The sequence below is a fragment of the Bradyrhizobium sp. UFLA05-112 genome (assembly GCF_053572325.1).
On record NZ_JBANBK010000023.1, the window covers coordinates 64,635 to 105,379 of the forward strand.

Here is a 40,745-nt window from a genome sequence, read left to right on the forward strand (position 1 = left end):
CTATCGCCGATGCTCAGGCTTTGCCGCCGACCGCAAAGGACGCGCCGAGCCGCGACGAGATTACTGCCGCGTCTGAAGCCACCCGTCAGAGGCAGACGGGAAATAGTGAGCTGTCATCTGAAACCCTGTTTAGGCAATTCCAAGCTTGGGCGGCCAAGCAAGATGCGCAGGCACAGGTCAGGCCGGTAAAGCCCGTTCAAGATGCACCGGCACAGGTTGCGGAAAATGCCCGAGCACCGCTTCGGTCCAGGCAAACGCACCAACACGTCCGGCCCGTCCATCATGCCCGGACAGAGATACCGGCCGTGCAAAATCCGCAAAAAAAGATCCGGCGGGAGCAAACTGCACGGGCACAGGTCCCACCTGCACAAGACGCCCGAGCCCAGGACCAGTCTGTGCAAAATGCCCAGGCCCCATCGTACTTACAAATCTTCGGTTTGCGCAATTAGGCCCAGCAGGAAGTGAATCCCGGCGCGCTTAGGCGCGCCCGGAGAGGGACCCCTGTGCATCCTGCATTTACCATTGCCGGCGACTTGCATGGCTTCCGGGTCCGCGTTCTCGCTCCGCAACGCTTCGCCTTTTGTATATCCAAGAGCATGGGGTTGATCCTCCGATTTAGTTAGCACCCCACCCCCTGGACATTGCCTACGATAGCTTGCCTGCCGCTGTGGACGTGGACGTGTTCGACGGTCACTCTCTCCGCCATCTTCCCCATATCTCATTGAATCCAAGATATTCTTTGAATTTGATCCCCGCTTTGGGCCTGCAAAGTCTGCGTGACCCGCGTCGTTTCGTTGTCTTCACGGGATGAGACATAGCGCGCGTGGTGGCAAGCGGGGGTGTCAAGATCGGCCCAGCGTGTGTACCCTCCTATTTCCGACGACGCGGTTTGTCTTTTGTAGGGTCCATTCCTGTAATTGCCCGATACCACGCGGCGTCTGATTGCGCGCGTGCTCTCGCAGCGGCCAGATCGGATTGTCCCTGATAGAACTGACTTAGAGCGAGGTAGCAATCGGTGCGCGCCGGTCCGCGAGGTATCGTAGTGCAGTCCGCCTGCGCGCTCGCGACGCCGGGACAACCTGCCAGTAAGGTTGCGACAACACCCGCGATCCAATGTGTCATGTCGCCTCCAAGCGCGTGCAATGGACGCTATTTCATCGTCGCGTGCACGGTGATTACCGACGTGCCAGAAGCCGTCGGCCCCTGACCCGTTGCCTTGATGGCAAAAGTATCGCTCCCCTTGTATTTGGCCTTCGCTTTGTATTCGAACGTTGACGGGGTGAGCCTCTTCAGCTTGCCGTGTGACGGCTTTTGAGCGACGTCCGAGCCACTCACCGTGCCGCGCATTCTGATTGGAAATTGGCAACTTCCTCCGGACGTGAGGTCAATGTCGGCGGTGGAATTCTCGCCCCAATCCGCCAGTGTCCCAGAAACTGAACATTCGGGAGCGGCCTGCGCCAAAGACACGGACAGTAGGCTCAGACAGTCAACGATAAGCGTCAAAGCAGCGACCTTGGACAACCGCATAGTAGCTTCTCCGCAGCGTTATCTGGTTACGGACATCACTCTTCCGGCACATCAGCCAATCGCAAGCCTGTATACAGGCGTTCGCGGCCAGCGAGGAAGGTTGGATTGTCGCTTGGTTTGGAGGCATGCAAGCGGCGGACGGTGAAGCCAGGGTTGAGCGCTAGTCCAATCCGCGCAACTGTTCTTGCCTCATCAAGGAAGCCCTGCAAACCTAGTGCGGCGGCGAGCCCAAAATGCGTGAGAGGAGAATTTCGGTTGGCCTCGATGCTTCGCCTGAACCAACTGGCGGCTTCTGCGTCCGCACCAAGCTGTACCTTGGCCGCGCCTACAAAATGCAGCCACCGGTGGGCAAAGATATCGCGGGAAGAAAGACGGAGAGCGTCGAGTATATGACCTTCGGTCTCGGCTGCGCGACCCAGATAGTATTTAGCCATCCCGATAACGCCATGCGCATTAGCCAAATTGCGATCAAGCGTTAGCGCCTGCTCGCACTCGGCAATCCCCTGGGTAGCCCGGTTTGTCGAAATGTAGAGGTTACCTAGGATCAAGTGAGCCACTGCATGGTCCGGGGTTAATGAAAGTGCTTTGATCGCATTTTCTTCAGCTGCCGAATAGCGCACGGCTCGGTCATCCGTTAGTAGGTAGGCTCCTATTGTCAGATCGACCATTGCCATGCCGCTCAGTGCTCCGACCCCCTGGGGATCAATAGCCAAGGCACGTTCGAAGAAGCTCCGTGCTTGCGCCATGTGTTCGGGGGTCGGCCCCTTGTTGAACCGAGCGACGCCCTGAAAGTACAGGTCCATCACATCAGGATGCAGTGAGCGTTCCGCCCGTCGCGCTTCGGCCTCAACGAGTTGGGCATTCAGTGTATTGGCGAGCCGCGATACGATTTCGTCCTGTATGTCGAAGAGGTCCGCGACTGGCTTAGTGAAGCGCTCGGCCCACAGGTGATTGCCGGGTTCGGTGTCGATCAACTGCACATTGATCCGAAGCCGATCACCGCCCCGCTGCACCGAGCCTTCGAGCGCGTAACGGACGTTTAACTCGCGGCCGACCTGTTTAAGATCGACCGCTCTGCCCTTGTACGTGAATGCGGTGTGCCGACCGATAACGAATGAGCCGCTGATCCGTGACAAGTCCGTAGTCAGGCTCTCCGTCACTCCATCGACGAAATAGTCCTGCTCGGGATCGCCACTGAGGTTGGCAAAGGGCAGCACAACGATGGAAAGACGAGGCGGCGAACGCGGGGTCGGCCCGACGCTGTCAGCCGGTGTTATCGGGGTGCGTCCATGCGCGACCGCTGCATAGGCGCGGACCGGGCGGGCAATATTTTTGAGGTTTTGCTCACCCAGGTCAAGAAACTCAGCGCCGATCTTGCCTCGGATGTGGTCATAGGCAGAGGACGAAATGCAAATGCCGCCGGGTTCGGCGATGCTTTCAAGCCGCGCCGCAATATTTACATCGTCGCCAAAAACATCGTGCGGCTCGATAATCACGTCGCCAACATTGATGCCGACACGGAAAGCTATCCGCCTGTCTTCCGGATCGGCGGTTGTAAGCTCTCCGATGCGGGCTTGGAATTGGACAGCGGCTCGAACGGCTTCGACCGCGCTTGGAAACTCCGCCAGGAACCCGTCGCCGGTATTCTTCACGATCCGACCGCCGTGTGTGGAGATTGCGGGCGTGACACCGTCCGCGAGGAGCGTTGTCAGTTTAGCATGCGTGGCTTCTTCGTCATGGTGCATTAGCCGCGAATAGCCCGCAACGTCAGCGGCCAATATCGCCGCCAACCGACGTTCAACTCGGATGGGCGGCTCTTGCACCATGGCATGCAGTCCAACCCAGGGCCCACTCTACGGGGGATCAGAGGAGGGTGCCAAACCCGTTACTCGCGTAGCCATCATGCCGATCCGTTGGAAGAGGGTCAAAAGAATAAGTGTTGCCCAAATCCAAATTTCTTCCGAGCGTCGCGATCGGAAGGCCAGGGGGTACTGCGCAGGTGCAAGGAATGGACGTGGCGTTGACTGCCTATGTGTCAGTGCTCCGCCGACTCCGAGACGAACGTGGCCAGTTCGGGCGTTGCGGGAGTGCGCAGGATGTCCGAAGACCCCATTTCGTGGACCTTGCCGTCCCGCATGTAGATCACACGGTCCGCCACCTTGCGGGCAAACGCCATCTCATGCGTCACCAGGATCATCGTCATTCCGTCGGCTGCGAGCTGCTCCATGACGCGGAGGACTTCACCGGTGAGCTGCGGGTCAAGCGCCGAAGTGACCTCGTCGAACAGCATCAGCTTGGGTTCCATGGCGAGGCTGCGGGCGATCGCCACGCGCTGCTGCTGCCCGCCGGAGAGCTGCTCGGGATAGTAATCCATCTTCTCGCGCAGCCCGACCTTGGAAATCACCGTGTCGGCGATCTCGCGCGCTTCTTTCGGCTTGATGCCCTTCACCATGCGCGGAGCCAGCATGATGTTCTGGGCGACCGTCAGGTGTGGGAAGAGATTGTAGCTCTGGAAGACGATACCGACATCACGGCGCAGCGACTTCAGGTCGACGCCGTCATCGTGGAGCTGATGACCGCAGATCAGCATCGATCCCCCCTGGATCGTCTCGAGGCGGTCCATGCAGCGAAGCGCCGTGCTCTTGCCCGAGCCGCTTTGGCCGATGATCGCAGCGACCTCGCCCCTGTTGACCTCGAAGGTGACGCCTTTGAGGACCTCGAGATTGCCGAAGCTCTTGCGGACGTCCTTGAGTTCAACGATGGCCGACATTGAGTTTCCTTTCGAGGGCCCTGCTCTGGACCGACAGCGGATAGCAGATCGCGAAGTACATCAGCGCGGCGATCCCGAAATACAGGAACGGCTGAAACGTCGCGTTGTTGATGATCTTGGCGTTATAGGAGAGCTCGGCGTAGCCGACGACCAGCGAAGCAATCGACGTGTTCTTCACGATCTGAACCATGAAGCCGACGGTCGGGGGTATCGCAATCCGCAGCGCCTGCGGCAGGATGACGGCCGTCATGCGCTGCCAGCGGGTGAGGCCGAGACACTCGGCGGCCTCCCACTGCGGCTTCGCCACCGCCTGAATACATCCACGCCAGATCTCGCCGAGATAGGCGCTGGCATATAGCGTGAGCGCAAAGGTGGCAGCCCCGAGCGGCGACAGGGAATCGTAGCCGAAGATGCTCGGGCCGTAGAAGCAAAGGCCCATCAGAACGAGAAGCGGCAGGCCCTGCATGATTTCGATATAGGCAGCCGCCACGCGCGAGACCGCGGCAATCGGTGAGATGCGGGCGAGCCCGACGAGGAAACCGATCAGGCCGCCGAACAGGAAGGTCAGCAAGCTAAGGACAATGGTCCCCCAGAGTCCCTTGAGCAACGAGATGATGAAAGCACTGTTCATTTGCTGTTTCCCGCGCTCAAAGAGGAGTTCCGAGCTTGCGGCGGCGTGGAAACATCGCGAGCCCCAGCAATGTGAAGCCGGCGCGCACAAGCACGGCCAGCATCAGGTAGATGATTCCAAGCACGACGAAGATCTCGAAGTTGCGAAATGTCTCGCTCTGAATGCGGTTTGACATTCCAAAGAGCTCTTCGACGCCAACGGACGAGACAATGCTCGAGGCAAGCATCAGCAGCACATATTGGCTCGACAGGGCGGGATAGACGCGCTCAAGGGCAGGTCGAATGACCACATGCAGATACGTCTGCGCACGGGAAAGGCCGAGGCAGGTCGCCGCTTCGAGCTGTCCGCGATGGATCGAGTCAATGCCCGCCCGAACGATCTCGGTCGTGTAAGCGCCGATGTTGACCGTCAGGGCGATGGTCGCGCCGACCAGGATCGGCAGTCGGATGCCCAGGCTTGCGATGCCAAAGATCAGAAAGTAGGACTGCACCAGCAGGGGCGTATTGCGAATGAACTCGACATAAAGCGAGACGATTGCGCGCGCCCAGGATGGTCCGCCGGTTCGGACCACCGCGCAAAAGGCGCCGATCAGGATCCCGAACACGGTGGAGAAGAAGGTGAGGCGGAGCGTCGTCCAGACACCCTCGAGCAAGAGAGGCCAGTACGCCAGCACGGCTCCGAAGTCGAATTGATATGTCATGAAACTCCGCCTGCTCCACCGTGAGGGACCACATCACTGAGATGCGGCGACGACCTCTTTGGGGAGATCCGTGCCCTGGAACTTCCTGAAGATTTCCTGCAGTTTCCCGTTCGCGATGTTCTTTTTGACCCACGCGTCGACCCATTGCTTCAGCTCCGTGTCCTCTTTGCGCATGCCGACGCCCATGGGAGCGGTGCGGAGAGGGAGTTTGGGTTCGAGATTCTTATCCGGATTCTTCTTGTTGATGAGATCGACCAGGGTCGGCACTTGCGCCACGAGGTCAGCCTGGTTCGATACCACCGCGGTCATGGTCGTGGCTTCGTCTTCGAAGCGGATGATCTGGGCATCGCGGGGCGCCGCCGCGGTCAGGTCGGCGTCGTTGGTGGTCCCGCGCGTGACCGCAATGCGCTTGCCCGACAGGTCGGCGAAGGTCCTGATTTCCATGCTCTTCGGTGCGGCCACAAATGTCGTCGCGCCGGCATAGGGAAGCGAGAACGCGATCAGCTTCTTGCGTTCGTCGGTGATCGACAAGGCCGACATGATGGCGTCGGCTCGATTGGAGAGCAGGAACGGAATGCGGTTCGCGCCGTTCGTTGCGACGACCTCCATCTTCACACCAAGGTCCGATGCCAGCAGCTTGGCCGCCTCGACCTCCGACCCCGTGGGATTGAGGTTCTCGTCCTTGAACGACCATGGCGGCACGCTGAGATCAATGGCGATGCGGATCGTGCCGGCGGCTTTGATTTTCTCCAGCGTGTCGGCGGACGCGGCCTGATTGATCGCCGCAAGCGAGATCATGGTGAATGCGAATATCCTTGCAAGACGTTTCATGCGTCCCTCCTGATTGGAAATGATCGGTCAGAGTGCCGGTGGAAGTGTTTCGCTGATCTCAGCGAGAAGCGGCGCAAGTGTATCGACGATCAACTCGAGCGAATTTTTCCAATTCGTCCTCCCAAAGCTCATCGGATGTTTTGATTGTTTGTTTGAGACGTTATCGAGCGTCGGTTCCGAGGAGAAGCTTATCTTTCGCCTTCGGAAAAAGTCGTCTCACTTCGTGAGACTGCGTCGGCCGATCCTGCCGTTGCGAGGGGTGAATCGGAAACGACAGCAGCGCCTTCACTGGTGCTCCACAGTCCACTGGCCCCGCTTGCGAATAACGGTTGGCCGTTCAGCACTTGCCGAGCATGAAAGAGAACAGCAGGTCGATTTGTCCGTCGAGCATGTGGGTGCCGTCGCGCGTCGCGCAGCCGCGTTTTGCGGCCTCGGCGAGCAACCTCGTCGGCACCGGATCGGTGATGACGTCTGCGACGACCATCTGCGACGTGAGCTCGCTCGGGTCGATGGGAAGCGGATCGCCGTCCCGCAAGCCCGCGGATGTCGCGTTGACGACGATGTCGCAATCCTGCGGAACCGTGCTGCCAATGGAGACTCGGCCCGCGTACGCCGCGCCGAGTTTGTCGAGCAGTGCGTTCTGGCTGTTGGCGTTGACGTCGTGAAACGTCAGGTGGCGTGCGCCTTCCTCCAGCATGGAGACGCCGATAGATGATCCGGCGCCACCGGCGCCGACCATGTACACGCTCTTTCCGCCTATGGTGTGTCCAGCCTTCTTGAGGCCGGCAGTCAGGCCCGCTCCATCGAAATTGTCGCCGAACCAGAGGCCATCGCCCTCGCGACGCATCGCATTGATCGCGCCAAGCACGCGAGCACGCTCCGACAGACGATCGCAGTGAGCGACCGCTCCGAACTTGTGCGGCAAGGTTATGAGGATGCTGTCGATGTTCGGCATCGCCTTGAGCACAGGCAGCGCCGAATCGAGGTTGCCCTTCTCGATATGCAGGGGCACCAGAACGCCGTCATAGCCGGCTTCTCGCATTCGCTCGGTCAACCAGCCCGGTGCAAGGACCTGGGCGATGGGTGAACCGATCAGCGCGTGAACGCGCGTTCTTCCTGTGATCGCCGGGGCCACGACTATGATCCGAGCTCCGTTTGCCGCTCAGGACAATTTCGGCGCCGGCGAGGGCGGCGCCATGGCATAACCTCTGGCCTCGTAGTCGAACTCGTGCAGCTTGTTTACCGCCTCGGCCTTGTTGACGGGGGAAGCGTAGTAAGCCCGTATTTCGGCGATGCGCGTGATATCATCATTGAAGATGTACCATTCGTCGCCGCGGAGGACCTCGCCGATGGCGGTCTTCCAGTGCGTCCATTCGATGACGGCTTCGTGCCCGTTCTCGCTCGCGAGCACCTTTTCGATCGTCCAGCGCGACCCCAAGGTCTTGACGCACCAGACCCAGCCGTCCGCGATCGCCTCGGCCCCACGCCAGGGTGCGCCCGGCAGACCCGGGGGGAAGTAGTGGACGGCGTCGCTCGTGAAGCAATTGATCAGGGCGCTATGGTCGGCGTCGTTGCAGGCCTGGAAGTAACGCCGAATGAGAGCTTCGGCCTGCTGAGCCTTGGTCGGCGCGGCCATCGCCTTACTCCGCCGCCTGCTGACGGGCACGCCATTCGGCGTATTCCTGCAGCGTTGCTTCGTTCGGCGGATAGGTTCCCCAGAGCGGTGCGCCGGCATCGATCTTCGTGAACAAGAACTTCTCGCGAAGCTCCTGCTCGTAGGAATCGTTCGCCAAGTCTTCGGCGATCGTGCGCGGCACGACAACGACACCATCGCTGTCACCGACGATGATGTCGCCGGGATAGACGGCGACATCGGCACAGCCGATCGGCAACTGCATATCGACAGCGCGATGGTAAGCAGGGCGTGTCGATGCCGTGTTGGCCGTGCAGTAGGCGGGAAAGGGCATCCTGGAGATTTCCGTCCCGTCGCGGAATGCCCCGTCGGTGATCGCGGCTGCGACGCCCTTGCGCATCATGCGCGTCATCAGCATGTTACCTGCGGACGCCGCACGGGGATCGTTGCGGCTGTCGATCATCAGGACCTGGCCTGCGCCGATCGCTTCGACCGCCTCCCACTGCATGTTGTCTTCGCCGCGCTTGCGCAGATCCGCGAGATCCCAATCCTTGTCTTCGCGCGACGGAATGAACCGTAGCGTGAATGCCTCGCCTGCGAAGGACCCGGCATTCGGATTGAGTGGCTTCACGCCGACGAGGAACTGCTGGCGATAGTTGCGTTTGAACAGTTGGGTGGTGAGCGTCGCGGTCGAACAAGCCTTCAGCTTATCCAGGGTTTGGTTTGAAATCGGGGCCATTGTGGTCTCTCTCCAGAGGGATCAGCGATCGAATGACGGAGGTTCCTTCAAAGCAGGGCGCCAATGCTCCTTGACTGGAGTCACCATAGCTCTCGTTGGCGCTGGAGGAAGATGCACCGGCTGCGGAAGCGGAGGGATGTCTCATATCGTGAGATCATGTCCGAGCGGCATATCGCTCGATCACATCGATGCTCGGTTCAAAGCCTATTCCGTGGCTGCTCGATGCAGTCACGACGCCGTTGGTGGGTTGTGGTGTCGCGGCGAGCCATGCCTCCGGCTCGACGAACAGAAACTCGACCAGCGTTCCCTCGGACGCGAGAGGCAGCATCGCCAGCGTCGCAAAATACCCCGGCCCGAAGTACGGCGTGTGTGGCATCGCGACCTTTCCCGCCCGTTTGCAAGCTGCCAGGATCTGGAGAAACTCCGACGTGCCGCCGACCTTCGTCATGCTCGGCTGCGGATAGGTGACGGCGCTTATGATGCGGTTGAAATCGAAGGCTGTGCTGGCATTCTCGCCCGTTCCGACGGGGACGCCAGCCGTCTCGATCTCCACCATGCTTTGATAATCGTCAGGTGGAAAGACCGGTTCTTCCACCCAGAGGACGTCGCACGTCCTGAAGGTATCGCGCAGTGCCAACGCTTCCTTCATCGACCAGGCGCAATTGGCATCAACCATGAGGGGAATGTCGGGCCCAATCACCTCTCGAGCGCGCCTGATGATGTCGGGTGCGATCTCATGCAGCTTGATGTGACGATAGCCGAGCTCGAGGGCGCGCTCGCACTGCCTGGCGACAAGATCCTTGTCGCCGTACCTGACGAGACTTGCGTAGGCGGGACGGTGCGATGGACCATCAGCTCCCAGCAGGCGCCAGAGTGGCAGGCCTTGGCGCTTTGCTTTCAAGTCCCAGAGCGCAATGTCGACGCCGGACAGCGCGAAGAGAGTAATGCCGTAGCGGCCAAACAGATGAAGCTTTCGCTGCACGTCCAGGTTCCACGCGGCGATGTCGTCAATGCTTGCCATCGTCACGAAGGGCGCGATCATGTGGTCGACGGCCGCTTTCACTGCCTCCAGGCAGAAATAGGCGAAGGCGTCTCCCCAGCCGACGTTTCCCGCCTCGTCTTCAACCCGAATCAGAACCATGTCGAGCGTGTGCCAGCGAGAGGGAGTGCCGCCCACGCCCTCTCCGCCGTCGGCAAATGGAATTCTTGTCGGAAAGGTCTGCAGCGAGACGATTTTTGGCACGGAGGTGCTGTCGCGATCGGCGGGCATGAATTCTCCTAGAGCATGATCCGGAAAAGTGTGAAGCGGTTTTCCCTCGCGACAAACGCGGAACGCGTTTGCGCGGAGATCATGCTCAAACAATAACCCAAAGCGCGATGACGATTCATCCCAATCTCATCGCGATTTAGAGACTTGCGATCGAGTCTGCGAAGCCGCGCTCGCCGACGTCGATCGACAAGAGGTGACCGGACAGGGGTGCCTTGGTGAGACTTTCCCGAGACAGGCCGGCACGTGCGCTCGTCACGAAGAGCTCGGACAGGGAATTCCCGCCGAATGTGATGCCAGTCGGGTTTGGCACCGGCAGCGCGACCGTTCGCTCGATTTCTCCGCTGTCATTGAGCTTGATCACGCTCCAGCCCTCGGACAGCCCGATCCATGGATTGAAGTTTTCGTCGACGGCCAGGGCGCAAGGCGCGCCCGCGACTTTGGGGATGTCGGCGAACTTGCGCCGCCGGCCGGTCTTACGTTCCAGGGAGTAGATGCACTGGCGACGCGGCTGCGTCGCGAACAGCGTTGCCTCGCCAGCGAAGGCGATGTCGGTCACTTCGCCCTGCAACTCGAACGCGGGCTGGACGCCGGACTGCTTTCGCCATGGGCCGATCCTGCTGAGGTTGGCCTCCACGTCGAATGCGGCGGCCCAAATCTCTCGGTCCGGAGACGCGCGCAGCACTTTGAGCGAGATACCTGGCGTTCCCTTGATGCGCTCCTGACGACCCGATAGATCGTCTATGACGACATCATTGCCGACGGAGAAGGCGATGCCATTTTCGACGAGGCACATCGAGTTGATGCTCTCGGCCAAGGCCTGCAGCGAGATCATGTACGAATTGTCGCCCTCCGCCCTGATGGCAGGCGCCAGCAGATCAGCCCAAACCAATGTCCGCGTACGCAGGTCCCAGCGAGGCGTTGCGCCGATGAACGCCGCGTCTTGTGTCCACACCTTGTAACCGTCCGGCGCATGCCGGGCGCTCTTGATCGTCGGCGCAAGCAGGTCCGAGATTCGCTTTGCGACTTCAACGAGCTCTTGTCCCAACTGCTCGGCGCGCTGCGCGGTGATGCGGAACGTCGGACCGGCCACGCTGATGGCGGCCAACGGCTTCCCGCCGGGATCCAGAATTGCCGTTCCGACGCAGCGCGTGCCGAGGATGATTTCCTCGTCGTCGATTGCATAACCGCGTGCGCGGACGATTGCGAGATGAGCCCTCAATTGCTGGGGATCGCAGATCGTATTGTCCGTGAATTTCGTGAGCTCGCCGCGCAGCGCCAGCTCGAGCTGAGACTCCGAGAGATGGGCAAGAATTGACTTGCCCTGACTCGTGCAATGCATCGGTTTCAGTGCCCCGAGCCTTGCATTCGACCGTTCGGAATGAACGCTTTCGAAACGGCCGAGCGACAGAACATGACTGCCCTCTTGCACCGCAAGGTAGGCTGTCTCTCCCGTCAAGTCGCGTAGTCGCCGAAGTTCAACGGAGGCGATCGATGCGAGATCCGACGACGACCACGCGTTCTGTGCCAAGTCGAGGAAGTTGAAGCCGAGCGTGTAATTTTGAGTTCGAGGATCGGCGCGGATCAACCCGCGCGAGATCAGCGCAGCCAGGATGCGGTAAAGCGTTGCGCGCGGAATGCCGGTTTGCTCGGCGAGTATCGCTTGATCCAGGGAACCCGGCGACCTGCCGATCAATTCGAGGATGTCGCAAGCCTTGCCCAGCAGCGCCGTTCCGGCGACGCTCTTGGGATGGATCAGGTCTGGCGACCACTCGATCTCGCGTTCAGGCATGGCTCGAGTTTAGTTTCAATGGATGAGACGATCCAGCCTGGTGCGCTGCACCAAAGAGCTCAATTGAACTGAGCTGCCCACATCATGGGACTTGGATGCCGGTGGCTTTTGCCGCGCCAGCTCGGAGCTGCGACGCGCCGCCAGCGGGTACGGCTACTGCGTCAGGTGCGCGGAGGAGATGGCCTTCTGAAACAGCGCCGTCAGCGCGTCGCTGATGCTGCTGTCGCTCGACACCTCATAGTAATAGCCGGAGGTTGCGCAGGCCTTCATCTGGGTCGCGATCGAGCTGCGCCAGGGCGCGATGTAGGTGGTGTACCAGCTGTTGTTGGTGATCGCGAGATACGTGGTGTAGAGGATCGCGATGTTGATGCCACGATTCTTGATTGTATCGCAGATCGTGGTGGTGAGCGGCTCCTGGCATCGTCCCGACGAGGTGATGACGGTCTCGGAGCAACTCGACGGGTAATAATAGTCGGCCACACCGTCCGAGATGAAGAATAGCCATTTTTGCGGCGAGGATGCAGTTCCGGTGCCGGGAGTAGGAATCGTGCTGTTCATCGAGGACAGAATGCCGTCGAAGTCGGTGCACATGTCGTTGTTGTAGTTGGTGTAGGGAATCGTCATCAGGTCGACAGAAGAGACGGCCGTCTTGACCGACGAGAGGTTCGACGTGAGCGATGAGATCGTCGTCAGGCCGATGGAGCTGCAATCGCTTCCCATGGTGTAGACCGCCATCCGGTATTGGTTGCTGACGAGCTCGCTTGATGTGGCGGTATCCGTCAATGACTGCGTTGCGGTCCGCACCAGGTCGATCCGCATCGTGATGCCGAGCTTCTTCGCGATCGAATAGTAGCTGCTGGTTTGTTTCGTCTTTTTGGAGCTCGACGTATAGGTGTCGTGGCAGGCGAAGGCGCAACTGTCGGAAGTTGCGGCCTGCAAGGCGGTCATATCAGCAGTGGTCGCGCCAAGCCCCTGCGATGGCGAGTTGTCGAGCAGCACGTAGAAGTCGATATAGCTGGGCAGCGAGGCCGCCGCCGACGAGCTCGCCGAAACCGTCATGGTCTTGTAGCCCACTAGACCCATGAAATAATTCGAAACGGTCAATGTTGCCGTGCCGGTAGCCGTCCGGGTGGTCACGGTATCTGTCACCGTGATGGACACTGAGCTCGTTGTCATGCCGTATGCGGACATCTGCGCGGCATACGTGTTCAGTGCATCGCTCTGTGCCGTGGCTGCGGCGTTTGTGATCTCGCTCTTTGCGGTGGCGACCAGCACCGCGGTGTCGAGTGCTGCCGTCAGCTTGGCTCGGGCCCGCACTGCGAGGGAGTAATCGACCGCGGCGCCGACGGCGGCGAGAACGGGCAGTGATGTAATGGCGAAGATCACGACGACATTTCCGCGGCGATCGGAGCAGAAACGCGAGAGCAGGCGACCAAAACGCGTGGCAGCAAACGTCAACTTGGTGCACCCCCTAAGCGAAGAATTGAGCGCTTCAACGTAGCGCCCAGATGCTTACGGGTCGGTTGCTCAACGCGTGAGGAGACGTTTCCGCAGCGTTGCTGACTGTGTCGCGTACTCGCGGCACAGCGTATCGAATCATCGACGTGGAAAGGTGGGCGCCGATCGTCCCTTGGTACTGCTGAGATTGATTCGGTAGTCGTCCTGGAGCGCCGCTCTCTCATTTGAGCGCAGAAGTGGAGCGTCTCTCCAGAACAGTCGCCGGGGGCAGCCGATGCCACCTTCTCACGCAAGAGGAGGAAGAGAGCTCAGCCTCTTGCGCTCAGCACCGCTCGGGCCGCTGCCACATACTCCCGCCAATGCGTTTCCGCGAAGCGCTCGGCCTGTCGTGCGCAGGTGATGTCGGGCGCGTGCGCGGCCGCGATCATCCTGGCGAAGCGTTCTTCGGCTATCGTCAGGTCCACCACATCGTCGGTTGAAGCCAAGGCGCTGCTTGCGGCCTGCGGCGCGGCGACGAGCCCTGCCATTCCGGCCAACAAAACACGGCGTGATGTCTTCATTGCTTTCATCCTCTCTGGTCCTGATCGCGCGGTTCTGGCAGGCGAGTGTGTCGTTGCGATCACGGCAGGGTAACGGCGTGCGCCCGGACAGTCCACAGATTGCAGATGCGGCTTGACGCTGCGGGCGATCGCGGCCCAACTTGCACGAAGCAATCCGCACCGAGCAATTGTAGGGGGCACCGGCCGCGCCGACGTGCAATCGTTCGGCGGGGCGCGGCTTGGCCGCCTGGCACAGGTCCAGCCCCTCACCCAACCGATCGTGCGGCTCCAGCTCGATCGCATGAACGACGACGGCAACCGCCTGTTCGGTATCACGACGCTTGTCGCGCGGATGCCGAAACCGTCTTGTCAGGTGACTTTGCAACGGAGTTCCTGCGTGGTGGATTTTCGGTAAAGCAAACCCATCGCAATTGTCCGGATGACGGTGCTACGGCTTCTCTTGCACTCACTGATGGACAAAGGCTTTTGTCACGCGTCGACCTTCGCCCGGCAGCGTTGCCCGTCAACAGATCGTTAGCCTTTCCCGCGAAATCGCCCGCTGCGTTATCCTGCCGCAAGGGGCATTGCGGCAGACTGGAACAGATTTCGTCTGGGAGGTTGCGATGCCCCGCTTGACGCCGGAACGAACGTTCCTGGCCGGGAAGATTATCTTCAACTTTGGGCAATCGTCGCTCGATTGCGTGGTGCGCCGCATGTCGGAGGAAGGCGCCACGCTTCAGCTCGAGACCGGTCTTGGCGTACCCGACCAATTCCAGTTGAAGCTTGCGGACGACGAGTTGCTGGCGTGCCGCGTGGTTTGGCGTTCCGATCGCGAGATCGGTGTCGCGCTCGGCACGGCTGGTGGCGAGGCGAGAAACGAGGAGGCGCCGACCCGGCGCGGCGACGCCTTGATGCGTAGCCAGATGCTGGCGCTGCGCGCCGCGCTCGATCACGTGCCGACCGGCATCGTGCTGCTCGACGCGCAGCTCAGGGCGCGCCTGATCAATCGGTCATTCCGCCAGATGTGGCGGCTGCCCCAAGAGGTCGCCGACAGCAATCCCTCGATACTCACACTGCTCTATCACGGACGGGATACGGGAGCCTACGAAGTGCCGGCCGCCGAGCTTGATGCGCTCGTTGCAAGGCGTGTTCGCCAGATCGAGGCAGGAGACCCCACGCCGGTCGATCTGCGCCGAACCAATGGCGATGTCATGCGCGTGCAGTGCACGCCGTTACCTGACGGCGGACGGATGCTGACCTACACGCCCGTCACCGATATCGTGCGCTCCTCCGACGAGCTGAAGCTATTGCGAGATGCGCTGGAGAACGTCCAGGATGGCGTGCTTCTCCTCGACTCCGAACTGAACGCGAGCTTCATGAACCGGCGGATGCGGCGGTTCTGGGAGGTCAGCGACGAGGAGGCAGTAGGCCGGCCAGCCTACGCGTCGCTGGTGCGGCGCGTGCATCGCGCCAGCGCGCCGGATCTGCCCCCAAGCGAACTCGCAAAATTTCCAGCCAAGCGCGTCGAAGAGGTCAAGGCCGGCGATCACGTGCGTGACCTTCAGACGCCGGACGGTAGGCGCATCCGCGCCCATTGCACGACGATGTCGAATGGCGGCCGCATGCTGACCTATGTCGATATCACCGATCTTACGCAAAAGGCCAAGATGCTGGAGACGCTGGCCACCACCGATCCGCTCACCGGCCTCTTCAACCGCCGCCATTTCCTGGAAAGCCTCGATGCCGAATGGAGTCGCTTCCAGCGCTACTATCGCTCGGTGTCGGTGTTGATGCTCGACATCGATCACTTCAAGTCGGTCAACGACCACTACGGCCATGCGGTCGGCGATGCCGCGATCAAGACGGTCGCTGCCGCATGCCTCGATGGCAAGCGCAAGTCTGATATCATCGGCCGTCTCGGCGGCGAGGAGTTCGCGGTTCTCCTGCCCGAGACCAGCCTGTCCCGCGCCAGAACGGTCGCCGAGCGCATCCGCAAGCGCGTGATGTGCTCGCATATCGCCGCCCACAAGATCCAGTTCGGCGTCACCGTGAGCATTGGCATCGCCGAGGCCAGCGTCAGCATGTCCGGCACCGATGCGTTGATGAGCGCGGCCGATCACGCGCTCTACCAGGCCAAGGCCGGAGGTCGCAATCGCTGCATTGCCTGGTCGCCACCGCTGCCCGCAAGCAAGGCGGCGGAGTGATCGCCGAAGTCGCTTCTATTTCTACCGTGTCACAAGCACTCTTCCTCATCCTGAGGAGCGCGGAACGCGCGTCTCGAAGGATGGCCGCGGGTGATATCCGGGCCTTCATGGTTCGAGACGCGCTCCGCGCTCCTCACCATGAGGGTCTTGTGACGCAGTAAGACTAGTCCGGCACCGGCACATCGAACGTGTTCAGCGTGACCGAGACCATGCAATAGACACCGACGAGATAGGACAATTCGGCTGCGCCGTGCTCGCCGAACTCCTTCACCGCGGCGCGCCAGGTCAACTCGGGCAGCACGCCGCCGCTCACCAGTGCGGATGCCATGTCGTAGGCGACGGCTTCCTGCTTGGTCAGGTCGACCGGCCGTTGGCCGGCCACGATGGTCGCGAGCTTCTCATCCGACAGGCCGCGCTGCTCGGCGACCAGCACATGGGCATAGAGTTCGTAGCCGGAGCGGAAATGCGAGCCGGTGACGAGGATCGCGACCTCGCGCACCGGCGCCGGCAGCAGCGGATTCGATGCGATCGCCTTGACCAGATCCCACACCGGCCTGCCGAAACGCGGTTCGCGGAGCCAGGGATTCCACGGGCCGAGCAGCGCGCCGTCCTCGCGCATGTTCACAAAGCCCTTGAAATGATCCTTGATGCCCGCTCGCATGTCGTCATACAGCGGCTTCTGCTCGGCGGTCAGCTCTTTCGGATCGAGAATGGGAAGGCGCATGGCAGCTCTCCTCGTTCAGGGAGTGCCGAACGTTGCCCGGGCAGCGGCGCAAGGCAAGTGAAGTTGCCGTGACATGCGCGTCGCGATCCTGGTGGCATGGAGGCGCCGCTGCAACCGTGCTATGTTTTGGCGGGAGTCGCAGGCCGCACAACGAATTGAGGCGCCCGTGTCCTGGGTCTGCCAATTTGGACAATAAGCTTCTTGCTAAATGGATTTGAGATGAGAAAGGTTCTGGTTTTCGCTTTGGCCATTGTGATGCTGCTTGGAGGTCTGTACGTCGCGGGCCTCCAATTGTTCTTCAGCAGCAAGATCTATCTTTGGTTCGTCATTGGCGGGGTCACGGTGGCTACGGTGGGCGCCCATCTTTTGTGGACCGATATTCTCGCTCCAATGCTCAATATCCAAGCTAAAGACTGATTTTGCTCGTTGAACCGCTTACGCCACCGGTTCGCCAAGTGTGTGCATCAGCCGGTTGGCCCAGCCGAAGATCGCGGCCGACAGCACGAGGTCGAGCTGTTCGAGCCCGCTGAGGCCAGCGTCCGCCAATCTGCGCGCGTCGTCCGTCGTAGCCTCGATCGGCGTCGTCGATAGTTTCGTGGCGAAATCGAACAGTGCCTGCTGTCGCGCCTCCAGCCTGGCGTCGCGCTCGCCGGCAAAGATCTCCTCGACCACATCGTTCTGCCCCGTGAGGCCGATGAAGCGTGAGGCGTGAACGGCAGCACAATAGATGCAGCGGTTGACGATGGAGGCGCTGAGCGCGCCGAGCTCGCGCTCGGCAGTGGACAGGCCATCCTTGCCGTACATGATCATGTTGAACAGCGGCGAGCGGACCTCGAGCGATTCCGGATCATGCGCCAGCGTCAGCACGTAAGGCGACACGCCCTTGTTCGACGGCGTGACTTTCATCGCCGCGAGCTGCTCCGGCGTTGCGGAGGCGAGCTCTACCGGGGTGACGTAGGGCGACCAGGTCGGGATCGTGGCAGTGAAGCTGTGAACGACCTCGCTCATCTGGCCTCGACTGCCTTGAGAAGTTTCAGGCCGGCAACGACCCGCAACTGATAGTTCACGAAAGCGGCGAGTTCAGACAGCCGCACGATGTCGGCCTCGCTGACCCCGGCGGCCTTCAGCGTCTCGACGTCCTGTCGCGTCGCCTCGCGCGGGGAGAGCGTCAGGAGGTCGGCGTGGCGCGCCATGGCGTCGTTCAGCGCATCGCCGCAGGCTCCGCCGGGCTCGGCGAGGGTGGCGACATCCAGATCATGCGAATGCGCGAGATAGGATTCGTAGTGCGCAGTCAGGGCGGCATCGCCGACATGCCGGCACATCCGCGCCGCGAGCGCCGCGCGCAGGCCGTGGCTCAGCCCGCCGGGTTCGCGCGGCAGCAGCACCGCGTCATGCGCAGCTTCACTCAGGCGCAGGATCTCAGCGCGCGTTTTCAACGCCTGATTAAGCCGCGATCCCTCGGGCACGCCGGCCATCGTTTCGATCAGCGTGGTCACGCACCACCTCGTGAGTTCCGTGGGTTTGCGACATCCGCGACCGTAAAGCTGAGCGGCTTGCCCGTCTCCAGGAAGGCCGACAACTCGGCTTCATACGGCGCGGGATCGAGCCCACGCGCGGCGAGCCATTGTGGCTCATAGTAGGTCTGACGGTAGCGCTCGCCGGAATCGCAGATCAGCGTGACCAGCGAACCCGTCTCACCCGCGTTACGCATCTCGTTGGCGAGCCGGCACAGCGCCAGGAAATTGGTTCCGGTTGAGCCGCCGACCGCACGGCGCAGCCGGCGCGTCAGCAAATTCATCGCCGCGATCGTCGCGGCGTCCGGGATCTTCATCATGCGGTCGACGACGCCCGGCACGAAGGATGGCTCGCAACGCGGACGGCCGACGCCTTCGATCAGCGAGGGCCGCTCGCAGGTCTGCGTGCGATCCTGGGTCCGGAAGCACTCGAAGAAGGCGGAATGCTCGACGTCGGCGACGCAGAGTCGCGTTTGGTATTGCCGATAGCGCAGATAGCGCCCGATGGTTGCCGAGGTGCCACCGGTGCCGGCGCCCATCACGATCCAGTCCGGCACCGGGCGTGGCTCGCCCTTGAGCTGGGTGAAGATCGACTCGGCGATGTTGTTGTTGCCGCGCCAGTCGGTGGCGCGCTCGGCAAAGGTGAACTGGTCCATGTAGTGGCCGTTCAGGCGCGCGGCGAGCGCGGCGGCCTCCGCATAAAGCGCGCGGCCGTCGTCGATCAGATGGCAGTTGCCGCCATAATGCTCGATCGCGGCGATCTTCTCCGCCGAGGTCGTGCGCGGCATCACCGCATAAAAGGGTACGCCGATCATCTGCGCGAAATAGGCTTCCGAGACCGCCGTCGATCCCGATGACGCCTCGATCACTGGCGTACCTTCGCCGATGTGACCGTTGCAGAGCGCGTAGAGGAACAGCGAACGCGCGAGGCGATGCTTCAGGCTGCCGGTCGGATGGGTCGATTCATCCTTCAGATAGATGTCGATGCCGGCGAGCGCCGGCATGATGAGGCGGATCAGGTGGGTATCCGCCGAGCGGCACTGATCGGCCTCGATCGCCGCAACGGCCTCGTCCACCCAGCCGCGCCTGTAGGCCGGTCCGACCGGGTTTTGGTGGCGGAAAGGGACTGGCTCCATCGGCATGGCAAAAATCTCTCATAATTCTTCTTGCGCATCAAGAAATATTGTTCATGCTATATCCGAATAATGCAAGCGCGCTGCCCATGAACAATGAAATTATCGACATCCGGCTCTTGGAGGCCTTCGCGGCGGTGATGTCGGCCGGCAGCATCACCGGCGCGGCGCGGTTGCTCGGCCGCTCGCAGCCGGTCGTGACGCGCCAGATCCAGGACCTCGAGGCCGATGTCGGCTACCTCCTGTTCTCCCGCAACGGTCCGCGCATCAGCCCGACGCCGAAGGGCGTGCTGTTTCATGCCGAGGTCGAACGGCTCCTGATGGGCCTGAAACACATCCGCCAGCGCGCCAACGCGATCGGCGCCGGTGCGTTGCCTGTACTGAGTCTCGCGGCGATCCCGGCGCTGGCCGCGGGCTTCGTCCCGGCCGCGCTTGCCGCGCTGGAGCGCGAGCTGCTGCCGGGGCAGGTCCATGTGCAGGCGCTCTCGGCTGAGAACGTCGTGCAGTCGGTGCTGTCGCAATCGGTGGATTTCGGGCTCGCCAGCCTGCCGGTCCAGCATCCCGGCCTCGACGTGCAATGGGTCTGTGAGGTGCCGTGCGTCGCTTGCCTGGCGATGGATCATCCGCTCGCGAAGAAGAAGGTGATCCGGCTCAAGGATCTCGGCGGCGCCCGTCTGCTGACGATGGCCAATCCCTACCGTCTGCGCCGCCGGGTGGACGAGGCGCTGGAACGCGAGGCCGTGCTGCCTGCGGAGGTCATCGACACCAATTCCTCGATGACCGCGATCGCGATGGCCAAGCAGTCGCTCGGTGTCGCCATCGTCGAGCCGGTGCTGACGTCGAGCCTTCCGGTGGAAGGCGTCGTCACCCGGCGCTTGGATGTCGTTATTCCCTTCCTGTTTGCCGCGCTCTCGCCGACCGGACGCGAGCTGACGCCGACGGTCGTCTCCCTCAACGACGCACTACGCGCGGCGGTGGCGCTGATGCCCGGCGCGAAGCTGCACAGCGGCGCGGCCGCAAGCCTCGAGCCCGATGAGGCGGCCGGCGAATTCGAGAAAGCCAATTCATGACGATGATGACGCCAAACGCGGCCGGCCTTGCGGCGCTCGAAGAACGACTCAAGCAGGACCTTTCGTGGCTGGAACTGCCGGCCAAATCCTGGGTGCCACGTCGCGTCGTGAACGGTGAGGCCACCGTCGACGTCGTGATCGTCGGTGCCGGCATGGCGGGCCTCGTTGCATCGGCCATGTTGAAGCGGCTTGGCGTCGACAACCATTTGGTGCTCGACCGTGCGCGCGCCGGCGAGGAGGGACCGTGGGTCACGTTCGCGCGGATGCGCACGCTGCGCTCGCCAAAGGAGCTGACCGGCCCCGCGATGGGAATGCCGGCGCTGACCTTCCGCGCGTTCTATGAAGCGCAATACGGCCGCGACGCCTGGAGGACGCTCGACCGCGCGCCGCGCACGATGTGGATGGATTATCTCGTCTGGTACCGCAAGGTGCTCAACCTGCCGATCCGCAACGAGGTGACGGTCGAGCGCATCCGCGCGCGTGCCGACGAGCTGTTCGAGCTTGATGTCGGCGAAGGTGGCGCGCCGCGAAAGATCCTGGCCCGCCATGTCGTGCTGGCGACGGGACGCGACGGTCTCGGCGGCGCCTACGTGCCGCCGCTGGCGAACAGCATCGACCGACGCTTCTGGGCGCATTCCTCCGATACGATCGACTTCGAAAAGCTGCGGGGCAGGCGTGTCGCCGTGGTCGGCGCGGGCGCATCCGCGATGGACAATGCGGCGGTCGCGCTGGAGAGCGGCGCCGCGCGGCTCGATCTCTTCATTCGGCGCGCGGATATTCCGCGCATCAACAAGTTCACGGGCATTGGCAGCCAGGGCGTCGTACACGGCTTTGCAGGCCTGTCCGACGCGTGGAAATGGCGCTTCCTCGATCACACGCTGAAGGCGCAGACGCCACCACCGCGCCAGAGCGTGCTGCGCGTCTCCGCCTATCCGCATGCGCATTTCCACCTGGCAAGTCCGATCGATGATCTCGTCATTGAGGGCGACCACCTTGTCGTGACGACGCCGAAGGGGCGCTATGAGACCGACTTCATGATCTTCGGCACCGGCTTCAAGGTCGACCTCGCGTTACGGCCTGAGCTTAGGGAGTTCGCACCGCATATCCGCTTCTGGCGCGATCGCTGCCCGACGCCTGTGGGCATGGACAATGCCGAGCTGGAAGGCTCGCCCGATCTCGGCGACGTCTTCCAATTTCAGGAGAGGGTAGCCGGCGCCTGTCCAATGCTGTCGCGGCTCTACTGTTTCAACTATCCGGCGACGCTCAGCCACGGCAAGCTCTCGGGCGACATCCCCGCGATCAGCGAAGGCGCCGACCGGCTCGCACGCGGCATCGTCCGTCGCCTCTTTGTCGAGGATCGCGAGATCCACTTCGCCAATCTCAAGGCGTTCGCCACGGCCGAAATTCTCGGCGACGAATGGATCGACGCCGACGCCACCCACCAACCCGCCGAGTAACCCAGCAACCGGACAGGCAAGCGCGAGATGCAGACGAACAAAAAAGCCATCGTGGCAGCGATCGCCGGCAATGCGATGGAATGGTACGACTTCACGGTGTTCGCGCTGATGACGCCGGTCATCAAGAACCTGTTCTTTCCGGTCGACCCGAAAGTCCCGGGCAGCGAGATCAACGCGCTGCTGCTCACCACCGCGCTGTTCGGCACCGGCTTCTTCATGCGGCCGGTCGGCGGTCTCGTGCTCGGCTATTTCGGCGATCGCAAGGGGCGGAAGGCGGCGATGACGCTCGGCATGGGCATCATGGCGCTCTCGGTCGCGCTACTAGCGTTGACGCCAACCTATGCGACGGCCGGTATCGCCGCGCCGTTGATCGTGCTGCTGGCGCGGCTGCTGCAGGGTTTTTCCGTCGGGGGTGAGTTCGGCACCTCGACCGCCTATCTGATCGAGGCGGCTCCTGCCGGCCGCACCGGCTTCTACGGCTCCTGGCAGATCGCAGGCCAGCTCATGGCGAACGTGCTGGGCGCAGTGCTCGGTGCCATCCTCACGCTGACGTTCACGCAGCAGCAGCTCGCGGCCGGCGCCTGGCGCATTCCGTTCTTCGTCGGCCTCGTCATCGTTCCGATCCTGCTCTACATGCGCGCCAAGGTCGTCGAGCCCGAAGCCTCCCGGCGCAACATGGCGGCCGTGCACAAGGAGCACTTCATCGCCGCCCTGAAACATCCCGGCCGCAATTTCCTGATTGGCATGGGCATGGTGGTCGCGAGCGCCGTCTCGTTCTACGTCACGTTCGGCTACACCGTCACCTATGCCAAGGAGGTGCTGAAGCTGCCGTTGATGCAGAGCTTTCTGGTGCAGATGATCGCGGCGATCGTGATGGTGGTCGTCGTCCCCATCGCTGGCGCCGTGTCCGACCGCTATCCGCGCAAGCCGCTGCTGCTCGCCTCGCTCACCGGCTATTTCGTCTCGCTCTATCCGCTCTATGCCTGGGTGATCTCCGAGCCGTCGATCGCAAAGCTCCTGGTTGCCCAGGTCGTGATTGGCTTCTTCAGTGCGTTCTTCCTCGGCGTCTACTGCACCACGCTGGTCGAGCTGTTTCCGATCCGCGTCCGTTCGACCGCGCTTGCGATCGTCAACAATGTCGCGGTGCTGATCTTCGGCGGCTTCGCCCAGTTCTTCGTGACCTGGCTGATCGCGCTCACCGGCTCTCCGCTCGCGCCGATCTTCTACGTCATGATCGGCGTCGGCCTCGGCCTGATCTCGGTGATCGCGATGCGGCCCGAGGACAGCGAGCGGGGCGTGGCCGTGGCGGAGCGCGTCGCCGAACAGGTCTCGTGACGCCGCGCGCCGCTCAAAGCGCGATGAGATGAGGATCTCATCGCGCTCCGGATCATGCTCTAGAACTCCAGCGGTGCGTTGTCGACGACCTCCTTCATCACGAAGAAGGTGCGGGTCTGGCGCGCGCCCGGTAGCGCGATGAGCTGCTCGGCGTGGATGCGGTTGAAGTCCTCCATGTCGCCGACCCGGATTTTCAGGAAATAGTCGAAATCGCCGGCGACGAGGTGGCAGTCGAGCACGCATTTCAGCTTCGCCACCGCCTGCTCGAAGAGCGCAAAGCTTTCCGGCGTCGAGCGGTCGAGCACGACGCCGACCATCACCAGCGTGCCCTTGGCCACCTTCTTCGGCGCGACCATCGCGCGCACCGAGGCGATAAAGCCGTCCTCGAACAGGCGCTGGGTGCGGCGATGACAGGTGGCGGGACTGATGGCAGCCGTTTCGGCCAGCTCCGCATTGCTGAGCCGGCCGTTATTCTGCAGCAATCGCAATATCTTAAGGTCGGTGCGATCGAGTCTTCCGGACATGGAAGATAATTCCGTTTTTGAGATATATTATGAGAGAAAAGATATCATCATGCGGCTGCAGTGCAAGACTCGGTGAAAGTCTAGCGCAATATTCGAGAGCACATTTCATCTGAGGAGTGATAGTTCCTCCCTTCAGTTCAACGCCAGATCGGGATGATTTCGCATGAAGCTGGAAAAATTCGAGCGCTATCCACTGACCTTCGGGCCGACCCCCATCGAGAAACTGGAGCGGCTGTCGAAGCATCTCGGCGGCAATGTCGAGATCTATGCCAAGCGTGAGGACTGCAATTCCGGTCTTGCCTATGGCGGCAACAAGCTGCGCAAGCTCGAATACATCATTCCCGATGCCATTGCCTCGAATGCCGACACGCTGGTGTCGATCGGCGGCGTGCAGTCCAACCACACCCGCATGGTCGCCGCTGTCGCGGCCAAGATCGGCATGAAGTGCCGCCTGGTGCAGGAAGCCTGGGTGCCGCACGAGGACGCCGTGTACGACCGCGTCGGCAACATCCTGCTGTCGCGCGTGATGGGCGCTGATGTACGTCTCGTCGAGGACGGCTTTGACATCGGCATCCGCAAGAGCTGGGAGCAGGCGATCGATGAAGTGAAGGCCGCGGGCGGCAAGCCCTACGCGATTCCGGCCGGCGCCTCCGTGCACAAATATGGCGGCCTCGGCTATGTCGGCTTCGCCGAAGAGGTGCGCAAGCAGGAGCAGGACCTCGGCTTCAAGTTCGACTACATCGTCGTCTGCACCGTCACCGGCTCGACCCATGCGGGCATGCTGGTTGGATTCGCCGCGGACGGCCGTGCGCGAAAAGTGATCGGTATCGACGCCTCCTTCACCCCTAGCCAGACCAAGGCACAGGTTCTTTCGATCGCGCAGAACACGGCAAAACTCGTCGAACTCGGCAAGGAGATCGTCGAAGACGACGTCGTGCTGGTCGAGGACTACGCCTATCCGACCTATGGCGTGCCGTCGGAAGAGACCAAGGAAGCCATCCGCCTCACCGCGCGTCTCGAAGGCATGATTACCGACCCCGTCTACGAGGGCAAGTCGATGCAGGGCCTGATCGACCTCACCAAGAAGGGCTATTTCGAGAAGGGCGCGAAGATCCTCTACGCCCACCTCGGCGGTGCGCCCGCGCTCAACGGCTACGCCTACGCGTTCCGCAACGGCTGAGGTCGGCCCGGATCGCGCCCTCCTGCCGGTGTCGTCCCGGCGAAGGCCGGGACCCATCAGGCAGTGGTTTGGCGAAGACTCTGGGTTGCCAGCTCGCGCAACTCCGCCCTGTGGTCATCGCGACGAGCGCAAGCGCTCGCGCGGGGATCCCGGATCAGCGCTCCGCTTCGCTGCGCTTGTCCGGGATGACAGCGGAAATATGGCGCGCTCTATCGCGTCCTGACCAGCCGCAGCAGCTCCTCGCCGTAATGCTCGAGCTTCTTGTCGCCGATGCCGGCCACGTTGCGCAGCTCGTCCAGCGTCGTGGGCCAGGCGCGCACGATGCCGTCGATCGTTGCATCATGCAGCACGACATAGGCGGGCACGCCGCGCTCGCGGGCGACCTCGGAGCGCCAGGCGCGCAGGCGTGCGCGCAATTCGGGATCAACGTCGCCCTGTGGCGCGCTAGCGGCGGGTGCAAGGTCGCCGCGGCGGGATTTTGCGCGGCTGGCGCGAATGCGCGAGCCAGGGGCTTCCTCGCGTAGCCAGACTTCCGTCTCGCCGCGCAAGACGCCGCGTGAGGACTCCGTCAGCTTCAGCGCGCCGAAAGCCTCGCTGTCGCTCTGCAGGTGCCCCATCGCCACCAATTGCCGCAGCACCGTGCGCCACTGCTTCTCGTTGAGCTCGCGGCCGATGCCGAACACCGACAGCTTGTCGTGGCCGAACTGCGTCACCTTCTCGGTCAAACGTCCCACCAACACGTCGATCAGGTGCATGGCGCCGAAGCGCTGTCCGGTGCGATAGACGCAGGACAAGAGCTTCTGCGCCAGCACCTTGCCGTCGCGCATTTGCGGCGGTGTCAGGCAGTTGTCGCAATTGCCGCAACTCTCCGCCGTAACCGTCTCGCCAAAATAGGCAAGCAGCCGCCTGCGGCGGCAATGCGCCGTCTCGGCAAGCCCAACCAGCGCGTCGAGCTTGCCGATCGATGCCCGCTTGAACGCGTCGGAAGCGGCGGACTCGTCGATCATCCGGCGCTGCTGCACGATGTCGGAGAGGCCGTAGGCCATCCAGGCGGCGGACGGATTGCCGTCGCGGCCGGCGCGCCCCGTCTCCTGGTAATAGGCCTCAATGCTCTTGGGCAGGTCGAGATGCGCGACGAAGCGCACGTCCGGCTTGTCGATGCCCATGCCGAAGGCGATGGTCGCGACGATGACGATGCCGTCTTCGTTCAGGAAACGATCCTGGTTGCGCGAGCGTACGCTGCCGTCGAGCCCGGCATGATAGGGCAGCGCCGGAATGCCGGCATCGCTCAAGGCGGCAGCGACCTCCTCGACCCGGTTGCGCGACAGGCAATAGACGATGCCCGCATCGCCGGCATGGCGCTCCCTGATGAACTCCTTCAGTTGCGCCACGGAATTGCGCTTATCGACTATCTCGTAGCGGATGTTCGGCCGGTCGAAGCTGGAGACGAATTGCGGCGCGTCCGCGAGTTGCAGCCGTTCGACGATCTCCTTGCGCGTCAACTCGTCGGCGGTGGCGGTGAGCGCGATCCGCGGCACGTCGGGAAAGCGCTCGGCGACGACCGAGAGCGCGACATATTCAGGACGAAAATCATGGCCCCATTGCGAGACGCAGTGCGCCTCGTCGATCGCAAACAGCGCGACCCTGGCCTGCGCCAGCATCGACAGGCAGCGCGGCGTGACCAGCCGTTCGGGCGCGACATAGAGCAGGTCGAGATCTCCGGCGATCAGGCGCCGCTCGACCTCGGAGGCCTCTTGCGGCGTCAGCGAGGAGTTCAGCGCGGCCGCGTTGACGCCGGATTCGATCAGGCCCGCGACCTGGTCGCGCATCAGCGCGATCAAAGGCGACACCACGATGCCGCAGCCTTCGCGCAACAGTGACGGCAACTGGTAACACAGCGACTTGCCGCCACCGGTCGGCATCAGCACCAGGCAATTGCCGCCTGCTGTCACATGCCTGATAATCTCGCCTTGCGCACCGCGGAAACCGGAGAGCCCGAACACCGAATGCAGCACCGACAGCGCGTCGCGGCCCTCGGCTGGCGCGGTCTGCGGGGCGGTGGAGGGGGCGGACATGGGCGTGTCGGTCCGGGCCGTGAGATTCGGTCAACGGCAGTGGCATGGCGAGGCGGCGGTGGCAAGGGTGTTTGCGCGGAACGGACGCTCTTCTCCTCTCCCCCTGTGGGAGAGGTGCCAAGCGAAGCTCGGCGGGTGAGGGGTTTCTCTCCGCGCGTGGATCTGGCGCAATGTGATGCGCGGAGAGCCCCCCTCATCCGGCGCTTCGCGCCACCTTCTTCCGCAAGGGGAGAAGGGAAGAAGTGTGCTACGCCCCAATTCGGCGTAGGGCTTCAGCGACCGTCACGATCGGAACGTCGCGCTTCTGCGCCGCCTTCAACGCGTGGTGCAACAGCGACGGCGTGCAGCCATAGGGGCTCGGCCGATTGACGACGTCGTGGCCGTAGAAGATCAGCCAGCCGCCGCTGGCCAGGGCCTCGTCCAGATAGCGATCGACGCCGCCGACATCGATATCCTTGTCGACCAGGGGAGACGAGCGCAGGAACTGCAGGTCGATGACGTCGCGATTGACGCCGGGAAGGATCCCGCGTGCTGAGCGGAAGCTCTTGGTGAGCTGCGGCTTGCGCCAGATCGAGGCGAGACCATACGGATAGGCAAAGTTCTCGAGCTTGATCGTCGGATCGAGCGCGTGAAAATAGTTACGGTTCAGCTCAATCTCGCGCGCCAGCGTGGCCTCGTCGAGATCCACCGCGCGGCGATGCGAGAAGGTGTGGCAAGCGATCTCGTGGCCGCGATCATGAAGCCGCAGGATGGCGTCGTTGGACAGCCCGAGCCAGTGATCGGACTTCTGGCCAATTTGGCTGCCGGCCAGATAGAAGGTCGCGCGGCCGCCATACTCTTCCAGCATGGGGGCGCCACGGCTCGCGGCGCTGTCGGGAGCATCATCGAAGGTGAAGCTGACCATCGGCGCGTGGGTCGGCAGCCGATGCGGCATCACGGCAAAATGCCGAGCCAGCCGATTGCTTACGCGTCCGTTGATTGCCGACCACACCAGGTTGTTTCCCTGTATTTCCCAAACGGGCGGTAGCAATGAACCATCCGCCCTTGGCCGAACGCAAGTTGTACAAGTCGTTATGCCTAACGAGGAAACCACCCCGCCCTTCAGCGCAGAGACAGCGGTGCGGCGGCATCCTCGGCGAGAAAATCGAGCCAGTTCCTGAAAAGCACGGCAGCAGCGCTGCCGGCGGCGATATCGCCGCGCAAATTCAGCGCAGGCAGTTCGCTCGCCATTGCCGGATGACGCTGATGCCTAGCGCGCTTTTCGAAGCGGCTGAGCTTCTCCTCGGTCGCCGCGTCGAAATAACTCGTGGGTAGCGCTGGATAGGCCTCGCGCTCGCGCGCGAGGAAACGGCCGATATCGCGCAGATATTCACGCTGCAGCGACAACGCGTCATACTCGGGATGGCCCTGGAAGAACACGAACCGGCTGGCATACTGCCGGGCGAAAACGTCAACGCCCGCCTTTGCCGAGCGTGTCAGCACCTGGTAACCATGCTTGGTGAGGTCGGCTTCCGCGACCTCATTCAGTCGCGAGTGCGAGACTTTGAGATGCGCCGGCGCGGCACGCGTGAGCGGATCGTTCGCGATCGTCTCGCAGTCGAAAATGCCGTGGCATTTGACGGCAAGCGGCCGCCGCACGATCCGGTCGAGATGCAACACCGCTGCATGCGCGGCAAGGCACGACCAGATCGCCGAGCGCGTATTGGTCCGCGCCCAGTCGATGATGTCGGTGAGATCGCGCCAATAGGGCTCCTGGTCGAGATCGGGCGCGACCGGCTCGGCGCCGGTCACGATCAACCCATCGAATCTTTGCCGCGTCAGATCGGAGAGATCGGAATATTCGCTCTCGACATGCCAGCGCGCCTCCGGCGAACGCTTGACCGAGGGCAGCGAGAAACGCTGGAAGCGGATACGGCGCCCGCGCCCGGCGGCTTGCAACAGCTTCATGAACTGTCGCTCGGTCGCCTTCAGTGCCGGATCCGGCATGTTGTTGATCAGCCCGATGGTGATCTCGCGGCCGTCACCGCGCGCGTCCTCCAGCGCCGGCACCAGGGCCGGGCTCAAAATACCTTGATCCTTGTCGATCAAGATGGTCATCGGCGCTGCCGTCTACTCCGCAGCTTGAAGCCGTTTCGACGGGCAGGCCTTTGCCAGCGCTTGGTCGATGTCTTCGATGATGTCGGCGATATGCTCGATGCCGATCGAGAGGCGGATCGTCTCCGGCAGCACGCCGGCGGCACGCTGCTGCTCCGCTGACATCTGGCGGTGCGTGGTCGAGGCCGGATGACAGGCGAGTGATTTTGCATCGCCGATGTTGACGAGTCGCGTGATCAGCTTCAGCGCGTCATAGAACGCCTTGCCGGCCTCCATGCCGCCCTTGATACCGAAGGTGAACAGGGACGAGCCGTTGCCGGCGAGATATTTCTGCACCAGTGCGTAATATGGGCTGTCCGGGAAGCCGGCATAGTTGACCCAGGCTACGCGCGGATCAGCGCGCAGGAATTCCGCGACCTTGCGTGCGTTCTCGACGTGGCGCTCCATGCGCAGCGCCACGGTCTCGATACCCTGGAGTAGCAGAAAGGCGTTGAAGGGCGACAGCACCGAACCCATGGTGCGCTGATAGATGCTGCGCGCGCGCTCGATGAAGGCGGTCTTGCCGAATCGCTCGGCATAGACGAGTCCGTGATAGGACGCGTCGGGCGTGTTGAAGGCCGGGAAACGTGCGGCGCGCTGCGCCCAGGGAAAACTTCCGGAATCGACGATCGCGCCACCGAGCGTGGTGCCGTGGCCGCCCAGAAATTTCGTCAGCGAATGCACGGAGATGTCGGCGCCGTAGTCGAACGGCTTGAGCAGGATCGGCGTCGCCACCGTGTTGTCGACGATCAGCGGCACGCCATGGGCATGTGCGATCTTCGCCAGCGCCTCGATGTCGCAGACATTGCCGGCAGGATTGCCGATGGTCTCGGCGAACACCGCGCGCGTGCTCTCGTCGATCAGGCGCGCGAGCGCTTCGGGCTTATCGCTCTCAGCGAAGCGGCCCGTGATGCCCTGGCGCGGCAGGATGTGGGAGAGCAAGGTATGCGTGGTGCCGTAGAGCTGCGGTACGGAAACGATGTTGCCGCCATGATCGGCGATGTTGACGAAGGCGAAATGCAGCGCCGCCTGTCCGGTTGCGACCGCAAGCGCGCCGACGCCGCCTTCGAGCTCGCTGATGCGCTTCTCCAGCACCGCGGTGGTCGGATTGGCGATACGGCTGTAGCGATAACCTTCCGCTTCGAGATTGAAGAGAGCTGCGCCATGATCGGCGCTGTCGAACGCATAGGCCGCAGTCTGGTAGATCGGCACGGCGACCGCATGCGTGGTCGCTTCTGGTTCGTAGCCGGCGTGAATAGCGATCGTTTCGTTGCGCATCGTCCACCTTCGCGTCCAGCGGGTCGCACTTTTGGGCACGTCAGTGGATGTGCGTTATCCGCCGTCCTCGTGTTAGAGGCGGGTGGTAAAGCGGGCAATAATTCGTCTAGAGATCGACGAAGTAACCCTAACGATTGATGCCGAATTAGCTAAAATTTGAATCAGGTTGCCGGCGCAGTCTGCGAACGCTCCTTCGTCACTTCGAGACCGCCCGCCGGACCTGTTCGCCGATCTGCGAGAGCACGAGCTGCGCCTGCGGCAGGATCGCGCCCATGGCGTGGAAATTGTGAACCATGCCATCGTGGCAGACATGCTCGACGACGACGCCGGCCGCCAGCAGCTTGCGCGCGTAGGCGTTGCCTTCGTCGCGCATCGGGTCGAACTCGGCGGTGTGGATGATCGCCGGTGGCAAACCGGCCAGTCGCGTCGCGCGGAGCGGCGAGATGCGCGGATCGGCGGCGTCGGTCCCGTCCGGCAGATAATCGGCGAGATCGGCGTCGATCGTGACGCGATCGATCAGGTGATTCTCGGCGAAGGCCTCGCGCGAGGGCGAGGTCTCCTCGAAATCGAGCACCGGGCAGATCAGGCATTGCGCGACGATGGAGAGCCCGGCGTTCTGCGTCGCCTCCTGGCACACGACGGCGGCAAGCGTTGCGCCGGCGGAATCACCGCCGATCACCAGCCGCTCGGCGTCGATGCCGAGGAGCGAAGCGTTTCGCGCCACCCATTCGGTCGCCGCGATCGCGTCGTCGATCGCGGCAGGAAATTTGTGCTCGGGCGCGAGGCGGTAGTCGACCGATACCAGGCGGCAACCGGTCACGTGCGCGATGCCGGCGGCGATGCGGTCATGGGTCTGGATGCTGCCGGCGACGAGCCCGCCGCCATGGAAGAACATGAAGCCCGGAGCTCGCGGTGCCGCGTTCTCCGGCGCATAGAGACGGTAGGCCAGCTCACCGCCGGGGCCGGGCAGCGTGCCGTCGGACGTCGCAACGCCAGGAGCCTCCGCGCGCGCAAACTGCATCAGCTTCGCCAGCGACTGCCGCCGTCCCTCGACGCTCGGGCGAGCGCGCGCCGCCGGCCCGGCCGCGGCCATCATGGTCAACAAGCGCTTCGCAAGGGGATCGAGCGGCATGGGGCGTTCTCTCGGGATCGCTGCCTTGAATCTGTGGATCAGCAATCCAGAATCGAGCCCCGTCGGTCAAGTTCCAAGCAGGAAATCCTTTAGGAATTCGGCCAATAGTGACGCATATTGCGGCATCACGGTAAGGGGAGGCTGGCTAATGGCCGAGAGCACAAAATCCATCGAATACTCGGCGAGCTGGACTTTCTTTGAAGGCAAGTGGCACGAAGGCAACGTACCGATCATGGGACCGCGCACGCATGGCGCCTGGCTCGGCTCGGTCGTGTTCGACGGAGCCCGCGCGTTCGAAGGCGTTGCGCCCGATCTCGATCGCCACGTCGCCCGTGCCAATCAATCCGCGATCAATTTTGGCCTCAAGCCAGTCGTCGAGACCGCCACATGGATGACGCTCGCGCACGAAGGCATTGCGCGCTTTGCGCCGAAGGCCGAGCTCTACATTCGTCCGATGTACTGGGCGCAGAACGGCTCGGGTGGCGGCGTGCTGTTCGACCCTGAAACCACCAACTGGTGCCTCTGCATCTACGAGGCGCCGATGCCGAAGCTGGTCGGCAACGCGATCACGCTGTCGCCCTTCCGAAGGCCGACGGCGGAATGCGCGCCGGTCGAGGCGAAGGCGGCCTGCCTCTATCCGAACAACTCGCGCGCGCTCGCGGAGGCGGCCTCCCGCGGCTTCCAGAACGCCCTGATGCTCGACATGCTCGGCAATGTCGCGGAGTTCGGCAATTCCAACGTGTTCATGGCGAAAGACGGCGTGGTCTTCACGCCGGCGCCGAACGGCACCTTTTTGAACGGCATCACGCGCCAGCGCGTGATCGGCCTGCTGCGTGCCGACGGCGTCACCGTGATCGAGAAGACCTTGCGCTATGCCGATTTCGTCGCCGCCGACGAGATCTTCTCGAGCGGCAATTTCGCCAAGGTCGCCCCCGTCATCCGCATCGACGACCGCGAGCTGAAGCCGGGCCCGTTCTACACCAAAGCGCGCAAGCTCTATTGGGACTTCGCGCATGCCGTGAAGCTCGCGGCGTAGGATTCTCTGCGCTCACATGACGATCGGGCGCGAGCTCGCCTTGCTCTCCGCTGTCATCGCCCGGCCTTGCCGCCTCCGCTAAAGCCTCGGCGAGCCGAGTTCGCAAGCCTCGTCGGAGCCTTGGCGGAGACGGGACAGGGCGATCCAGTATTCCAGAGGCTGTGACGAATACGGAGAAGCCGCGGCGTACTGGATGCCCCGCCTTCGCGTGGCATGACCGACGCTATTGGCTGCGCCTCCGAAAGCGGCTGAACTGAAACGCCTGCGTCGAATCCCAGGGCGTACGGTGGACGTCGTGACGCGTCTCCAGCAGCGCGAAATCCGGGCCGAGCTCTGCGGCGAGACTGTTGCCGTCGTGGCGTTGTACGGGCAGGCCGCTGCATTTCTCGGGACCGTCGAGCGCGAAGGTGCCGATGATGACGTGACCGCCCTCGCGCACTGCCGATCGCAGGCGATCGATATACGCCGCCCGATCGGTGGGCTCGGTCAGGAAATGGAACGCGGCTCGGTCGTGCCAGACGTCGTATGAGCGTGCCGGCCGCCATGTCGTGACGTCGGCAACGATCCAGTCGATATCAGCGGCGGCAGCGCCGATCCGCGTCTTTGCGGCGTCCAGCGCATGGGCGGAGATATCGAGCACCGCAATGGAGCGATAGCCCTCCCGCAACAGCGTATCAACGAGCCGCGATGCGCCGCCGCCGACATCGATGATGGCGGCACCATGGCCTGGACTCGCTGCGCGGATCATTTGAAGCGAGATCGCCGGGCTCTCCTGGAACCAGCTCACTTCGGTCTCGCCCTTGGTCGTGTAGACCTTTTCCCAATGCGTGCTGCGCTCGGACATGACGGCGGCTCCCGTGATCGCGAGAGCTTACCACGTCGGTCGTGCCATTGCCCCGTGAATGCACGAACTCGCCACACACCCCGCCGTCATCGCCCGAAGCTTGACCGGGCGATCCAGTACTCCGAGGCGCCTGTGATTGAACCGCGACAACGCGGCGTACTTGATGCCCCGGGTCAAGCCGGGGCATGACAATGGAGAGCGAGGCCAGGCTTGCGGTCTCTTGCCGCCCGCTGCGGCCTACGGCCCGTACAGCACGAGCTCCGTATCCGTGAGATCGGCCAGTTGCGGCTGGTGCGGGCCCTTGAAGTATTTGCGGCCGCGCCGCTCGGTATAGACGCCGGTGAGGCCGGGTATCGGGCCGTTGGAATCGACGATGACCGAGATCTTGCCGAGCCGCAGCAGCAGGCGGCCGATGCGACCGGCGCAGGTGACGAATTCGGTGATGCTGCGGCAATAGATCAGCTGCATCGCAGGCGGCGCGATCCAGCCGCGGCGGATGCGCACCGGTTGCAGGATGAAAGGGAATACACCCTTCGGCGTGCGGACCACAAGGCTCAGGCAGTTGTAGCGCGCGTGCCGGGTCAAAAGCTCGGTCTCGACCTCGTCGAGGCCCTCGATCTGCTTGGCGTGCGACGCGATCACCTCGATCCTGGTCCAGCGCGGCACGCGCGACAGCACCGGCACCGAGAAGAACAGGCCGCGGCAATAGGCCCTGAATCCCTGGGTCTCGATGATCGGCCAGGTCCACACCGCCGGGCTGATGTTGAGGTAGGTCACGTCCTTGTGCCGCTGCGCGATCTTGGTCAGTAGCGGCGCGTAGTTACGGAACGCCGGCTCGACATACCAGCTCGACAGGTTGCAATGGATGGCGATGGCCTCGCCATCCTTGCGCGCCGTGTAGATCAGAAGCAGCACGCCGACCGGCATGCCGTCATTGTCGAGCATGTAACCGAAGCGCGGGTAGCCCTCGGGCACGGGCCGGAAGGCCTGCCTGCGCAGGCCCTGGATCCAATAGTCGCGCGTGCGGCCGACGAAGCCGCGCGTCAAGAGGTCCGCGATGGCGTCGACATCGGACTCCGTGATCTCGCGGCATCGGACCTTGGTATGGATCACGCTCGTCTTGCCCGTGGAAATGATCGGCCTCGTCGCTTAGCGCCAGCCTTCGACATGGACGTCAGTCGTCACATGCGGCGACAGGCCCAGGATGTCCCGCACCTTGGCGGGCCAGGCGGCAAGATCGGTGCCGTGGGTGTGGAACATCGCGACAGCGAGGCGATCCATGCCGAAGGCGACGCAGCCCGTGTGGGCGGGCTCGCCGTGGGCGTCCTGGATGCCCCAGGTCGTGCCAAAGTGCTCGCGATGATAGTTGAAGCTCATGCAGGCCGTCGGCTGCTCTTCCGAGCGCAGCGGAATGAGCAGCTCGAACTTGAGCTGCTGCTGCTTCTGGCTCACGGCCTTCATCTGGCCGACGCGGCCGAAGAAGGGATCACTGGCATAGTCGACCCGAAAGGTGAGACCGAGATCGCGGGCGATTGCCTGCGCGCGCACCATCCAGCGCTCGCGGAAATCGGCGACGTCGTCGGGGCTGCCGATGCAGACATATTCGCGCATCCGGAACGACTGCAGCCGGTCGAGATGACGCGACGGCTCGCGGCGGAAGCAGTCTGCGGCGACGTCGAAGCGCAGGCCGCCCTTCGGCAGCTGCCCGCGGCTCGCCGCGATCGGATAGACGGGATAGCAGGCTGCCGGCGACAGCACGAGATCGGCGGGCGACAGCGACGTGGTCCAGTCGCCGCCGGCATCGAAGCGGCTCACGGCGGCGTTGATTTCGCGCTCGGTGCCATGCAGGCCGCAGACGCAGCCGAGCAGGTTCGGGAAGCTCTTGAGGTAGCCGGATTTTTCCAGCTGCGCCCGGCTCATCACCGGCGGAAAGCGCATCACCTCGGTGCCGGCCTCACGGTGCCGCGTGATCAGCGCGGCGAGCCGCTCCACGACATCCTCATAGAGCGCGGTGCGAGCGTAGACGCCGTCCGAACCCATGCGGTGGAACAGCACGTCGGTGAGATGGTCGAGCGGATCGATGGCTTGCGGCGCGGTGTCGGGCGAGGTCGGGAGAACGGCAACGTTCATGGCCAAAACTTCCTGTTATCTGCAATTCTTCTTGTTGGTCGCGTAGGTTCGTCGAAGGCTCGTTAGTCGCGAAGGCTTATCAGTCCCTAAGGCTTGCCGGCACGCCGCTCATCAAGGTCGAGGTCGCAGCATTGGCGAGGATGCGGTCATTGTTGATCATGATCGGCGCGGACAGTACGTCGCGCAGGTGGCGGCCCATGGTGAAGTCGCCGTCGTTGCGATAGCCGGCAAGGCCGGTCGTGCGCATCGCGTGCATCACGGTCTCGACCGCAAGCTCGGAGGCCTGCACCTTGAGGAGCGTGATCGAGGACTGGACGTCGAGCGAGCCGAGCGCGCGCTCGTCATGCTCATGATGGGCGAAGGTGTCGATATTGGAGGCGATCAGCGCGCGGAGTTTTGCCAGCGACATCTTCGCGGCGGTGAAATGGGCGGCCGCCGGTGGCATCTGCCCGCCGGAGGCCCGCGCCGCCTTGCGAACGAATGCCTGCGCGCGCGTCACGGCGGCAGCGGCAACGCCGGCCCAGGCCGACGACCAGCACAGATGTGCAAACGGCGTCATCGTCTGCGCGTGGATCTTGTCGTAGGATTCCGGGAAGACGCGGTCCGCGGGGCAGTCGACCCTCAGCTCGAAGCCGGTCGAGCAGGTGCCGCGCATGCCGAGTGTTTCCCAGCCGAGCGTCCGCTTCAGCGAATAGTCATCCTTGGCGAGCGCCAGCAGCACCTGGTCGGAGGCGACAGCATCGCTCGTGCGGCGCGCGATGGTGACGAGGCCGTCGGCCTCGGCGCCGTAGGAGATCACGGTGGCATCGCGCGTCAACGCGATCATGTCGCCTTCATGATCGACCGCGGCCGCGCTCGCGCGGATGTTGCCGCCGTTCTGGCCTTCGGTGGTGGAGGAAGCGAGCAGCCACTGGTCGCGGCCGACCCGGCGCATCATGGTTTCCATCCAGGGAATGCCGTGGCCGTGCCGGATTACGCAGGCGACCTTGGTGGTATGCATCGCATAGATCATTGCGGTCGAAGCGCAGGCGCGCCCGAGCGTGTAGCAGATGTCGGTGACGTCGTAGATCGAGGCACCGAAGCCGCCGAATTCGACCGGGATCATCACGCCGAGCAGTTTCTGCTCGCGCGCGGCGTCGAATGCCTTGTGGGGAAAGCGGCCGTCGCGATCGACGCCCTCGGCTTCGCCGGCCGCCACCGTCGCCACGCGCGCGGCGCGCTCGACCAGAGAAGGGCTGTGCTCGAGAAAGCTTGCCTGGGCATCGTCGACAGGTTGAAGGGCCGCTTCGCGCACGTTCATGATGGTCCGCCTCCGATTCGTCGTTCGAGATCGGTACGGTCACGCCATGCCGATCATCCGACCATGTTTGCTTGGCCCAGAGGCTTACGGATTTAATTCAAATTCGTCGACGAAATTGAAGGTAAACAAGGCTTAATTCGGAACGAGCAGTTAAGGCTTGGTTTTTCGCAGCCCCCTACTTTTCGTGAACGCGTTAGTGATCAGAGGAAGCACGAGTTTTAGTCAATCTGAGTCATCGTTTACTAAGAAACGGGAGTTAAGAGTCGCGCCCGTTGCAGGATCGGCCCGTCATGCCCATCGTAGACGGTGGTCCGGACCTTATCAGAGTGGGATATTGCAGATGCAGGCGTTCGATACCGATGTGCGGGATCGCATCATCAAGCTGGTGAAGGGCATCCTCGAACAGAATTCGCTTGCTACGAACCTCACGCCGAGCGCGCGCCTCGTCGATGTCGGCCTGACCTCGATGGACATGGTCAACCTGATGCTCGGCGTGGAAGCCGAGTTCGACTTCACCATCCCGCAATCCGAAATCACGCCGGAGAATTTCCAGTCGGTCGATACGCTCGAGCGGATGGTGGCGAGCCAGTTGCAGCCGGCGACCGCGGCGTAGCCGCCCCCACGGGGTCGTCCTGGCGAAAGCCAGGACTCATAACCCCAGGGAGCAGTTTGACGAAGACAAGTCGTTCGGAACTGCCACCATCAACTATCGATAGATTCCGCGGTATAGGTCCTGGTTTTCGCCAGGACGACATCGAATGTGTGGCGAGCGCCCACGCTAGCTTGCAACGTCACTACCCCCACCATCCCCGTTCCAAATCCGTCCCAAAACTGGCATAGCTTAACCACGTTGCACATCGCGGACGGGGTGAAGCAGGCATGGCGCAGGCGGTATTGGGCATCATCGGCGGCTCCGGCATCTACGACCTGCCGGGGCTCGAGGGCGCGCACGAAGAGGTGATCAGCAGTCCCTGGGGCGAGCCGTCGGCGCCGGTCAGGCGCGGCACCATCGCCGGTCTGCCGATCGTGTTCCTGCCGCGGCATGACAAGGGCCACCGCCTGTCGCCCTCCGACATCAACTATCGCGCCAATATCGACGTCCTGAAGCGCGCCGGCGTCACCGATCTGGTGTCGCTCTCGGCTTGCGGTTCCTTCAAGGAGGAACTGCCGCCCGGCACCTTCGTGCTGATCGATCAGTTCGTCGACCGCACCCACAAGCGCGAGAGCTCGTTCTTCGGCAAGGGCTGCGTCGCGCATGTGTCGATGGCGCATCCGGTCTCACCGCGGCTGCGTATCCATCTCGCAGCCGCGGCCGAAGCCGAAGGCATCGCAATTGCGCGCGGCGGCACCTATGTCTGCATGGAGGGGCCGCAATTCTCGACGCTTGCGGAAAGCATGACCAACAAGACGCTGGGCTATTCCGTGATCGGCATGACCAACATGCCCGAGGCCAAGCTCGCCCGTGAGGCGGAGATCTGCTACGCCACGGTCGCCATGGTGACGGACTTCGATTGCTGGCATCCGGATCACGACGCCGTCACCGTGCAGGATATCATCCGTGTGCTGACCTCGAACGCGGACAAGGCCAAGGCGCTGGTGGCGCGTCTGGCAAAGGATTTTCCGCGCGAGCACCAGCCGTGTCCAATCGGCTCGGACCGCGCGCTCGATACGGCGCTGATCACCGCGCCCGAGGCACGCGATCCCGAGCTTTTGAAGAAGCTCGATGCCGTGGCGGGGCGCTTGCTCCGCGCGTAGGACGAAAGGCAGAACGCCATGAAGGTCGACGGCAAGCATTACCGCAGCATCTGGCGCGAGCGCGACGGCTGGTCGGTCGGAGCCATCGACCAGCGCCGGCTGCCGCACGAATTCGTCATCGCTCGTCTCACCACGAGCGAGGAGGCGGCTGACGCGATCCGGACCATGCTGGTGCGCGGTGCGCCGCTGATCGGCGCCACGGCCGCGTTCGGCGTGGCGCTCGCCATGCGCGAGGACGGTTCCGACGCCGCCTTGAAGCGCGCCTACGAGACGCTGGTGGTGGCGCGGCCCACGGCCATCAATCTCAAATGGGCACTCGACGAGATGCGTGCGACGCTGGCGCCGATCGACCGCCTGGAGCGCGCCGAAGCGGCTTACGCGCGGGCCGACGAGATCCTGGAGCAGGATGTCGAGATCAACCGGGGCATCGCCCGCAACGGTCTGGAGCTGATCGAGACGATCGCCGCGAAGAAAAAGCCGGGCGAAACCATCAACGTGCTGACCCATTGCAATGCCGGCTGGCTTGCCACCGTCGACTGGGGCACCGCGACGGCGCCGATCTATCTGGCGCATGACCGCGGCCTCAAGATCCATGTCTGGGTCGACGAGACGCGGCCGCGCAACCAGGGCGCCTCGCTCACCGCCTGGGAGCTCGGCCATCACGGCGTGCCGCACACCGTGATCCCAGACAACACTGGCGGTCATCTGATGCAGCACGGCATGGTGGATCTCGCCATCGTCGGTACCGATCGCGTCGCGGCCAATGGTGACGTCTGCAACAAGATCGGCACTTACCTGAAGGCGCTCGCTGCACACGACAACAACGTGCCGTTCTATGTCGCACTGCCCTCGCCCACGATCGATTTCGCGGTCAATGACGGCATCCGCGACATCCCGATCGAGCAGCGCAACGGCGTGGAGGTCACCGACATGACCGGCCGCACCGCCGACGGGCGGCTCGAGACGGTGCGGATCGTGCCCGAGGGCTCGCCGGTCGCCAACTACGCCTTCGATGTGACGCCGGCGCGGCTGGTGACGGGCTTGATCACCGAGCGCGGCGTGCTCAAGCCCGATCGCGCCTCGCTCGCGGCCGCGTTTCCTGAGCGGATGGCCGCGGAAGCGGAGTAGCTCTGGTCTCTCGGTGGGCAAAGGCGCATCGCGCCGTGCCCCACCACTTTTCTTGATGTCATTGAAAGTGGTGGGCACGCTTCGCTTTGCCCACCCTACGGTTCGTCGATGCGGCTAACCGAGTTTCAGCCCCGTTGCTGCCTCGAGCTCGGCGATCGCCTGCGCGCCGCTCACGACCTTGATCGTCGTCATTCCCATCTCGCGGGCGGGCTTCAGGTTGACGCCGAGATCGTCAAGGTAGACGCAGTGCGCGGGATCGACCTCTAGCGCCTCGACCATCATCCGGTAGATGCGAGGATCCGGCTTGCGCAGACCGATTTTGGCGGACTCGATGACGTGGTCGAACAGCACCATCACGTCGGCGACGTAGAGCGAGCGGCCAGTCATGCTGCCGATCGCGTTGGCCGGCAGATTATTGGTGATGCAGCCGGTCTTGAACTTAGTCTTGATGCGCTTCAGCGCCTCGACCATCTCGGGGCGCAGATCGCCCTGCAACAGCGGCAGCACGTCGCGGCCGCGCACCTCCGCGCCGAGCGCAAGTGATTCCGCGGCGAACAGCTGGTCAAATGTTTCGATGTCGACCTCGGCGCGCTCGAACTTCGCCCAGGCGTTTTCCAGATGATTGGCGGCATTGGTGCGGCGGATGATGTCGGCAGGTAGGCCGCGCTCCTGTTCGAAGCGCGTGAAGGCCTCGAAGGGCGAGCTCGTCAACACGCCGCCAAAGTCAAAGATCACAGCCCCGATCGCCACTGTCCTACCCTCGTCGATATCAGGTGAAAACCGCTAGCACGCTGCTGCCACAACGGCCAGCATGAAGGATCTCTTCCAGAAGGCGCTTCTAAGGGGTCTCTTGGCTAATGACGCCCCAGCGGCTACCACACTCGCCCATGAACAAGACGTCCATCC

Annotated in this window: 40 protein-coding genes; 12 read left to right on the top strand and 28 right to left on the bottom strand. The window is 63.0% G+C overall.

The features are described 5' to 3' along the window. Window positions 1-449: hypothetical protein (locus tag SO180_RS15890; RefSeq protein ID WP_449379779.1), on the top strand; the 449-nt coding region annotated here is incomplete at its 5' end. Window positions 450-1,149: 700 nt separating this feature from the next. On the opposite strand, the gene SO180_RS15895 is transcribed toward SO180_RS15890, so the two are convergent. From SO180_RS15895 to SO180_RS15955, 13 genes are all read right to left on the bottom strand, one after another. After that, window positions 1,150-1,527: a hypothetical protein gene (locus SO180_RS15895; protein ID WP_449379780.1), complete on the bottom strand. Its 378-nt coding sequence runs from the start codon at window positions 1,525-1,527 to the stop codon at window positions 1,150-1,152. Window positions 1,528-1,562: 35 nt separating this feature from the next. After that, complete coding sequence (locus SO180_RS15900) at window positions 1,563-3,353, bottom strand: adenylate/guanylate cyclase domain-containing protein (protein WP_449379781.1); 1,791 nt, start codon at window positions 3,351-3,353, stop codon at window positions 1,563-1,565. 209 nt (window positions 3,354-3,562) lie between these two features. After that, window positions 3,563-4,297 (bottom strand): amino acid ABC transporter ATP-binding protein, encoded by a 735-nt coding sequence (locus SO180_RS15905; protein WP_449379782.1) that lies wholly within the window; start codon window positions 4,295-4,297, stop codon window positions 3,563-3,565. After that, a complete protein-coding gene (locus SO180_RS15910) occupies window positions 4,281-4,928 on the bottom strand; it encodes an amino acid ABC transporter permease (protein WP_449379783.1) in 648 nt (215 codons plus the stop codon). Before SO180_RS15910 ends, SO180_RS15905 begins: the two co-directional genes overlap by 17 nt. A gap of 16 nt (window positions 4,929-4,944) precedes the next feature. After that, window positions 4,945-5,628: an amino acid ABC transporter permease gene (locus SO180_RS15915; protein WP_449379784.1), complete on the bottom strand. Its 684-nt coding sequence runs from the start codon at window positions 5,626-5,628 to the stop codon at window positions 4,945-4,947. A gap of 33 nt (window positions 5,629-5,661) precedes the next feature. Further along, on the bottom strand, window positions 5,662-6,459 hold the full coding sequence (locus SO180_RS15920; protein WP_449379785.1) for a transporter substrate-binding domain-containing protein: 798 nt from the start codon (window positions 6,457-6,459) through the stop codon (window positions 5,662-5,664). Window positions 6,460-6,796: 337 nt separating this feature from the next. Then, window positions 6,797-7,594: a shikimate dehydrogenase family protein gene (locus SO180_RS15925; RefSeq protein WP_449379786.1), complete on the bottom strand. Its 798-nt coding sequence runs from the start codon at window positions 7,592-7,594 to the stop codon at window positions 6,797-6,799. Window positions 7,595-7,621: 27 nt separating this feature from the next. Continuing rightward, window positions 7,622-8,095 carry a nuclear transport factor 2 family protein gene (locus SO180_RS15930; protein ID WP_449379787.1) on the bottom strand — a complete coding sequence of 158 codons (474 nt, stop codon included), beginning with the start codon at window positions 8,093-8,095 and terminating at the stop codon, window positions 7,622-7,624. Between the two features lie 4 nt (window positions 8,096-8,099). After that, on the bottom strand, window positions 8,100-8,831 hold the full coding sequence (locus SO180_RS15935; RefSeq protein ID WP_449379788.1) for an RraA family protein: 732 nt from the start codon (window positions 8,829-8,831) through the stop codon (window positions 8,100-8,102). Window positions 8,832-8,985: 154 nt separating this feature from the next. Next, a complete protein-coding gene (locus SO180_RS15940) occupies window positions 8,986-10,101 on the bottom strand; it encodes a mandelate racemase/muconate lactonizing enzyme family protein (RefSeq protein ID WP_449379789.1) in 1,116 nt (371 codons plus the stop codon). 136 nt (window positions 10,102-10,237) lie between these two features. After that, on the bottom strand, window positions 10,238-11,890 hold the full coding sequence (locus SO180_RS15945; protein ID WP_449379790.1) for an IclR family transcriptional regulator domain-containing protein: 1,653 nt from the start codon (window positions 11,888-11,890) through the stop codon (window positions 10,238-10,240). Between the two features lie 153 nt (window positions 11,891-12,043). Then, window positions 12,044-13,348 carry a TadE/TadG family type IV pilus assembly protein gene (locus SO180_RS15950; protein ID WP_449379791.1) on the bottom strand — a complete coding sequence of 435 codons (1,305 nt, stop codon included), beginning with the start codon at window positions 13,346-13,348 and terminating at the stop codon, window positions 12,044-12,046. 308 nt (window positions 13,349-13,656) lie between these two features. Continuing rightward, complete coding sequence (locus tag SO180_RS15955) at window positions 13,657-13,908, bottom strand: hypothetical protein (RefSeq protein ID WP_449379792.1); 252 nt, start codon at window positions 13,906-13,908, stop codon at window positions 13,657-13,659. Between the two features lie 112 nt (window positions 13,909-14,020). Here SO180_RS15955 and SO180_RS15960 point away from each other — a divergent pair, with 112 nt between their 5' ends. After that, window positions 14,021-14,302, top strand: coding sequence for a hypothetical protein (locus SO180_RS15960; RefSeq protein WP_449379793.1), 282 nt, complete (start codon window positions 14,021-14,023; stop codon window positions 14,300-14,302). A 208-nt stretch (window positions 14,303-14,510) separates the two neighbouring features. Continuing rightward, window positions 14,511-16,091 (top strand): GGDEF domain-containing protein, encoded by a 1,581-nt coding sequence (locus SO180_RS15965; protein ID WP_449379794.1) that lies wholly within the window; start codon window positions 14,511-14,513, stop codon window positions 16,089-16,091. 163 nt (window positions 16,092-16,254) lie between these two features. Here the strand turns inward: SO180_RS15965 and SO180_RS15970 are convergent, their stop codons facing one another. Continuing rightward, the gene (locus SO180_RS15970) at window positions 16,255-16,815 is read right to left on the bottom strand and encodes a carboxymuconolactone decarboxylase family protein (RefSeq protein ID WP_449379795.1); all 561 of its coding nucleotides are present in this window, start codon (window positions 16,813-16,815) and stop codon (window positions 16,255-16,257) included. Window positions 16,816-17,034: 219 nt separating this feature from the next. On the opposite strand from SO180_RS15970, the gene SO180_RS15975 reads away from it, so the two are divergent. After that, window positions 17,035-17,232, top strand: coding sequence for a hypothetical protein (locus SO180_RS15975; RefSeq protein ID WP_449379796.1), 198 nt, complete (start codon window positions 17,035-17,037; stop codon window positions 17,230-17,232). Window positions 17,233-17,250: 18 nt separating this feature from the next. On the opposite strand, the gene SO180_RS15980 is transcribed toward SO180_RS15975, so the two are convergent. The 3 genes from SO180_RS15980 to SO180_RS15990 are packed head-to-tail and all read right to left on the bottom strand — an operon-like array spanning window position 17,251 to window position 19,465. Beyond that, window positions 17,251-17,823, bottom strand: coding sequence for a peroxidase-related enzyme (locus SO180_RS15980; protein WP_449379797.1), 573 nt, complete (start codon window positions 17,821-17,823; stop codon window positions 17,251-17,253). Next, window positions 17,820-18,290 (bottom strand): CMD domain-containing protein, encoded by a 471-nt coding sequence (locus SO180_RS15985; protein WP_449379817.1) that lies wholly within the window; start codon window positions 18,288-18,290, stop codon window positions 17,820-17,822. Before SO180_RS15985 ends, SO180_RS15980 begins: the two co-directional genes overlap by 4 nt. Window positions 18,291-18,307: 17 nt before the next feature. Continuing rightward, on the bottom strand, window positions 18,308-19,465 hold the full coding sequence (locus SO180_RS15990) for a PLP-dependent cysteine synthase family protein (RefSeq protein ID WP_449379818.1): 1,158 nt from the start codon (window positions 19,463-19,465) through the stop codon (window positions 18,308-18,310). 86 nt (window positions 19,466-19,551) lie between these two features. Here SO180_RS15990 and SO180_RS15995 point away from each other — a divergent pair, with 86 nt between their 5' ends. From SO180_RS15995 to SO180_RS16005, 3 genes are read left to right on the top strand one after another with little or no spacing between them, the layout of a single operon-like run. Next, window positions 19,552-20,532, top strand: coding sequence for a LysR family transcriptional regulator (locus tag SO180_RS15995; RefSeq protein ID WP_449379798.1), 981 nt, complete (start codon window positions 19,552-19,554; stop codon window positions 20,530-20,532). Continuing rightward, window positions 20,529-21,989, top strand: coding sequence for an NAD(P)-binding domain-containing protein (locus tag SO180_RS16000; protein WP_449379799.1), 1,461 nt, complete (start codon window positions 20,529-20,531; stop codon window positions 21,987-21,989). Before SO180_RS15995 ends, SO180_RS16000 begins: the two co-directional genes overlap by 4 nt. A 27-nt stretch (window positions 21,990-22,016) precedes the next feature. Further along, window positions 22,017-23,324 carry a citrate-proton symporter gene (locus SO180_RS16005; protein ID WP_449379800.1) on the top strand — a complete coding sequence of 436 codons (1,308 nt, stop codon included), beginning with the start codon at window positions 22,017-22,019 and terminating at the stop codon, window positions 23,322-23,324. 59 nt (window positions 23,325-23,383) lie between these two features. Here SO180_RS16005 and SO180_RS16010 read toward each other — a convergent pair whose 3' ends face one another. Beyond that, complete coding sequence (locus SO180_RS16010) at window positions 23,384-23,848, bottom strand: Lrp/AsnC family transcriptional regulator (protein WP_449379801.1); 465 nt, start codon at window positions 23,846-23,848, stop codon at window positions 23,384-23,386. A gap of 163 nt (window positions 23,849-24,011) precedes the next feature. On the opposite strand from SO180_RS16010, the gene SO180_RS16015 reads away from it, so the two are divergent. Then, window positions 24,012-25,028, top strand: a complete 1,017-nt coding sequence (locus tag SO180_RS16015) for a 1-aminocyclopropane-1-carboxylate deaminase (RefSeq protein ID WP_449379802.1) — start codon at window positions 24,012-24,014, stop codon at window positions 25,026-25,028. Between the two features lie 209 nt (window positions 25,029-25,237). On the opposite strand, the gene recQ is transcribed toward SO180_RS16015, so the two are convergent. The 5 genes from recQ to SO180_RS16040 all read right to left on the bottom strand — a co-directional run bounded on the left by recQ (window position 25,238) and on the right by SO180_RS16040 (window position 31,646). After that, window positions 25,238-27,103, bottom strand: a complete 1,866-nt coding sequence (gene recQ, locus SO180_RS16020; RefSeq protein ID WP_449379803.1) for a DNA helicase RecQ — start codon at window positions 27,101-27,103, stop codon at window positions 25,238-25,240. A 247-nt stretch (window positions 27,104-27,350) separates the two neighbouring features. Continuing rightward, window positions 27,351-28,094, bottom strand: a complete 744-nt coding sequence (locus SO180_RS16025) for a polysaccharide deacetylase family protein (RefSeq protein ID WP_449379804.1) — start codon at window positions 28,092-28,094, stop codon at window positions 27,351-27,353. Window positions 28,095-28,204: 110 nt separating this feature from the next. After that, window positions 28,205-29,200, bottom strand: a complete 996-nt coding sequence (gene metA / locus SO180_RS16030; protein ID WP_449379805.1) for a homoserine O-succinyltransferase MetA — start codon at window positions 29,198-29,200, stop codon at window positions 28,205-28,207. Between the two features lie 12 nt (window positions 29,201-29,212). Then, window positions 29,213-30,514 (bottom strand): O-acetylhomoserine aminocarboxypropyltransferase/cysteine synthase family protein, encoded by a 1,302-nt coding sequence (locus SO180_RS16035; protein ID WP_449379806.1) that lies wholly within the window; start codon window positions 30,512-30,514, stop codon window positions 29,213-29,215. A 196-nt stretch (window positions 30,515-30,710) separates the two neighbouring features. Beyond that, window positions 30,711-31,646: an alpha/beta hydrolase gene (locus SO180_RS16040; protein ID WP_449379807.1), complete on the bottom strand. Its 936-nt coding sequence runs from the start codon at window positions 31,644-31,646 to the stop codon at window positions 30,711-30,713. A gap of 148 nt (window positions 31,647-31,794) precedes the next feature. Here SO180_RS16040 and SO180_RS16045 point away from each other — a divergent pair, with 148 nt between their 5' ends. Further along, window positions 31,795-32,682: a branched-chain amino acid aminotransferase gene (locus SO180_RS16045; RefSeq protein ID WP_449379808.1), complete on the top strand. Its 888-nt coding sequence runs from the start codon at window positions 31,795-31,797 to the stop codon at window positions 32,680-32,682. A gap of 223 nt (window positions 32,683-32,905) precedes the next feature. On the opposite strand, the gene SO180_RS16050 is transcribed toward SO180_RS16045, so the two are convergent. The 4 genes from SO180_RS16050 to SO180_RS16065 form a co-directional block, all read right to left on the bottom strand. After that, window positions 32,906-33,526: a class I SAM-dependent methyltransferase gene (locus tag SO180_RS16050; RefSeq protein WP_449379809.1), complete on the bottom strand. Its 621-nt coding sequence runs from the start codon at window positions 33,524-33,526 to the stop codon at window positions 32,906-32,908. A gap of 237 nt (window positions 33,527-33,763) precedes the next feature. Next, window positions 33,764-34,639 (bottom strand): acyl-CoA acyltransferase, encoded by an 876-nt coding sequence (locus SO180_RS16055; RefSeq protein WP_449379810.1) that lies wholly within the window; start codon window positions 34,637-34,639, stop codon window positions 33,764-33,766. 36 nt (window positions 34,640-34,675) lie between these two features. After that, a complete protein-coding gene (locus tag SO180_RS16060; protein WP_449379811.1) occupies window positions 34,676-35,656 on the bottom strand; it encodes an amino acid--[acyl-carrier-protein] ligase in 981 nt (326 codons plus the stop codon). Window positions 35,657-35,735: 79 nt separating this feature from the next. Further along, entirely contained in the window at window positions 35,736-36,956 is a 1,221-nt protein-coding gene (locus tag SO180_RS16065; RefSeq protein WP_449379812.1) for an acyl-CoA dehydrogenase family protein, read from the bottom strand. A gap of 340 nt (window positions 36,957-37,296) precedes the next feature. Between SO180_RS16065 and SO180_RS16070 the strand changes: the two genes are divergently transcribed. From SO180_RS16070 to mtnA, 3 genes are all read left to right on the top strand, one after another. Continuing rightward, window positions 37,297-37,569, top strand: a complete 273-nt coding sequence (locus SO180_RS16070) for a phosphopantetheine-binding protein (RefSeq protein ID WP_449379813.1) — start codon at window positions 37,297-37,299, stop codon at window positions 37,567-37,569. A 266-nt stretch (window positions 37,570-37,835) separates the two neighbouring features. After that, window positions 37,836-38,711, top strand: coding sequence for an S-methyl-5'-thioadenosine phosphorylase (locus tag SO180_RS16075; RefSeq protein ID WP_449379814.1), 876 nt, complete (start codon window positions 37,836-37,838; stop codon window positions 38,709-38,711). Window positions 38,712-38,729: 18 nt separating this feature from the next. Continuing rightward, the gene (mtnA, locus tag SO180_RS16080) at window positions 38,730-39,839 is read left to right on the top strand and encodes an S-methyl-5-thioribose-1-phosphate isomerase (protein WP_449379815.1); all 1,110 of its coding nucleotides are present in this window, start codon (window positions 38,730-38,732) and stop codon (window positions 39,837-39,839) included. Between the two features lie 114 nt (window positions 39,840-39,953). Here the strand turns inward: mtnA and SO180_RS16085 are convergent, their stop codons facing one another. Beyond that, window positions 39,954-40,589: an HAD-IA family hydrolase gene (locus tag SO180_RS16085; protein WP_449379816.1), complete on the bottom strand. Its 636-nt coding sequence runs from the start codon at window positions 40,587-40,589 to the stop codon at window positions 39,954-39,956. Between the last annotated feature and the right edge of the window lie 156 nt (window positions 40,590-40,745).

Coding starts and splice junctions, on each gene's coding strand:
- SO180_RS15915 (WP_449379784.1), bottom strand. CDS start 5,628: ATGACATATCAATTCGACTTCGGAGCCGTGCTGGCGTACTGGCCTCTC.
- SO180_RS15990 (WP_449379818.1), bottom strand. CDS start 19,465: ATGGAGCCAGTCCCTTTCCGCCACCAAAACCCGGTCGGACCGGCCTAC.
- SO180_RS16045 (WP_449379808.1), top strand. CDS start 31,795: ATGGCCGAGAGCACAAAATCCATCGAATACTCGGCGAGCTGGACTTTC.
- SO180_RS16040 (WP_449379807.1), bottom strand. CDS start 31,646: ATGCCGCTCGATCCCCTTGCGAAGCGCTTGTTGACCATGATGGCCGCG.
- SO180_RS16000 (WP_449379799.1), top strand. CDS start 20,529: ATGACGATGATGACGCCAAACGCGGCCGGCCTTGCGGCGCTCGAAGAA.
- SO180_RS15945 (WP_449379790.1), bottom strand. CDS start 11,890: ATGCCTGAACGCGAGATCGAGTGGTCGCCAGACCTGATCCATCCCAAG.
- SO180_RS15930 (WP_449379787.1), bottom strand. CDS start 8,095: ATGGCCGCGCCGACCAAGGCTCAGCAGGCCGAAGCTCTCATTCGGCGT.
- SO180_RS16075 (WP_449379814.1), top strand. CDS start 37,836: ATGGCGCAGGCGGTATTGGGCATCATCGGCGGCTCCGGCATCTACGAC.
- SO180_RS16060 (WP_449379811.1), bottom strand. CDS start 35,656: ATGAACGTTGCCGTTCTCCCGACCTCGCCCGACACCGCGCCGCAAGCC.
- SO180_RS15895 (WP_449379780.1), bottom strand. CDS start 1,527: ATGCGGTTGTCCAAGGTCGCTGCTTTGACGCTTATCGTTGACTGTCTG.
- SO180_RS15980 (WP_449379797.1), bottom strand. CDS start 17,823: ATGAGCGAGGTCGTTCACAGCTTCACTGCCACGATCCCGACCTGGTCG.
- SO180_RS16065 (WP_449379812.1), bottom strand. CDS start 36,956: ATGAACGTGCGCGAAGCGGCCCTTCAACCTGTCGACGATGCCCAGGCA.
- SO180_RS15955 (WP_449379792.1), bottom strand. CDS start 13,908: ATGAAGACATCACGCCGTGTTTTGTTGGCCGGAATGGCAGGGCTCGTC.
- SO180_RS15900 (WP_449379781.1), bottom strand. CDS start 3,353: ATGGTGCAAGAGCCGCCCATCCGAGTTGAACGTCGGTTGGCGGCGATA.
- SO180_RS16005 (WP_449379800.1), top strand. CDS start 22,017: ATGCAGACGAACAAAAAAGCCATCGTGGCAGCGATCGCCGGCAATGCG.
- recQ (WP_449379803.1), bottom strand. CDS start 27,103: ATGTCCGCCCCCTCCACCGCCCCGCAGACCGCGCCAGCCGAGGGCCGC.
- SO180_RS15965 (WP_449379794.1), top strand. CDS start 14,511: ATGCCCCGCTTGACGCCGGAACGAACGTTCCTGGCCGGGAAGATTATC.
- SO180_RS15975 (WP_449379796.1), top strand. CDS start 17,035: ATGAGAAAGGTTCTGGTTTTCGCTTTGGCCATTGTGATGCTGCTTGGA.
- SO180_RS15905 (WP_449379782.1), bottom strand. CDS start 4,297: ATGTCGGCCATCGTTGAACTCAAGGACGTCCGCAAGAGCTTCGGCAAT.
- SO180_RS15970 (WP_449379795.1), bottom strand. CDS start 16,815: ATGCGCCTTCCCATTCTCGATCCGAAAGAGCTGACCGCCGAGCAGAAG.
- SO180_RS15985 (WP_449379817.1), bottom strand. CDS start 18,290: ATGGCCGGCGTGCCCGAGGGATCGCGGCTTAATCAGGCGTTGAAAACG.
- SO180_RS16050 (WP_449379809.1), bottom strand. CDS start 33,526: ATGTCCGAGCGCAGCACGCATTGGGAAAAGGTCTACACGACCAAGGGC.
- SO180_RS15935 (WP_449379788.1), bottom strand. CDS start 8,831: ATGGCCCCGATTTCAAACCAAACCCTGGATAAGCTGAAGGCTTGTTCG.
- SO180_RS15920 (WP_449379785.1), bottom strand. CDS start 6,459: ATGAAACGTCTTGCAAGGATATTCGCATTCACCATGATCTCGCTTGCG.
- SO180_RS15910 (WP_449379783.1), bottom strand. CDS start 4,928: ATGAACAGTGCTTTCATCATCTCGTTGCTCAAGGGACTCTGGGGGACC.
- SO180_RS16015 (WP_449379802.1), top strand. CDS start 24,012: ATGAAGCTGGAAAAATTCGAGCGCTATCCACTGACCTTCGGGCCGACC.
- SO180_RS16010 (WP_449379801.1), bottom strand. CDS start 23,848: ATGTCCGGAAGACTCGATCGCACCGACCTTAAGATATTGCGATTGCTG.
- mtnA (WP_449379815.1), top strand. CDS start 38,730: ATGAAGGTCGACGGCAAGCATTACCGCAGCATCTGGCGCGAGCGCGAC.
- SO180_RS15940 (WP_449379789.1), bottom strand. CDS start 10,101: ATGCCCGCCGATCGCGACAGCACCTCCGTGCCAAAAATCGTCTCGCTG.
- SO180_RS15995 (WP_449379798.1), top strand. CDS start 19,552: ATGAACAATGAAATTATCGACATCCGGCTCTTGGAGGCCTTCGCGGCG.
- SO180_RS16070 (WP_449379813.1), top strand. CDS start 37,297: ATGCAGGCGTTCGATACCGATGTGCGGGATCGCATCATCAAGCTGGTG.
- SO180_RS16035 (WP_449379806.1), bottom strand. CDS start 30,514: ATGCGCAACGAAACGATCGCTATTCACGCCGGCTACGAACCAGAAGCG.
- metA (WP_449379805.1), bottom strand. CDS start 29,200: ATGACCATCTTGATCGACAAGGATCAAGGTATTTTGAGCCCGGCCCTG.